We start from the raw sequence: 57,671 nt of genomic DNA, 5'->3' as shown, positions 1-57,671 counted from the left end.
AGCGGATATCCAGACAACCGTGCAGTCGCTGTTGAACGTCCGCGATGGAGTGGCCATCTCAAACCTTGTTCGTCAAAGCGAAGACCAGCCACCGAAACCCGGCCATCCTCGGTTTGTGACCCCACTGGTGACCAAACTACGGCCAACGGCTGGGATCGATGTCGACATCCGCGATGCAAAACAGTTGTTCTTAGTCGTATCGGATGGAGGAAATGGAAAGAGTTGTGACCATTCCGATTGGCTGGATCCTCGATTGGTCGGCGCCAGCGGCGAAATAAAACTGACGGATCTCAAATGGAAAAAGCTGGAAGGTTTTGGCAGTGCTAAGATCAACAAGAATTACCAGGGCAAACCAATCCGCGTGGGCGGAAAAGCATACGCCAATGGTATCGGGGTACATGCTCCTTCGACCCTTATCTACGATCTGCCGGCCGGCTATCAGCGATTCAAAGCGATCGGCGGACTAGATAACAGCGGTTCTGATCAGGGCGGGTGCGGCGATCAGGCAAGCGTGCAATTTAGGGTCTATACCGAAGCACCGGCTGACGAACCACTCAAGCTGCATGAAGACCTACTGACCAAGATACTCGGCAAAGACGGTCCACTTGCCGTATCGGCGAATGATCTCGAACAATTTTTATCGGGCCCCAAACAAGAAGAACTCATCCGGCTTCGAGATGACTTAAAACACGCCAAACAATCGGCCGCTCCGATGTACCCGGTTGCTCACTCCTATGCGGAATCTAATCTCGCAGACATGAAGGTCTTCGTCCGAGGTAACCCAGCAACGCAACGCGAGGTTGCCCCGCGACGTTTCCTCAGAATCCTAGCCGGCGATGACCGTCCACGATTCACGCAAGGTAGCGGCCGCCATGAATTGGCGAACGCCATTGCAACTCACAACAATCCGCTGACGGCACGGGTGATGGCCAATCGCATTTGGCAGTGGCATTTTGGACGAGGAATTGTCTCCACACCCAGTAACTTTGGCATGCAAGGAGACCGCCCTACCCACCCCGCCCTACTCGACTATCTGGCTACGAAGTTTGTTGAATCCGGTTGGTCAATCAAGGCAATCCATCGAGAAATCATGTTGTCGTCCACCTATCAGCTAAGCAGTTTGACTCGGGAAGCAAACGCCGACATCGACGCTGACAACCGATTTCTTTGGAAGATGAGCCGGCGGCGACTCGATGTTGAAGCATGGCGTGATGCACTATTGGATGTCTCCGGCAAACTAGACCGCACGCTGGGCGGCCCTTCCACCAACCTGGCGGATGCGGCCAACGTGCGACGGACGGTCTATGCAAAAATCAGCCGCCACCGACTCGACAACTTGCTGAGACTTTTTGATTTTCCCGATGCCAATATAACCAGTTCAAAACGAAGTGAGACAACGGTTCCGCAACAACAATTGTTCGTTCTCAACAGTCCGTTCATGATCGAACAGGCTCGAGCTTTTTCCGCACGCTTACACCAAGAATCAACGGTCGATGACGCAAGTCGAATCCAACGAGCCTTCAACCTGGCCTACAGTCGAATGCCCAGCGAAATCGAGGTAGAACTTGGGTTAACCTACCTGCACCAACAAGAACAAGAACCATCTAAACTGACACGCTGGCAACGGTATGCTCAGGTACTGCTCAGTAGCAATGAATTCATGTACATCGATTAAGATCAGGAAACAAACGATGATGCCAGATTCAACACCCATTGGTTTCACCCGACGCGAGTCGTTACGGCGCATGGGAACCGGCTTGGGCCTGATCGGACTGGCCGGTATTCTTGCTGACGATGGAACCTTGGCGAGCGAAATCAAGTCGGTCCCGGCGAGTCCACTCGCCCCTAGGAATCCGCACTTTCCCGCCAGAGCCAAACATGTGATTCACTTGTTCATGAACGGTGGACCTTCTCAAGTCGACACGTTTGACCCCAAGCCTGCACTCGAAAAACACAACGGTAAGCGGCCCCCCTCAGCTGATCTCAAAACCGAACGCAAAACGGGGGGACTGTTGATGTCGCCCTTCAAGTTCCAGAAATATGGTGATTCCGGAATCGAGGTCAGCGACATCTTCCCAAATGTTGGATCGTGCATCGATGACATTTGCGTCATCCGTTCCATGCATACCAACATCCCCAATCATGAACCTTCGTTGCTGATGATGAACAGCGGGGAAACCCAGCCAACGCGGCCAGCAATGGGATCCTGGTTACTGTACGGCCTTGGCACGGAAAATCAGAACTTGCCTGGCTTCGTTGTCTTATGCCCCGGCAAACCGGTCGTCGGCCCGCAACTTTGGAGCAACAGTTTCCTACCAGGAATTTTCCAAGGAACGCACATCAACAATGCCAAAATGGATCCTGCCAAGGTCATACCGCACATCAACAATGCATTGCTCTCACGTTCCTCTCAGCGTGAACAGCTTGATTTATTAAAACGGATGAATGAGCTGCATCTGGAACAACGGGGAGGACGCGACAATCCATTAGAAGCACGCATTGAATCACTCGAAATGGCCTTCCGCATGCAAACGGAGGCCCAACAGGTGTTCGACCTGAAGCGAGAAACAAAGACGACTCTTGATGCCTATGGACCAGGCCAATTTGCTAACGCTTGCCTGACAGCTCGGCGGCTGGTCGAAAGTGGTGTAAGAATGGTGCAAGTCTACTACGGCAATGGACAGCCGTGGGACGATCACGGAAATATCAAAGCACATGCCGACAAGGCAAAGAACGTCGATCAACCGATTGCCGCGCTCATCAACGATCTCAAAGATCGCGATCTATTGAAAGACACTTTGATTGTCTGGGGTGGTGAATTCGGCAGGACCCCCGTTGCCGAAAATGGTAATGGTCGCGATCACAATCACCATGGATTTACCGTTTGGCTGGCGGGCGGCGGTGTGAAAGGCGGAATGACCTACGGTGCGACCGACGAGTTCGGCTTTGCAGCCGTCGATCAAAAAGTCCACGTGCATGATCTGCATGCGACGATCTTGCATTTAATGGGACTTGACCATGAAAAGCTCACTTTTCGTTACAGCGGTCGAGATTTTCGGCTCACCGATGTTCATGGGCGTGTTGTTCACGATCTGTTCGCCTAAAATCCAACCCCACAAGTTCGGATTATTGCTCGTTAAAATAAAAATAGCGGCGACAAAACAGATAGGCTCTCTCGACCAAGTCAGGTAGGATACGTGTTTTCGCATGTTTGCGTTGCAAACCCCCACAACCTTCCAACCATTGTTGATCAAGGCATTTTTGTATGATGACTACTGTTTCTCGATTTGTTTTTGGTGTGTTCACCCTACTAGCTCTTTCGTCAAGTTCCACCGTATCTGCGGAAGATACAAAATGGACTTCGCTGTTCGACGGCAAGTCGCTGAATGGCTGGGAACGAGTGGGTAATGCAAAGAGTCTCTGGGAGGTCAAAGATGGTGCGATGACCGCATCCGGCCCCGCATCGATGCTGGTCTGCACCGCAGGCCCTTTTAAGAATTTTCGCTATCGAGCCGAAGTCAAAATCAGTGATGGCGGAAACTCAGGACTTTACTTTCGCACGACGAGGAAACCCGGCTTCACCGACGGATACGAAGCTCAAATCGATAGTACGCATACCGATCCGATACGTACCGGATCGCTTTATGGGATGTGTCATGTTTACAAAAGACTCGTAGAGCCCAACACCTGGTTCACTTACGAGATTGAAGTTCGTGATAATGTTTGGCGCGGACGCAAAAACGTACGCATTAAAATCACCGTCAATGGCGACGAGCTGTACGAGTACCTCGATTTTGAAGAAACGTTTAAGGACGGCTACTTCGCTTTCCAACATCACGATCCGAATAGCAAAGTCGATATTCGCAAAGTAGAGGTCATGCCGCTGGAAGACTGAGCGACGATTGGCACGTGACCAACCTGAGTTGGCACCTGGTTCCAAGAAACGACAGTCTCATGCCTGCTTCCCAGCAGTTGCTTGGAAACCAGGCTGCCGTCTTCCCATCGGTTAGGCGTTTGCACTGTCCTTGACCGCGACAGCCCTTGTCGCGGTCAAGGACAGTGCAAACGGCTGCTTCGCCTGTGATTTACCAGGAGTTCTTGGTCAATGCCCCACGGTTCTTCACCTCCTTGGCTTCCTACTTTATTCTCGCTGGTATTCCTGCCGATTTCCCACGCCGCTGATCTGCTTGCAGATGAATTTGTCGACCACGTCAGGCCGTATGTACAGAAATACTGCGTGGTGTGCCACGACGCAAAAAACCAAAAGGGAGAACTCAATCTGACGCGGTATACCGCAGCCCAGGATGTGACGGATGACTTCCGCAGATGGAATAACATCGTCGAGTTCATCCGCCATGGTGAAATGCCGCCAGAAGATGCAGAACAACCAAGTATTGATGAGAGCAACGCAGTTGCCGAGTCTGTCGAAAACATCCTGCTTGTTGAAGCGATTCGACAGGCAGGCGACCCAGGAGTCGTGCTCCCTCGGCGACTATCCAATACCGAATATGACAGGGCAATCCGCGATTTGACCGGCGTTGATATCCGGCCAACACGGAACTTTCCTGCCGATCCGGCCGGCGGCGAAGGGTTCAACAACACGGGCGAAGTTCTGGGGACGTCGCCGAACCTCGTGAAAAAGTATCTCACAGCATCCCAACGAGTGGCTGATCATCTGGTACTCAAACCCAGCGGAATCTCTTTTGCGCCGTTCCCTGTGAGCTCCTACAATGAACGGAAAAAGTTCACCGAACAGGCGATCATCGACTTTTACCAAAGCCACAAGGTTGACACTTTGGCCTATCTTGAAGCCGCTTGGCGGTATCGGTACCGTCATGATCATCAGCAAAGCCAAACGATTAAATCATGGGCATCCGAGTTTGGACTCAGCCCTCGTTATCTTGGCATCGTATGGCAAACGCTTTCTGAAGCGGCGTCACAACCAGGTTTCCTCAGCGAACTGAATGCTGCCTGGCAGGCTGTTCCTGCTCCACAAAATGACACTCACCAGCCAACCGAATTGATTGCCTTACTCAAGTTCGTCGAATTTGGACGGCGAATCCTCTTCGCACCGGAACCGCAGCTGATCAAACCCGGTGCCGGCAACTGGCCGATCAGTCATCTTGAGCTACGAACCAAGGTTGCCACCCATCGTGACAAATTCGACCGCAGCTCCCTGCAAAGCGAAACGTTGCTCAAGGTAACGAAAGTCACCAAGCCGAGTGACGATGCAGTGGCCATTTCGGCGTTTATCCGCATCGATCCCGCCTTCGCCGCTGGAGAGAATTACGTCATCATTAAACGGCCCCTTTTCAGCCGCGCCACGATTTTGCCCAACAATGAAGCAGATGAAAAAGTGCATCACAAAGTACAGTCGCTACGGAGTGTGCTGGACCGTTTCAACCCCGAGCTAGTCAAGACGTTGGGCTTTGGGACTCATCCGCTTGGCGAACAGATCGATCCTGAATGGTTTGTCGTGAAGGCTCCGGCTATCATCGAGATCCCACTGACGCCAAACATGCAACGTGAATTAAGCGGCAAGCATCTACTGGTCCCCTGTCAGCTCGATCCCCAACACAGTATTCCGGGAAGCGTCTATCTACGACATGCCATGCGACAACCGCCTGACAACAAGTTGGGTCGCAACACCGAACATCTGATTTATGGCAACAGCCAAACCGCAAAATCATTGGTCGACGCAGCGGACATTTTCTGTCATGCGTTTCCGAATCGCTTCTACTATGTTAATGACCGTCGGGGGCTTGCTGCAGGCTTTCACCTCGTCGAAGGATTCTTTCGTGACGATCAACCGCTAATGCAAAAAGTGCTCGGTCAAAGCGAACAAGCAGAATTAGATCGGTTATGGCAGGAACTAGATTTTGTCACGCAAAGTGCTGAGACGCTCTTGCGCGGATTCGTGTGGTTCGAACGTTCCGAGCGGGAGGTGCTGCATGATAAACGTTTTGATTTCCTACGTCCCGAAGACCCTCAGTTGATCCAACCTAGCTTGCTAGATCGGTTCGAAAAAGCCTACTTGGACAAGCTGGGGGTGAAACGAATGAAGGATACACTGGAAGCCGAATCTCCCGATGCAAAATCGGCAAGGATCCACGGCTTCTTCGCACAGATTCGCGCCGGACTTCGCCAGCAAAACGCGGCAACCAAGACTGCGGAACAACTTGGTTTGGCAGATATCCAAGAGCTTGCGGGTCGAGCCTATCGGCGACCTGTTGCCGCAAAAGATCGAGATTCTCTGCGATCATTGTATGAGAAGCTTCGGCGTGATGGTCAAACAGTCGAAGCCTCGTTACGAGCCGTATTGGCAGCCATCCTGATGTCGCCAGAATTCTGTTATCTCTACACGACTCGCTCCGACCTGAACACAGCCACGTTGCTAGAAGATCACGATTTAGCCAGTAGACTGAGCTTCTTTCTCTGGTCCTCGCTGCCGGATCGTGAATTGTTAACGGTAGCCAGCAAGGGGAAGCTCCAAAACGATGACGAACTAATCGCGCAGACGCGCCGGATGCTCAAAGATGATCGAATCGAGGCCTTCGCTCGCGAATTCTTTGGACAGTGGCTACGCTATCGTGATTATCTTGCCAAGGATCCGATCGACAGAGAAGCATTTCCTGAGTATACCGAAGAATTGCGCATCGCGATCGCGGAAGAACCTGTACGGTTAGCGATGCATCTGATCCAAACGGATCGTCCTGTGACCGATCTGTTGACTACCGATCGAACGTTCGTAAATCAGACACTGGCGAAACATTACGGCGGTCAGATCGAGCGACAATATCAGCAAGCTGCGGCTGGCGGTGACGGCCAAGAGTGGCATCCGGTCAACGGCCTGCACCAAGCAGGCCGCGGTGGTCTGTTCGGCATGGCGGTGGTTCTCACAAAGAACTCGGCCGGCGATCGAACCAGTCCGGTCAAGCGAGGTTTCTGGAGCGTCCATCATTTACTGGGACAACATTTCCCGCCTCCGCCGGCTGACGTCCCCGATCTGCCCAACTCAGAAAAGACGTCGACCCAATCGATTCGAGAATTGCTGGCCGTTCACGTTGCCGATGCTCAATGTGCCAGATGCCACACCCATTTTGATAGTCTTGGACTCGCAATGGAGGGATTTGATGCAATCGGTCGCGCACGAACGACCGACGGTGCTGGTCGTCCCATCGATAATTCTGCACGATTGCCGAACGGTGAGATTGCCAAAGGGGTCCCCGATCTGATCAAATATGTTGAACAGTATCGTCGCGACGATTTTGTGAAAACGCTGTGTCGACGATTTCTGGGATATGCCTTGGGCCGGTCGGTTATCTTGTCAGATCAGCCGTTACTGGCGGAGATGGAGGCCGTTTTAGAAAAAAATGATTACCGCTTTTCCGTGATGTTTCAAATGGTCGTCCGCAGCGAACAATTCCGCAAACAACGCGGAAAAGGTTCCTAATCGCTGTGACCCAAAGGATTCACTCATGAATTTCGCTCAGCGACCCAAACGAGTTTCACGACGTCTCATCTTGCAAGGTCTCGGCGCCAGCGTTGCATTGCCTTGGCTCGAGTCGGCAAAACTGCTCGGCAACGAAGGCTCGAATGCGCCTCCCAAACGCTTTGCATTTCTGTTTTTTGGCGATGGCATTCACCCACCACAATGGTGGTCTCAAGGCTCCGGTACCGACCTGAAGCTTGGTCCGGCCTTCGCTTCGCTGGAATCGGTAAAACACAAGGTGAACTTCATCCATGGACTGCGACATCCAGATAATGTCGTGGGTGGCCATGCCAAAGGCGCCGCAGGAATCTTAACCGGAATTCAGCCACAAGGTGGACGACAAATCCAGGCAGCAACCAGCATGGATCAACTGCTGGCTCAGCGACTGGGTGACGCAACCGTGCTGCCGAGTCTGGTACTAGGATGTGAACGTCCTATCAGCGGGTTTCACGAATCAAGTTACTCGATGATGTACGCGTCCCACGTTTCGTGGAGTTCTCCAGTATCTCCTGTGCCGGCAGAGCTGTATCCGTCGCTCGCCTTCGATAGTCTTTTTGAAAGTCAAGGCAACCAAACTCAGATTAGCGTTCTGGATCATGTGCTCGACCAGCTCAAGAACGTCTCGGCAAAGGTCTCTCATTCTGACAACGCCAAAATCGAAGAATACACCACTTCGGTGCGCGAAGTGGAACAGCGAATGGCAAACATGCAGCAGCGTGGGATCAATGAAAGCGAGGGACGCGTCGCCTTCAGCCGTCAAAGACCGGCCGATGGATTGCCTCATCAGATTGATGAACATTCTCGCCTAATGTGCGACATTATCGCGCTAGCGTTCCAGACCGACCGAACTCGCATTGCCACATTATTACTGACGAATAACCTCTCCGGACAGGTCTATCCCTTTCTGGGACTCAACGTCGACCATCACAATTATTCGCACGGCTGGAAAAACAAAGAGTATGCCGCGATCACACGATTTTGGGTCGAGCAGTATGCCTATCTGGTCGGCAAATTAGATGCAATCCAGGAAGGCAACGGCACCGTGCTAGACAATTCATGCATCATGCTCGCCAACGAACAATGGACCGCCCACAGTGCACCCAAAATCCCACTACTCATGTCGGGTAGCCTGTCGGGATCGTTCGAAACTGGGCGAACGTTGGAATACGAAGCAGCCAAAGAACGGCAGATGTCATCGCTGTGCCTTAGCATTATGGATCGCATGGGAGTCACGCTGCCTGCCTTTGGAAATGCGACGGAACAGCTCGTCGGAATTTAAGTTCTGACAACTGCCGCAGATAGAAAACGATTCAACCTACCACGAACGCTCCCATTCGCAACTGAAGCTGCGAACCATGGGTACGGTCATTGGTGGCCGCAAGCAATTCGGGAACTCCTGACCGAGTCCAACAGCACCTGCGCGCATGATTTCAAAAACTCAGGCTCCATCGGTTTCGATGACAAATCCAGCCAGGAACCCGCTCGGTGGCACAAGCTTCGCAAATCACATCCAACGGGGATGATAGCTTTTTGCTGAAGCACCCCTGCGACCGTGCTTAAAGATTTACCGCAACAGACTACCCGTCTGCGTAAGCTTGCCACCCATCCCCCGCACAACGGCAAATTCTTCTTCGCCACTCAATAGATGGGCGTCTCCATCGAGATCCAGCAACTCAAAGTCGAGCACAGTCGAACCTAGCAGAATCGTGTCTTCTCCAAGAACAAAGTCCCAAATAGTATCATGCGACTGCTCTGCCTCGAGCAGGAAAACATCTCTGCCCTCGCCACCGACCAATTGATCGGTGCCGCTGCCGCCTGAGAGATAGTCGTTCCCTTTACCGCCTTCCAACGAATCATCTCCCCGATTCCCCAACAGCCAGTCATCATCTGCCGCTCCAAAAAGCGAATCATCAGCGTCTAATCCAAAGATATGGTCGACATGAGTGCTGCCCTCTAGGACATTCGGAGCAGCATCGCCACAAATTTGATTGGGACCACCGAAGCTTGAATGGGACCTGGCTGACTGCGAGGCTCCTTGCCGAAGCCCACCTAAGAGAAAGCGGACCTGCTTTGGCGCGATACCCGCATGTCCGGATAGGAACGGCCGATCGGTTTCGGCGAGCCCGAGAATACTCTCCACATCGAGACTCATCTTTCGCATTGCCTGAGGATAGGTCATCGAAATAAGTCGACTTGATCTTCTGAGGAATCGGCGCAAACCAACCGCTTTCCCCTGATCGAATTTCAGTGTGGCGATCCGATTGTCGGCATTCTGCTTCCCCAAAGGATCGACAAGTAAAACTCGGGTTTCAGGATGCCGTTTACTCACGAGCAAATAATCATAACGTCCCAGTCGAATGCGAGACCACTGCCTGGCACGACCGGGCAGTCCCGTGACAATATCTTTGTCGGAAGCCTTTCCCTGATCAAGAATCGCGGTGAACATACCCGGTTCGACATGATAAGTGTCCCGCCCCTGCTGCCCAACGTAGAAGACCGCAGGCTCTTTCCACTCGCAAACGGCATACGCCACATTCTCGGACGGTGATGTTGATCGCACGAGCGGACGCTGATTCACCCGAGTCATCCAATCACTGGGTGCATTCAGATTGTCATTACCCGTCGCACCCGTGATGAGGAGTGAATTGACCCCGAGGCCTAAAGTCACCGTCCCGTAAGAGTTACCACTGCCCCAATCCACCATAATATTTTTGGGCGTGTCATAAAAATCATAATTAACCGTTTGTTGTTGTTGTTGGGACTGCACGAAAGCCTGATACGAAATGTCGGGAGTAGAGCCTTCAACGAACGAACCAAAAGCGTACATTGGACTCTTGGGCTTGGCATTTGGATAAATCTTCACGCCACTGATGTGGATGGTTTCCAGGGCATAATGATCGCCATCGTGGATATTTAAATAAGAGGTTTTGTTTGGTTTAAAATCCCGCGGCGCGTTGTTTAACGCCGAAAAAATCCCCGTATCAACCACGACATTGGCGTCGTACGTACCATTGGAAAAACTTGGAACGGTGATATTGCTGATCGTCACATCCCAGATCCCTTTTCCCGATGAATCACTGACCATCGGCGTAAAAATCGTACGATTAGAAATCATCCCGCCGATATGATCATCCGGAGGCGACGCCTGGGTGATACGGTGAACATAAGTGTCATAGATTCCCCCACCATACACGGCGCCCCAGGTCCATCCGTATCCGCTTAAGTCAATTGCGCTACCAGCATTGCCCTGGAGAACGACGGTGTCTTTGAAGGTCAAAGACCGAGTTCTCACTTTGATTGCATCGTCGTTGACGTGGAACACATTTCGCTCAAAGACACTATCAGGAGCCAGCGTCTCAAATCCGTCCGACGCATCAATCCATCCACCAATCAGTTGATTGTCATAAGCATGCACTGGACCAACGTTAAGCGTTTGCCCCTGCAACCGATTGGTGATCGCAGCAGTCAATTTATTCATGTATGAATTCCCCGACCAATTGACAGAAGGGCGGGTGTTCAAGGTAACGCTGCCCTCGAATCGCTTGGGAGGATACTTAAAACTTATTCCTGAAACATTGATGGCCCAGTCACCTGGTGTTTTGCTGGTATAGGAAGATTGGAGTTCGAGCAAAGCACTGCAAAATTGATTGAACTCATCATTCTCACTCAGGTCCTTCGTCGCCATCAACCGCGAATAACCATCAATATACCCCGTTCCCGTCACGGAAATCTTATGAGGCATATTCAGCGTTGCTGTTTGCCAATTGTCCTGTGTTGACGATTTCCGATACACAAGTGATTGACTGATAAGATGAGAGACAGAGTCAACCTCTGTGTCAATCCTCAGATTAATATCTTTGCCTTGCTCCCACGTCGTAAGCAGCCAGTCTGCAAAGCCACCGACAATCACATCGTAACTTGCATCGCCAACCTGAACGTTTTCCTTTCGGTAGGCAGCCTTCAAATCACTTGCATCAACAGTTTGCCAATTACCAGAAGATTCAACTCCATACCCGTCCTTGAGGCCAAAAGTGACAACGACTGAGCGGTGACCGTGATAATTCAGCTGGGTGCCCACATCGTAGGGCTGTAATGTGAACTGGCGTACTGCCGGATTAATTGCCTTTCCACCTGTCGAATCTGGATGATGGATGTAGTCCGCGAAGTCACTTAAAGGAAACTCCCATGCCTGCACATTGGAATTGTAATTCCCCGAGAACTCTAGGGCACCTCCCGCCATCCACATCTGGGGAATACTCGCATTGTCCAAGATTTTCACGCGCAACTTGTACTGGGTTAGATCCATGTTTAAGTCATCAATACCAAGTCGATGCGTCTCCAACCCATAGAAAGTACGCCAACTTTCAGCTGCGTTCATCTCCCACCCACTATAGTTTTGAGTCGGGTTATAGGCCGAGTAGGTTTGTGACGACATCGCGCTAGCCGCCGTTCCGCCATTTCCATCCACAAGGGTAATCTCAAATCTCAATCCATCCTGACTGACTTCTTGAGTTGTATCGATCTCAAGTGGTTGCTCCGCTGAAATCCCTAGCAGTTCCGGATCATGATCCACCGAAAAATCGGACGTTGAAACACATGGATTCGCAACAGACATACTGGGAAGATTGCCTGTAAGTAAAACACGAGGCTCGCACAGTTCGAAGCTGGGGCGAATGCAAACTCGCGACAAACGATGGCAATGCTTTTCCTGATATTTCTTCACTTTTCTAATACCCAATGTGACAATATTTTCTTATCGGATCGAAAGCAGATCCTACTCCGGCGGGCAGCTAACCGCACGGTAACGACCAGTCGTTTAAACGCAACTTGGATTCTCAACTGACAGATGCTTTTCGAAGAAAAATTGATCGTACAAGTTAAAGCTCAAGGAGGAACCAACGATGAAAAGGCAACTGGCTGGCCAAGTCACTTTTGACACACCCTAGCAAAGCGCATCATCCCGGGGTACGCCAACTGAAAAAACATCTTCTGAATCCATGCGGTAACGGGACGGCACGAGCACCCCACTCAGCGGCCAAAAGATCGCCCACAGCACTGAAATCGCATTCGCAAAAGGCCTTCCAGGTTACCCTTCTCGGGTGAAAGGTGGCAACCAGTTTCGCCCTTCCCGATGTTGCCAAAGAGGCGAGATCCGAGGAAAACGCAGGGCTTCCGTCGAGACCGATCGCTGAACGGCGAGAAACAGCTTTGTGAAGTAAGTTTCATAAGTCCGCTCGTTCGATCGATCCTCTGGCACCGAACAACAGGTCTCGTAAATGTCACAATCAGAATTATCCGGTCAGGATCAAACGACCAACGGCTCTGGACGCTCGATTTTCTGGTTTGCTGCAACAACATTGCTGGGTGCATTCCTCGTCTTCCAGGTCCAACCGGTCATCAGCAAATGTGTGCTACCGTGGTTTGGTGGAACCCCGGCGGTATGGACTACCTGCATGCTGTTCTTTCAGCTGCTGTTATTCGCGGGCTACTTGTACGCTCATCTACTTAGAACGTTTTTTCGACCCGCCGTGCAGGGGATGATTCATTTGGCCCTGCTGGTAACTGCAGCGCTAATGCTTCCGATTGAACCGTCCGATGCCTGGAAGCCGATCGGCAGCGAAGCCCCGATGTTTTATTTACTCTGGATGCTGACTGTCCACGTCGGCCTTCCTTACTTTGTTCTTTCGAGCACCGGGCCACTCGTTCAGGCCTGGTTAAGTTACCAGGATGAAAGCGATCGTGTCTATCGCCTGTATGCTCTCTCAAACGCTGGCTCATTGATTGCATTGTTAAGCTATCCGTTCATCGTCGAACCGATGCTTTCCGTCAGCGATCAAACAATCGTCTGGTCACTTATGTTCTGTCTGTTTGTCGTGGTACAGGGTGTCATCGCTACCGGATTATTTCGCTCCCACGAACGAATCCCCCCGCGTGAACAGATCACACCAAGTCCTCCAACCGTGTGTGTGACATGGAAAACTCGAGCAGCGTGGATTGCGTTACCCGCACTTGCGTCGACGATGCTGTTGGTCATCACCAATCATGTCTGCCAAGACATTGCCGTGATTCCGTTTCTATGGGTGCTACCACTGAGTCTGTATTTGATTAGCTTTATCATTTGTTTTGATTCACCGGAGTGGTATCGCCCCAAATTGACCGCTGCCGCTACGCTGTTTGCGATCATGACAATTCAAGTCGAACATTTCCTGCCTGATTCGGTACAGCTACTCGCCGAAGCTTGTTGCTATATGTTGACACTATTGGGTGTCTGTTTGTTGTGTCACGGCGAAGTCGCTCGCATCAAACCAAACGCTTCCCAACTCACACAATATTACGTGATGTTGTCAGCCGGTGGCGCAATGGGCGGCATCCTCATCGCATTGATTTGCCCAACCGTGTTGAACACTTTCATTGAGCTTCCATTGACCATGGGCATCGTCACCGCATTCTCTGGCGTTTTGTTCTTTGCCTGCCGTGGTTGGCGCGAAACCGAATACGATTGGTCGGCTGCACATCGGCTGAGGTATCCCGCGATCCTCTTGATGCTTGCGCCCCTACTCACAATCGCCCTGGCACCGAAAGATCAAACAATCGCTTCCGACCGCAACTTCTTTGGTGTACTGGCGGTGGTGAAGAATGAACAGGGGTTACGGCTGGTGCACGGCAGCACAATCCACGGCATGCAGCGATTGGGGGATGACTCCAATAAACCGACCACCTATTACGGTCACGAAAGTGGCATCGGCTTAGCCATTACCAGTTTACAACAAAGAAATCCCGCTCTTCGTATCGGAGTGGTTGGTTTGGGATGCGGTGTGTTAGCCGTTTACGGACGGTCCGAGGATGATTTTGACATGATCGAGATCAACCCCGCCGTTGTCGAAATTGCCAACCATCACTTTTCATTTTTGGCCGATAGTCAGGCCAACATCCGCACCCACCTTGGGGATGGACGGTTAGTTTTGGAACGAATGCCGCAGGCTAAATTCGACATTTTGGTTTTGGATGCGTTCAGCAGCGATGCCATCCCGGCTCATTTGCTAACTCGCGAAGCAATTCGACTCTACCAATCCCGTTTGGCCCTTGGCGGCGTGCTGGCCTTCCATGTCTCGAACAATCATCTTAATCTGACACCTCTCGTTCACCGACTCGCTCAAGATGCAGGCATGAGCAGCCGCGTCATTCGTGGTTCCGCAGACCAGGCGGAAGGAATCAACCAATCGATTTGGGTCTTGGCTGGCAGCAACCATTTAGCTCTTTGGTCAGATGAATTACTGCAAGAAGCTAAACCGGCCACCCCGGAGGAACTTTCCGCTGCTCCCCTGTGGACCGACCAACACCACAACTTGATCAGCGTGTTGCGGATTTGGTAGCGGCTCATTCGCCCGTATTGACAACTTCGTGTTCGGCTCGCAGTTCGCAACTTCGCCGATACCGATTGCGGTTCGACAAATCGTCAGCGCAACCCGTATCCCCCAATCGGTCAACGCTCAATCGCGAATCCAATGACATGAAACGAACAAAAGCACATTCCGCCGACAACGAAAAACGTCACGCGAAGTGCGAAATTGCAGGTAAAACCACACGGCACTAAAAAGGTGGAACAAATCTGTCCCTCGCAGATCAGCACATGCCCCGAAGCGGAACTGTACAATACGAGGATGAAACCAACGAAAAACAGCCACCGATGTACTCCGAACCGTACTTTCGCAACGGACATCTTTGCGTGGCCGCGCCGCGGTTGGACGGAATTGCAGTCCGCGTGGAATCTCCGGCGGCTTTCAGCCTGGAGAATCGAAGGCCGTGAGATACATTCGAATCTTCCGATACGAATCGACTGCGTTGGCAATCTGCACCAATCTCGGTTTCTGATCGAAGCCGCCTTGGGAAAGGATTATCACCGGGAAAGTAGACGGCAACTAACCGTTCAGCAGCTGGGCCGATTCACCCGGGCCAAAGACAATGCCTGCGATCTGTTGATTGTTTCCATCCCAGCGTGGTTAGGTCGCCTGAGCTCACTCCGCTACGACTATGCAATCCCGGCGTGGCTTGGAGGTGAAATCTCTCTTCAAATATTGCAAAACAAGATCGTCAAAGAGAGCCTCAGAAGCGACATCCGTCGAGTGCGACGGCATCAACTAGAAACCATCATCGCAGATGACCAGGCAACTTTTGATCAATTTTACTTCGAGATGTATCTGCCAATGACTCAACAGGCACATGGCAACTCGGCGATCATTCGAAACTACGACCAAGCGAAGTCGCTCTTTCATGCGAATGAGCTGTTATTAATCCGAAAAGACGGCACCAACATCGCTGGCACCATCATCGACTACTCGAAGCCTCATCCATCCGTTTCCATGACGGGTGTGCGGGAACCGATTCATTTACACCAAAAGTGGGGCGCTTTCGCGGCAATTTATTATTACTCAGCGACTCATCTATTGTGTAAAGGATTTAAGCGAATGGGCGTTGGATGGACCCGACCTTTGCTTTACGACGGAGTGATGAACTACAAACGAAAGTGGAATATCGAAATCACCGACTCATGTGGTCCGTGGTCGCATCTCAAATGCTCAACTCACCGACCGGTGGTTAATTCGTTTTTGACTCAACATCCATTCATCCATGGAAGACGCGGGCAACTTGAGGGAATCGCGTTCACGTCGAGTAACAAAGAGGTTCTCGAACACCAACTCAAGTCAAAATATCATTTAGCGGGCCTGAAACGTTTTGCACTCCATCGAATACCTCCTCAACAGACAACGACGGAAGATTCGATCGAGGAATCGAATCGATCTAATGAGACAAACGTCTCACCCGAGATCAACGAGCAATCAGAATGATCATTGCAGAACAAGAATTGCGGGCAGCAACCGAAAAATTATCGACCGAACTCCTGCAAGCGAGACGAGGACAGCGGCTACTTGTCTGCTGCGATGCAACGAGTGACTCTGCTGTGTTAACGGCCATTCAAGAACGCGTTGAGGAGTTCGGCAATCCTTGCGAGATGCTTTCTCTCAGCGAGCCGGATAGTTTGTCGACTTCAGCCAACCAGATCATTCAAGCTGTGGTGACAAAATCTTACCATTACTTGATTGAACTGGGAAAATATTCCTACGATTAGTCGCGTACCTGGGCCGAATCCACGGCCAGAAGCATTCGCATCGATTGCCTGATCGGACTCAAGGCAGACGCGTTCGTCAGATGCGTAGGCAGGGTAAACCACGAGCAGATGTATGCTCGAGGAGAAGAGTTTCGGCAGATCCTGAACAAAACGCGGAAGCTATGTGTCACCTCACCAGCGGACACGGATCTTACGATGTCGCTCGCACAAAGCGTGCTTGGTAACGTGTTCAACCAGATCGCCCGCAAAAAGTCTACCCAGATTTGGCAAACGACGGGTATCCTCAAGCGACGAGTTGGAAGCAGTTTTATGGGTGGTCAAATCGCCTTCGTGCCAGCCTCCAATTCGCTTCAAGGTCGAGCGATTGTCGACGGCTATCTTTGGCCGCCGAAAGAACTGAGGCGGTTACCGGAACCCATCTCCTGGCAATTTGCAAACTCTCGCCTGATACAAATGGAAGGTCCCGCAAATATCACGCAGCCACTTGAGCACTTCCTGGCTGCACAACAAATCGGGATCGAACACTTTTGCCTTGGCTTTCACTCCAACGCACAACTGGCAAGTGGAATCCTCGAGGCCGAACGCATTTTTGGTGCAATAGCGGTCGGCATTGGACGGGGAGCCTGTCACACGGACGACGTAATGACCAACCTGCCAATTGAAGTCGATGGAAAGTTAATCCAAGAAAACCGACATTGCATCCACCCAACACTCCGGAAACTTCAACACCAGCTGACCTCGCGTAAACTGTCATGATGAATAAATCATAACATCTCGAGCGATCCTCTCCACCACAAGATCGACGACTGCTGTTCTCGACTCATCCGGACAAAATCCTCTGTGAAGCGGCTCCCTCGCGAACATCACGGTACCGACGCGCAGCTTCAGCCTGTCGCTAAAGCATGCCATGCGGACTTGAGTCGCTTAGCGTGCTCGCAATGGTCGGCACGACCCAACCACCGGGAACGATTCGAAGACCACGAAGCAGCCAGTGTTGCTTGTCGAAGATTATGCGGCGATGAAAAATACAGTCCAGCGTTTCATTTTCAACTCTTGCTCGAAGCTTTTTTCGACTTCAAGTCGGGTAAATCCTTGGCGACAGCTAACAGAATTCGCCCACAGACCGTGATCAGCGTCGCGGGCACATAGAGCCAAACAAGGTAAAGCACAATCAAAAGAAAAAAGGCGATTAGCGGCCCCAATTGCAGGGGTGCATCACCCTGTAATTGGAGTGTGAGGCTATCGGCCACAATCATGTCGCCAATGTCGGCGACGGCTTGTCGTGCAGAAGCCGGATCTTTGATGAACTGGCCAAGCTGCCGAAACACCTCGAACGCATAATACACCGACACGAGGAGTATCACACTGACAACAGTCAACACACCGCCTCTCAGAACACCGTTCAAGCTGAGCGGAAGTTGAGTCCAAAATGACGGAAGATCACCTTGATGTGCGAGCTGCGAACGCGTCAAATTATCGCCGATTTTTTGGCGAGGATTACCTGGGTCTTTCAACATCGTTTGCTACTCCTGTGATCGATACGTTCACCGAGAACGAGCTAAAACAAGAATAACAAAGGATGCGTTTATTCGCAAAATGACATTCCGCTGTGAAATGAGAATCCAGCCTGTATCCACCGATTAACCGAGGGCCTTCCCCAACCTTCCCCAACCTGCCTCAATGGCAGTCAGACCGCAATCAGTTGCGGGTGACGGCTGAATTTCGTCGCGTCAGTTTACGAAACTGCACCTTTCAGACTGAGGGCCTTGGTTCATCATCATTGCTGAAGAACGGCACCCAACAGCCATACTAGGATGACAGATTTCCAGGCAAGTGGGAAGAAATGAAGACGGGTTTGTTGGTGGAGCATCTCGACGGTAAAACGTCTCAACGACCGTCCTACCGTCGCCCGTGCTACGGCGAAGCGATGATTTCCTTAGGCTTCCCCGCTTCAAATGGACTCGAAGAATCCGCAAAAGAGCATCAACCTCACTTTCACTGAAAAGAAATATTCGTTAAACGATACACACCGCCGCTCGTTCGCCGACTCATATCGTGACGATGTGAAAGACTTGTTGCGAAGATTCTCTGAGATCGAACGTGGTATGTGAAAACAATTCGTTAGACTCCAGCCGGTCTGCGACCCGGCAATCTGCAACTGGAAAAGATCCGTGAGCGTTCCTGCATCAGTTCACCCGGTTAAATTCGGTCCCTTCGTCACCCGCGCCGTGATCGAGGGGATCGAAGGGATCGAACATGCCCCCGTTCTGCTCACTTCACGACGACATCGCAAGCAGCTCAGGCCCCTGCGACTGCTCGCCTCCGCAGGCCTTGACCACGAGCCGATTCCTCGCAAAGACTGGCTCCGATTCTGGGCGCCTGATCGCCTGTCCTGGTGGATAGCGATACTCTTCATAATCGGATCTTTCCTGTTTGCGATCGCGGCTGCACCGTCGTTGTGGCCGCTCTTCTTCCAGGGTTTCCTCGGTCAAAACGCCAATCCAATCTCGAACGTCACCTACTTCGTGGGTTCTTTGTTCTTCACGTCCGCAGCATCTCTTCAGCTCTTCCAGTCGATGAACAGCGACATCAGCCGGGTGGGCGAAGGACGTGGCACCAAGTGGGTCTGGTGGGCCTGGCGGCCTAGAAATCTCGGCTACCTCGCCAGCCTCATTCAATTCGTGGGGACTTTACTCTTCAATCTCAATACAGGGTCGGGGCTTGTTCGGCAAACCCATCCGGACTGGGCCATCTGGGTTCCGAACATGACCGGTTCGATTTGCTTCCTGGTTGCGAGTCTCTGCGCTTACCTTGAAATCGCACACCGAGTCCGTTACTTCGCTCTGAACGATCTCACCTTCTGGATCGCGGTCATCAATGGCCTGGGGTCCGTGGCGTTTCAGATTTCCGCCTTCGCAAGTTACGTCGATCTCAACGGACAACTCCTTGATGCTGCGGTCTCAAACTGGGGGACCTTTCTCGGCGCCCTGTGTTTTCTTGCCGCAAGCTACCTCCTGATTCCCGAGATGTTCGAAAAATCTTCTGAATCGGGCTCCTCCATTCAAAGTTCAGACGCAGCTTCCCATCCTTGAAAAAACAGCCCCCTAGCAACTCGATCTTAAGATCGCCGACTACTGGTAATCACCACATCGGGTATTCCGAAAGCTGATAGGAAACGACTGCTGATCTCGACTCATCCCAATACCCTCCCCAGCGGAGGAGCTCTCTCACTCATGCTCCCTCTCTAACTCATCGGGCGGAGATTATCGGGCGGAGATTATCCGCAACGATTCCCATTGGCGAACAATGCGTTCCTCCCAGTCATGAGTGTGAACGGTCAACTGTTGACATTCCTCAAGAAGGCGGCCGCCCGTTCCCCGTAAGCTTTCCAAGTGAATGGGGCCACCCGTTCAAGAGCCGAAGCCCCCATCCCTCTCAGCTTGTCTCGACTCTCAATCGCATGTTGCAATCGTGACGCCAGCGCATCCACATCGGCCGATGGGATAACCCAACCGGATTCTCCCTCCAGCACAATGTCTGTCGTACCTGTTTCGTAAGTCACCAGAGCAGGCAGCCCTGCCGCCATCGCCTCAAGCACGGCACGCGCCATTCCTTCCTCGAGTGAAGGCAGAACGAACAAGTCGGCTTGTCGATACAGTTCTCTCAATGCCGCTTGATCGAGCCTTCCAACCCAATCCACACCGGGAGGCAAGTTCTTCATTAATTGTTGGCAATCAGGATAGATGCTACCAACAAGTGTTAACTTAGCGTCGTTCGGGGCCAACTTCTTCCATGCTTCTAAGAGATACCACAGCCCTTTGCGCAACAACATGGTACCGGTGAATATGGCGTGAAACGGTCGATCTGCCGTGCGTTCTTCTTCCGAAGTGCGCTTCCAGAACTGGACATCCACCCCGTAAGGATTCAAGCAGATCTTTTCCTCGGGAAAACCGGCATCCAGAAAAGTCGAAGCGACAAATTTGCTAGGGATACAAACAAACTCGGCTGCATCATATTCAGCCGCGATGATTTTGTTCAATCGATGCCTTGATGGGGGAAAACTAAAATTGGTACCATGCAGTTTAAACTCCCGCTCGACCCGTTCACTAAACCATCCGATGTGCGTTGATCCGCTATCGAGGATGCCAGGCAGGCCCTGCCGGCGGGCAGCTTTGAGAGCTGCAAGACTTTGCCCTGACCAGCCCCAGAAACATTTCCCCAAATGGCATTGTCGTGCCGCGAATGCGTCGAGCCGTCGATAGGCCGAAAACAGAACTGCGTCCCGCATGTTTGACGGCACAAGACGACGAGCCTGTGTCAACCCAAAAGCCGGGATACTGATGCGGTGCTTCTCACCGACAATCCGACGTGGACTGGCTTCTAACACAAGCACCCGGAGGCCCGCTTCTCTCAGACCGCGTGTTGTATGATACCGATAGGACCGCCACACACTTGCGGCGATAACATCCCAGTCTTTCATTGGTTACATTTTCCCCAGTGAATCACGTTACAATTCCATCGTTACAACGGAAAGATCAACCCACTTCTTCAATCAACTGAAATCGCCTTGTGAAACTTTTACATATCATAGCGAACTTGAATCATGCGGGACCAGGACGTTCCATCATGGAATACGCCCGAGCATTTCAGGAAATGAACACCCGGCACACCAACACCCTGGTAGTGCTATCGCCATCACTACATCCCGCGATGCTGCTGGCGGCTAAACGACTCGGATTCACATTACTCGTGAAGCCAGATCAAAAAACATTGGAAACAACAATCGAAGAAGCGGACATTGTCCATCTGCACTATTGGAACTCTCCTGCTGTTAACGAATTCCTACATCAGTCGCTACCCCCTTGCAGGCTAGTGATTTGGTATCGAGTTTTTGGTGAGTTTGCTCCTCATTGCATCACCGACTTTCATTTACGGCGAGCCGACGCCGTCCTCGCAACCTCAGAGGGCTCTCTTAAGCTTCCACTCCTTGATCAATTCACAAGACCCTCCGGCTTTGCTCCCGGAATCGCCGATTTCTCTCGGCTGGAGAATTTTTCGCCTCAATCCCACGACGATTTCAACGTGACCTATGTGGGCACCGTGAATCCAGCAAAGATGCATCCCCATTTCTTTGAGATGAGCCAGCAAATCGAGATTCCGAATCTTCGCATCTTGATTTGTGGAGCGGGTGGAGGGGCTGAATTCTTAGACCGGGTCAACCAGGCCCCCCGATTCGACAATCGAGGATTTGTTGAAAACATTCGCGAAGTGCTCGAAATTTCGGACGTATTCGGCTATCCACTCTGCTCAGAGACCTATGCAACCAGTGAGCAATCAGTGCAGGAGGCGATGTGGGCAGGCATCCCTCCCGTCGTCTTTCCTCACGGTGGACTCTCTTCATTAGTCGAGCACGAGAAAACAGGGCTTGTGGTTCATTCCGAACAGCAATACGTCGACGCGATCGAATACCTTTTCCGTAACCCCTCGCAGCGTTCTCGACTCGCGGAAAACGCTCGCTCATTCGCTCAAACACGTTTCCGTATCACAAAACACGCAGAGCAGCTTCTACAGATTTACCAGAATCTCGTTGACATGCCAGCAACGGCGAAGCAACCGACAGGTCTTGGACCAGCGGAAAGGTTTCTTGCAAGCCTCGATGAATCGACTTCATCTTTTTTGCAAGCGGTAACGATTCCGAGCAATGAAGCTGCTCTGGATGAGTCGCGCCGCGAGCAGGTCTTTTACTTCCTGATGACTCATGGCGAAGGTGGGATCAATCACTACCGGAACTGTCACCCCGAAGTCCCGCAATTCAGATTGTGGACAGCGTTAGCTTTGTGGAATTCGAATCGCGAGTCCTCCATCCGCGAACTCGAGGCTGCGGAAGTCGCCGGTCTCGATGTCTCCTGGCTCTTAAAGACGATGCGAAGTTAGCTATTTTTTTCGATACTCTCCCATCTGATAACTCTTATTAGAAAGCAAATGACCAACTGCGATGAAACCTTCCCGCAGTACGGAACCGTTTGAGGCAGCCGATGCTGCGTGCAGCCAATAGCGATAAATCTTGAACCAACATTTAAGCGTGGAAAGTTCAGGCTGCTGCTGCTGAAGATCGTACTTTCTGAGGAAGAATTGCTCGCGCATTCGTTCTCGAGGTCGAACTGACGCGGTAAAAACCCGTTTTTCTGTTTCCGTAATCTTTAGCCGGCGAATCGATGCCAGGCAGTTTCCCTCGATCGTTTCCGGAAATAACCTCGCAAGATAATCGGTAGCGTGCTGCAAGAAAGCTCCCACATGCAACGTCTGTGCGAAATGGGTTACTTGCTCCCAATTGATCGATGGATATCGCTCAATGAGCTTGACCGCATCACACACCCATTGCGTACGATCAGCGCTGTCATGTTGCAATCCGTGGACGACCGCGTGCACCCACTGCAACTCCGGCACGGGGATAGTTATTTCGCGATCAGCAATGGCTGTCGGCTGTCGATGAGCGAAGTAGAGAGAGTTGGCTTGTTCGGCCTTACAAACAGCAAGAGGAAACCAATGCAGGTCAAGCTCTCCATAGTTTTCGCTGGTTAACGAAATGCTATGGACTTGGGAAAAGGGTTCGAGATACCAATTCCAACGAGGAAGAAACTGAAACCCTGCATCAACAAGCAGGCGAACTACATCACGTTTCCGATCAAACGGCACCAATAAATCGTAGTCAGCCATCACTCGTGTTGCAGCCTTAGGATAGACACCGGACAGAACAAGCGCTGCCCCCTTAATCACGATCGGTTCCACTCCTATGGTTTCGAGCACGTTAATGACGGCGAGCAAACGATTGAACAGTATGGTGTTGTAATAAAGCGTCCTCTTACTAAGCCCAATAATCTTCGGATGAAAGCTGACCGTATCGACACCAGCACAGGTGGTCAGGTTCGCATAAGCCAGGGGTAACAGACGCCGCTCGCCGGACGTCAGATCATGCTCCAGATCAACCTTGCCAATCCAATCATCCCAGTATTCGATTGCGTCCGTCGATTGCAGCAAGGCAGCCTTCAACAATTCCTCTTCTCTTGGAGAGGGCAAGCCGAATGACTCTGAATTCTCTGATCTTTCTTTGCTCGGTGTCATGATTTAGTTCTGTCTCCCAGACCGCAACATGTCCATTATCTCTTTTCGGTACAGGGCTACCTTGTGGGATAAGTTCTCAGTATGAATTCTTTTTTCAAGAACCACCTCGTTCAGCCGATGCACGACAGCGTCTGAACGACGTAAGCGTACAAACCATTCATGATCGCTGGCCACAGTGTAATGCGTACTAAAAGGTCCAAGTCGCTCTAACTCTGCCCGTGAGATCATGATTCCGCCCGGCGTCATTGCCGCTTGGTCCTGAGTAAAAAAACCGGATGGAAAATCTCTTTCTGAAGACACATCATCCGGAAATCGGCGTAGGTTCCCCAGAACAATCGGACGTTGCCGATTAAGACATTCAGCCTGAATCTCTGTTTTCTGCGGCGTCCAGAGATCATCGGCGTCCAGAAACGTGATCACTTCTCCAGAAGCCAACGAAACTCCCAAATTTCGCGCTGCCGCTAACCCAGGCTCAGACTGGGTCTCGAAAATATTTGGAGCGAAGCCATCGATGACATTCGCAACCGCGTTCGGCGTTGTCTCGGCAGCAACGATCACCAGCTCGTCAACCATCCGTGTCTGCTGTCGGATGGATTCCAAGGCTTTCCCAAGAAATCGGATATCCCGACCGACACAGACGATCACAGAGATCATACAGGAGCACATCAGAAATACTCCAAAAGGTTTTCCATCATCGGATTCCCCTCAATAAACGGCTTCAGATGCAGCAGGAGCTCACGTGTTTCAGCTGGATTTTGAGCGGGATTCAAAAAGGGCAAAAGCGAGCTGAGATGGTCATTTGCAGTTTTTTTACCAGCGGCCCGTTGACGCTCTAACAGGCGGCTCAATGAAATCATGACACCGGGCTTTTGATAGGCATTGAGCTGCTCAAACAAGAAAAACAACCGATCGAACTTCTGCGCCAGAGGGACATAGCTGACTAACTTTGGATGGCTTAAATCTTCGAGTTCAGGAAAAACCGGAATCGCAGCCCGCATATCGTTTTCTGTATTATTCGTATGGGTCGCATTAGGACCAAAACCAATATTCTTGACGAGATTCGATTTTGGCACGATACAGAATCCACCTCGACGAAGAATCGACAATGACCACTGTATGTCCCAGGTGTCGATCGATTTCCCAACAAATTTATTTACCGTATGTTCAATGAACTCAGCATGCTTTCGATCGTTGAGAACGTGAGTTACTGATTCAACCTCCGTGCTTGATAGCGACTTCATTGGCGAATCACAAGACATCCAAGCCCGCCGCCACGTAGCCCATCCCCAGGGATTCGATCGCCTCGAGAAAAAATAACTGTGCCCCGTATCCCAACGTACGAGATTGTTTCGTCCATTGATGTGACAAACCTTTTGTTCGTTTTCGTACCGATCTAACAACGCTTCGCAAAAGCGAAAGAAAGTTGGCACAGGAACCGTATCGTCTTCCAAGATAATGGCACGTTCTTCTCGATCAAACACATCATTGAGTCCTGAAGAAATCCTGGCGCCGCAGCCAAGATTCTGTTTAGCATAGTCAAACTCAACCTCACATTGCCAATCGATCGATTCAGCAATCTTTCGACACGCGTGAACAAGAGCCGCTTCACCAGCCACCTCGGGGCGCGCTGCGTCCGATACAACATAAAGCCTCGCCGGACGTGCTGCGCGAATGGCCTGCCAAACTTGTGCGGTTTCCTCCGGTCGATTAAAAACAAAAAACACGACTGGAGTGAGCAGATTCGATCGTGGTGATTTCAAAGTTGCAAATGCCTTAGTCTCGTCTTTAATCGCGATTTAAAAATTGGGAAATCAACGGTGGAATGCTTCCCAGATCACCGCCGATCTCAAGCTTACAAGTGGGAAGTTGCTGTACGATCGAATGTAGATCCTTCAACATCGGATTGGGAGCAAGCCCAAGAATCCGACCAATCTGAAGTGTGGAGACAAATGCTCGCATCGCCTCATCTTTCTTGGCTGGCACAATCCTCGATTCCCCCGCAACAATTTCCGGCACCAATATTCCCCTGAGAGGCAATCGAATTTCCAACTGCTGCTGAAAATCCTCGAATAATTGATAACAGTCCTTCTCTTTCTTGTCCTGAAATTTGCTCTGCAGGATTTCCACCCGTTCAAAGTCTCGTAGTAAATCGATGCTCTTGGCCGACAACATCATGTTGCTATAAACGCTCGACACATCGAGCCGTTCTTTGTCGAGCACAACAAAATCGTCCCCAACAAACAACAAATCCGACAACAAACATGCAGCCGCGCTAGTTGATTTCCCAGAGCCACCCGCGGAGGGAATGACCACCGCTCCGCTGGAGATGCCAACGCAGGCCGCGTGAACCCAAGTCAAATGGTGATGTTCCGCGTACCATGACAGGATTCTCGTGAAAGGCCTTGCTCGATAAAAATCAAAGGCAGACAGAGTATCCACCCAATAAAAGGCTCGCTTGGCTAAAGAATCAAAAGCAAACAAGCTGTGCCCCTGAAAACAATACCGAAAGAAGGAATGCGACATCGTCTGATTGATCGCGATCGACAATTCATTCTCTTGAAGCCATCGTCGCGGGGAATCGTCCGTCGCAAAACAAAAGATTTCAAGATCGGGGGAGCCTGCAGGGCTGCTCATTTCGAGGTGACGAATTGAAGCTTGAAACAGCTCGCTGATTGCCGAATCATGATAATGAATCGACACATCTCGATTGCAGAAGCAGATATGGTTCGACGTTGCGCTGGACGAAACGTTTTCATTATATTTCGTCCGCAGCGATTCCTGAAGATCGCAATCCGCGTTCATGAATGCCACAACCTAACCGTTTCCCTCGGAACGTGAGTGTGGCCAACCGGTGTCGTCTACATCATGAATCGGATCCAACAAAAGTATGTCCTGAATATCAGATATCTTTTCCAGCTCAAATTCGGGAAGCACCTTACTACCAGAGGAATTAACACGAAAATCATCAATTCCATTTAAGGCGTTCTCTTCAAAGGAAATCAGCCCCTCCTGCTTGCACTGCTTGAGGAATGCCGAAGTCTTCGCCAATGCGGCAGCATCGATAACATAAGACGCACTCATCCGCTCAATGATTTGCGGCAGCGTCAAGTCGGAATCGATCAGTCTCCAAAGTTCAGCTGCAAGTCCCTTCAATGAAAAATATGAGCCGTCGTTCAGATCGATGGCAACCACTTCGTGGCCAAAATCTTCCACCGTCAAGGATGAGTTCTTCGCAATTCGTACCGGTTCCATATCTATTTCCCTGCAATCAGCCGACGATAATTCTTGCACTGGCAACGGCGCTTCAGACTGACCCCAGTGAACCGAACAGGCTGAAACATCTCCAATCCTCAATTATGCCTTTATTCTGAGCGAAAATCGAGCTACCGCGATCTACCGTCAAACGATTTGAACGGCAAGCCCGCAGATGTAGGGTCCATCCTAGGACCGTTCAAATAGCGATACATGGCGCCGCCTTCCACGGGAGAACGTAAGCTCGACGGCTCCTTGAAACAAACAAAAGCACCATCAGCCACGACCTGCGACCACGTGAACTTCCGACTCGGGATAAATCCGACTTTAAACAGACAGACGAACGTTGAGACACCGTCATCAGAATTGATGGCGGTCTTCAGCCATTCGCACTGTGCAAATCGCCACTACGTGGCGCGGAAGGGTTGACTAAAAACATTGTTCTTCGATTTCACGTGCGTGTCTACTCGTTCATACGGCGCGAGATCGAAGTCGCCCGGAATTACTTTCATCGAGAAAGGACTGATAAGTTTGTTTAATTCCAGTCTGGAGATCGGTCTGATGCCTCCAGCCCAACCGGTGCAAGAGCGCAACATCCGTACGTTTCACCGGGGAACCGTCGGCATGAGAAGGATCTGTTTTAATTTCCCCCCGGTAACCAACTGTTGTAGCAATCAACTCTGCAAGTTCTCGAATGGTCAGGTCCTCCCCCGTCCCCACGTTCACTAGGTCAGGCGGAGATTCAAGGGAAAGCAGATGCAGGATTGCAGCTGACAGGTCATCCACATGAAGAAACTCACGACGTGCCGTACCCGTCCCCCAAATTTGGACGCACGGTAGGCTTTCTAGCTTCGCCTCGTGAAATTTGCGGATCAAGGCGGGCAGAACGTGACTATGTTCCGGGTGATAATTATCAGCCGGGCCGTATAAATTTGTAGGCATCACACTGTGGTAAAGCACGGAATGTTGCCTGCGATAATGCTGGCAAAGCTTCACCCCAGCGATCTTAGCTAACGCATAGCCTTCATTAGTGGGTTCCAGGGGGCCCGTCATAAAGGCCGTTTCTTTGATCGGCTGTTGGCAATCCCGAGGATAGATACAAGTGCTGCCAAGAAAAAGGAAACGCTTTACGCCGTAACGATAGGCGGCATCAATCGCGTTGACCGCCATTTTCAGATTTTCGGTCAGAAACTCGACCGGATAGCTTTGATTAGCCAAGATCCCGCCGACTTTTGCGGCTGCAAAGATAACCGTATCCGGTCGGTGTTGGGCAAAAAAATCGTCTGTTGGACTGGTTTGTGTCAGGTCGAGTTCATCACGTGCGACCGTCTGAATCTCACAACCAGTAGATCGCAGTCGCCGACAAACGGCAGAGCCGACCATGCCTTGATGACCAGCGACAAAGATTTTTCGGTTGTCACTGATACTCATGTTTACAGGCCACGAAATCGCGATCCTCAACCACTAAAAAATTCATCTCAAATATCGGAATCTTGAACAGAATGCGACCTCTTCGACAGCTCGTGAACAGCCAAAACAATTGCAACTTCCCAGGAGATTCAGAGAAATCGACCACCCGTTTTGTTTGTTCTAATGCCGATCCTGATCTTTGTTGAAGTTTAGAATCCGACCTCGTCTCATCGGCAAAAAATCAACGAACGTCAGGAGAGCCTGCTCGACAGCATTTCATTTAGACAGGTTGTTATGGTTATAACGTCGCTGCGCCCCTTGAATGAGAGGACAAGAAAGACCAGCGTGGCGGCAGAAAAAAAGCGGAGAGGGTATCTGTTCTTGCTCAATCGAATCCAGTCGCCAGCCAGCGAGCGCAATCAACTCCCAGTTCGGCCTCAGCCCTCTGCTCATACTCAGCCGATTCCTCTTGAGTTAGAAGGTCGCTCCATTGCCCGTTGACTCCTTTATTGATGAACACCTCCGCCCCAGCGTCCCAAAACGCCCCCCCTAAAGGAACACTCTTGGTTGCGTTACTTTTCATCCATTTGAACGAACAGTGTTCGAGAATTGCATCCCAACTCGATTCGTTGATAGGAATTTCCAGAAAGTCGGCAATGCGACGGATCTGACCAGACATGTCTTGCTTAAGGTTCGTAAAGTGCACGAGCATCACGTTGGGAAGGCTGCGGATATTCCACCAGCTTCGAACATTCTCCCAAAACGGCCAAAAGGGGTGACCGTCACCCGTCAGCCATTCGTGCCAGTACTGTCGAACATCGCCAGGGGGAGATGCTATCGGTGGACCTACGCGTCCAGGGGTGTCGTTGAGTACTTCGTACCACAATTCATTCGCGTTCGCATGGTGATTATACATACTCCAAACCACGTCACGTCCGTCGCGCGCAATGTAAATATATTTCGCCGCAGGAGAGAACCGAAGCGCGTCGACAGGAAGATGCGTCTTGATAAACCGTCGGTGCGTTTGTGCTTCCACCAATGGGAGCTTCACCTCTTTGGGGGGAACGCGCAGGTCGAGCCAGGGAGACATCTCCCCGACTTCAAGATCGGCAGCCCCATCGAAAAGCAATTGGGCGATAATCTGCTGCATCCAGGTCGTTCCGGACTTGGCATATGTCGCAATGATGATGTCGTCGTCGCGAAACGAAAGATCGTTCCAAATCGTGGAATCAAAGTGATGGTTGTGGAGCTCTCGCGTTTTCTGTGGCCACTCGATTTGTTCGTTCATAAAACCTTCTGCTGTTGATCATCTCGCGTTATCCCAGCTCTTCACGACAGATCGATCTTGTGCGCAACTTGGCGTTGGTCGTTCGATCGCTTTCGAGCAATGCCTACGAATGTCGCAGTCTCCTCCTTCGATACATGGATTGCAAGGCCAGTGGCAGGACACCACCAACCTGAGCATCGAGACTCAATCCTGCTTGGTTCGAGGGACACACGACGCAAGCTTCATGTCATCCGGGCAGCCGACTGATCCCCACTAAACGATTCGGGGGGCTTAGTGTTGATCACTTCGTTGACACGATCCACACGTGTTGCTCGATAAACGACAAGTGAATCTTGGCCATGCACTTGAATTGCGAAAACGCACCTTTTTCTCGATCCGATTTATTATCACCGGGCTAGGGAAACCTTTACTCATCACGAGATTGAAAGGCCGAAGTAATTCGAATTCCGACGGCTACGCCAGCATTACATGCGACAATCGGGCGTGCTGAACGCTCGCACAGCAAAATCGCCAAAAGGTGTCAGCTACCTTTGTAGGGGACTCGGAAACTTCTTCTTGCACAAATGCGTCGTGCGTGCACGTCCAGATCGAGTCGCTACGGACACGGAGGCGAACCAGTACGAAGCCCACAAATCCCCCTGAGCGGCGAACAAACAGGATCTACAGACGTCTTGTGCCAATTAGCTGAGCGAAGCCAACCAGGTCCGTCAGCAATAGTCGGTTACCCTTACGTTGATCGCCTTTATGGCAATCGCTCTAGCGTGTCGCGTTGGATGCGTAGAACGATTCGCACGCTGCAACAGCCGAACCAACTATTGGGTTTTCACACCCGGTTGCCGTAACCGCAATAAACACGATCAACCGCTGGGCAGCGTTACCGAAGCTGGCAGTCCGATGGCGAGCTGGCCGTTGCCACAGCCACCTCGTAACGCCTTGCCAAAAAAACGCTTGGCTGAAAATTTAAATCCTAAACACCAACGATTTAACTCTACATGATCTCATAGTGACCTAAACGGATAAGCGGGCGCCCGAAAAACCGGAAACTCTCGCCAGAAGCTCGAATTATTGCATTGGTCATCCACCACGGCAACGAGTCCGATTTGCGCGAGTGTCGACTCAAATATCGATTGAAACAGTTTGGCGAAAAGAAAGAATTCACAGACACCGAATCGGCTGTGAGCGCTTCTGGTGCATGGTAAGCAGCCGATGGGATAACGAGGGCATCACCAGGCCCTAGCTCAACTTGATATCCTGACGCTTTTCCAAGTGCAGGACAGACTTCAATATTCTCGGGAGCCAACACATCAACTTTGTTTGGGAGCTTTAAGTAGTGATTTCGCGAAATCGCATCCGCATCACTGGGCGAAAAAACGGTGACCCGTTTGCGACCGCTGATCTGGACGAGAACATTATTAAAGTAATCGACATGCATTCCACCAGGAGACAAGCCAACCCACACAAATGAAATTGCATGCGAAAAGTGTCGACTCACCTCCCGCAAAATCGGTCGAAAAGGGGTCACTCGCTTTGAGTTGACAACACCGTACAGCTTCATCCGATCCGGATCGTCCAAAGCCGGCAGGGCTGAATCTCCCAGCGCGTTCAGCCTACTGCAAAGATCTCCTAGCGTACTCCAACTCGGCATGAATGTACTGCCGTCAAATTTGTTGTGGCAACTGATCGGACGATCACCGAATCGATCCTGAAGCCCGGAAAACCCCCAGCCTCTTAGGACTTCATCGTGCATAATGCCCCGCCCATCAACCGTTGCTAATCTGCCGTCGCGAAAGCACGCGAGAACATCTTTTGTCGATGCGACCTGTGGACATGAATTACTGATTTGGTGCACGTCTCTTTACCCCACAAATCAACGATCGGTAAATTGGTTTAGGTTAGAAGTGGTCTAGAACGCAAATCGATGGAATGGATCGTTGTGGCGGTGCAAACTTGCTGTCGGGACCTCCCATCCCTAGGACTTTCGCCTCCGGCGACGCGTGACCCAAACACCGGCGGTGGCAAGGCCGGTCCACACCAGTAGACTCGTCGGCTCGGGGATCGCGTTGCTGGGTGGAACAGTCAAGACTTCGCTCAGAGCGTACATCGAAAAAGTTTCTGAATAATTTTTGTTTTGGTCGCTGAGCCACCAGTGCCCGATCGCGGGATGCCAGCCGGCCCGGGGCGTGACGGAACCCAAGTAACTATCATAATCCCCTGAATAGCCAGCAGCGGAGGAGCCTGTCCAGACGTGAAGGGTCGAATTGACACCATAGACGCCCTTCTGGTCGATAGCTAGCGAACTTAGGATGTCACCATCCCACATGTCAACCTCGCCCGCGGCAATCTGAGTAGTTCCGTCCAGCAGATAAACCGGTGCACTCACCACGGCGTTGTCACGTGCATTCACCTGTGATGTAGAACCGATCGCGAACCACTCAGTACCCCAGTCCTTCGTTATCGCATCCTGTTGCACAGCCTCTCTGTTAACGAAGTCGTTGTAGTGGCCAATATGGCTTGAAAGAGGGGCGGTGGTCGTCCCGGATGTCACGAACACTAAATGATACTTCTGTCCGGCAACCAGTCCGGCTGGGACGACAATCGATGCGCAGGCGGCGGCCGGCGCCAGGAAGAGCGCGGCGATAGCCACGGCAGTCGTGCGGAAACTCGTATGCGACAACATCATTTTTCCTCCGCGTGGTGGTGGGTATCTCCCGGCTCATCACAAGGAACTAATCGACAGTGTAGTAGGGGTAAATGGGCTGTACAAACAATAAATACATAAAAAACCATCTGGTATTTTCCAGCCCAGATCGGTTGACTGCGCGTGGGCCTGGAGAGGTCACAAACACCCCACATAGCGGCGATTAGGATTAATTGACGGCTAAGTGCATACCGCTTGGAGAGGTCGCGTCGGGAGTGGTGACTTCCTCCAGGCAAAACGGATGACGGCCGTGCGTCTCGAAATAGAGACAGCCGAACTGACCCATAACAGGAGCAGCAACAATGTGATGATGTCTTGTTGAAACTCCAAATTTTTACTGCTGTTCGCCGACCAGCGAACTCAATAAATCTTAACCGTATGATCTCCAACACCTTTAATCACAGGGGTTGTAAGGGGTTGGCTTGGAAGGTGGAGGTCGGATTTGCCTTGAGGGCTACTCAGTACGACTTTTATCCAGTCACGCCTCAGAGATCGCTTAATATCGGGTAAACTCTTCACCATGCGATCAACACTCCATTGGTCGCCAGCGAACCAGACATATTGAGGGTCTCATTTACAAGCATGGGCCGTGGTTAATTATCTGTTTGTTAATCTTCGGCAGTAACTGGTCCTCGTGGAAAATTTGGAGGACAGGAGGATCTAAGAGCCAGCGGGAGGGTCTGAATGAGAGCTAGTCAGATGGTTTGCACTTCGTACGCTTACGCAATCGAGTTGGTGCAGTAGTGTGCGTCCTGCACGTCAAGCGAAATCAGCCATCCAGGGGGCAAAGACCATGCGTCTGAAGATCTCGAACCTCGTTTTACTTGCCTGTGCGTCCATCATTCCCATCGGCTTGGAGAAAATCGCTCACGCTGCGGAGCCTGAAGTATCAGTTCTAGTTTCGTCACAACGCACCGTTTCAATTCCCAAAACCAGTGCCAAAACAGCATCGCGGGCGATCTTGATCGCGGAGAAAAAAAACCCAGGCTGGAAAGTGGTCAAAATCAAGGAGCATTCAAAGCACTGGGGCGTGACGATGAAGAAGCCTGTGAAAGCTCTCTGGGGCGAATTCGCGCCGATGCATGTGGTTGACCAAGTCTTGGACACCTGATCACGATCGACGACTCCAGGAGATGAAGCGAGCCGGCTATGACCCGACTGAAGGCGATGCTGTTCTTGGCGGCATGAAAGCCTACCAGCTTTTCATCCCAGCGCTGTACCGCGAACATGGGACCTTGGTGGGACAGTGTCGGGCAAAAAGCAAGTCCCAAATTTTACACCTCCTAGGGATTAGAGACCCACCGCTCATGGGTAAGTCTCAATGGCCCCGAGGGCAGCGGCCGATATATTCGCGCCGGGTTTGACCCGACCCAAGGCGAGCAGCGGGAAAGATGGGAGGCCACACCTTGCGGCGCAGAAATCAGCGGCGCAGAAATCAGTCGCGATTCGCAGCAACTGGCAAGACACGAAAGAAGCCCGGGGAAACCGGGCCATTTTGCGGCCTACAACGTTTGCATGCGGATTAATGCAAGGCATGCAAGTACCCCCTAGGGGAGTCGAACCCCTGTCTTCGGACTGAGAATCCGATGTCCTGGGCCACTAGACGAAGGGGGCATCAAGTCGCTCGTTCCAGTAAAGAGTCTAGAGATTACCAGCGCTCCCTAGAGATCGTCAATTGGCTGCCGATAAATCCACGCTGCCGATCCGCTAGCTCCGCTCAACACCTCAAGTTCCTGCAGAAAAAACAGGCATCCGGCGTGTTGAGCGTATTGCCGAAAAGGGCATTTTCAGCTTACGGCCAGAAGAGAAAAACGCATGCTGACAGCAAGTCAGCGGCAGCCAACACAACTATTTGCTGATTTTGACTCATTCAAGTTTAACGATTACGCCGATTCTGAGGACGAACGCGAATAGCTTTGTGAATCGTGTGCGCTCACCATGGAAAGGGATGACCAGTGGCGAAAACGAAACGAGTTCCATTCTTTGGAGTCATTCTTGATAGCATTGGCTGGCCCTTGATAGCAGGCCTCGCTGGTACGACTGGATTCTATTTGGCAATCCGGCAGGGAATTATTACCAACGAGCTGATCATCCGATATACGGCCGGTCACCCGGTGGAGTACGTTGAAGTCTGCTTGTTCTTCATTGGCCTGGCAGCCATCCTACGGCGCGGTTGGCAGACGATGCGACAATTGGGCATTGCCGAGGCGGTTCAACTTGATCCACCGCCAGCCGAGGGGCAGGCGCCTCACGAAGCCAAGGCGTTGTTAACAGAACTCGCCGAACTACCAACTTCAATCCGCAAGAGCCAATTCGTCCAAAGAATTGAGAACGCACTTGCCTTCATCGGTCGCCAGGAATCGGCAGACAATCTCGATGACGAACTCAAATATCTGTCGGAAACTGACGCCGAGCGCAACTACGAGGCCTATGGTCTGGTTCGCATGATCATTTGGGCCACCCCAATGTTGGGATTTCTCGGAACGGTCATCGGAATCACGCTGGCGTTAGGAGATCTTTCGCCGGAGGCACTTGTTAACTCACCTAAGGTAGCGATGGAAGGCTTACTCTCGGGTCTGAGTGTCGCCTTCGACACAACCGCCTTGGCGCTATCGTTATCGATTGCCCTGATGTTCACGCAGTTCCTCATGACTCAAGTCGATACACAATTACTCTCAATTGTCGATCGTCGCACGTCTGACCTCCTCGGCAACCGTTTCCGCAAACTGGGTACGGAACGTGATCCTCATTTGGCATCCGTCGAGAGAATGTCACAGTCCGTCATGAACAATATGACGACGATTGTTGAGCGACAAAGTGAGGTTTGGAAAACTTCCCTGGACGCAGCTCATGACCAGTGGGCAAAGCTGATGACCGAAACGGGCGACTCCGTCGAATCAGCCGTCTCGACCGCGTTGACAGCAAGCATGACATCGCACACCGAAAACCTGTTGAAGTTGGAAGACGCGGCCGGCGCACGCGCCGCCGCTCATTGGCAGCAACTGCAAGAATCTGCTAACGAGACGATTCGCGAAGTCCGCGCCCAACAGGTTGAGTTGACGAAACATGGTGAAATCAACTTGCAAGTCCTGCAGGCCACTGGGGATATCATGAAGCTCGAACAGGCCTTGAACCAAAACTTGCGAGCGTTGTCGGGTGCCAAGAACTTTGAAGACACTGTCATGAGCCTATCAGCAGCGATTCAGCTCTTAAGCTCACGATTGGGAAGACCACTCGCCAAAGACCAGCAGGTTCAGCTTGAATCGCCACAACAGGAGCGCGCTGCATGAGACGGCGACGACGCAGAGGAAGCGACGATGCCATCACGCTCTTCCCTTTTCTCGCGGTGCTGATCTGCACGGTGGGATCGTTGATCGTGTTATTGGTTGTTGTTGTTGAGCAAGCCAAAGCAAACGCGGCCTCCGTTTCCAAACAACGCGAGTCGGAACGGTCGTCCTTGGAAGAACAAAACAAGCTGCTCCGCGAACGGACGGAAGAGTTCTCCTGGCGAATGGAGATCCTGGAAAGCTCACGCCAACAAACTGCTGAACAGCTTGAAGATCGACGCCGTGAACTGAGTCATCTGGAAAACGAGATTCGCAATCTCAGCCAGGAACTCGATGCAGCCGTCGGGGAAGCACGACGAATCGCGGCCGAAGAGTCTGACGAAGTGGCTCAACAAGCTGCCAATGAAAAACAGGTTGAGGAACTGCGTGCGCGTCTTGCTAACGCAGAACGCGATTTAGAAGTCGCTCGGAAAGCTCTTTCCAAACGTAAGCCTTCCTATTCGATCGTTGCCTATGACGGCCCTCACGCGACGGAAAGACGTCCTATCTTCATTGAGTGCACCGGGGAACGGGTAATTTTACAGCCCGAGGGAATCGAGCTTTACGGCGTAGACTTCCAACTACCAATCACCGATGACAACGCATTGGCGGCAGCTTTACGTGCCAAGCGAGAATACTTGGCAAGAACTTTCCGTGACCAAGACGATCAGCCTTATCCACTTATTGTCGTTCGACCCGATGGCGCCCAAGCCTACGCGGCAGCACGAGCCGCAATGAAATCATGGGACGCTGAATTTGGTTACGAACTGGTCGCCCAAGATTTGGAGCTCAAGTTTCCCAAACGCGATGCGGCCATGGTTGCCATCATGATGGACGCGGTTGAAGAAGCACGCTTCCAAAGACAAAGACTTAAAGCAATCGCGCCGGCTCGATTCGGTCGAAGAAACAGCGGCACGCTAACCGCATCCCGTCAAGGTGGATTCGTCAATAACGGGGAAGCTGCTGGAGGCTATGATTCACGCTCAAGGCAATCCACAGGACAACCGGGCGGCTTGGGGGCCAACTCCGGACCGGATTCAACCCGGGGTGGGACGCCAGGAACCAATGGCAATCGTTTTGGAAAACCCAATTCAAATCGAGGCGGCCCGAGAGGAAACCATCTCGTGGGAGGCAATGGCAACTTCGGTCCAAGCGGCAACAACGGACGTGGCTTTTCCGGCCAGCCTTCCCATCAGATCAACAACCGCAGCCAGGGTTTCACTGGCAGCGGAGCCCTTGGCAGTAATCCACCAGCCGGCAATCGACAACTCCGTCCGTTAGGCGACAGGGCCAACGCGGGGGGGTTCGGCGGCAGCGGTCAAGGAGGTGGCAACGGCCAAGGCCAAGGAAGCGGCCGCGGGGATGGAAACCAAGAACAAAGTCCCTACGAACCCAATCCGTACGATCAGCAACAGAACGAACTGGCGGAGGCCGGATCCGCTTCGGGCGGTGATTACCAGGGAAACACGACGACTGGGGAAGAATTCGGACAAGGCAACTCGAGCTTAGACACCAATAATTTTGAACCATCTCCCGGCGGACAAGCAAACTCCACCGCCGGCGCTGCCGGGGCCCAAGCAAACTCCCATCCTGGTGGCTCGTCAGCAGCCAACGCAGCCGGCTCCAATTCAAGCCGTGCGGGAGGCTCCGGTGGTTCATCCGGAGCCGCGACCCCCGCCCCGCAGTCACCCGGGCAACCGGCCAGTGGGATGGGCTCGATGTCCGCCGGCGCATCGGCAATGAGCCAACCTCCGATTCCACCCATGGCCAACGCACGCGGTGCCGATTGGGGTCTACCAACGGGTTCACGCGGTTCGGTCGGGATTACGCGTCCGATTCCCGTTCTCCTCACAGGCCAATACCTGGAGTTCAAGCCGGAGAAACGACACGGCGAGCCAGAACGAGTCCAATTCGAAGGTTCGCTGCATAACGAAATTGACCAATTGGTCACAACGCTATGGCAGCGAATGGACAAGTGGGGAATTGCCGGCACCTCGATGCATTGGAAGCCCGTTCTGAGTGTACGAGTCCACCCCAGTGGTGAGCAACGATTCCAAGAACTGTCTCAACTGTTAAAAAACAGTGGTATTGCGGTAAAGAGGAAAAACTGATCGTGAAGATCAAGCGACGTCTACGACGTGACGACAACGATTCAGGCCTCGATTCATTCCTGGATATTGTCGCAAATCTAGTCGGGATCCTCGTGATCCTCGTGATGGTGATTGGCGTCCGAGCTCAAGATGCGTTAGTCGACGACCCCGACAATGCGATCGGCAAACCGAATCCTGAGGAAATTAAAAAAGCCGACCAATTGCAAGCGGCGACCCAGGACCTCACCTCCAACGTTCGAGAAATCGAGCAAAGGGCCGATCAGATCAAGGATTTGGTGGATCGCCGACAGAGTGAGCGGCATCAATTGAAGGTGTTGCTCACCGCAGCCAAACGCGAACTCGATACGCGATCCTCCAAATTGGACAGTGAAAGCCAATCAAGAATCAAGCTCCAATCCGAAGCGGTAAGTCTTGCGACAGCTCTGGACGCAATTCACCAGCAACGAGATTCACTCGAAAACGAACAGGAAAAGACGATCGAGTTGGAACACCTGCCGACTCCGCTCGCCAAAACTGTTTTTGGCGGTGAAGAACACTTTCAACTTAAGGATGGCTATTTGACGCACGTGCCGCTCAACATCCTGACCGATCAACTGAAAGCCGAGGTACCGAATAAGATTTGGAAACTGAAGCAGGTGCCGGAAATCACCGAAACAATCGGACCCATGCAAGGGTTTCATTTGCGATATACGATGCACCGCAAGAACTACGCATCGATATCTAAAGCCGGGCCGGTCGTGCGGCAAGTTGCCGAACTGAAGGAATTCGTGCTGGTGCCAATGAGCTCTCGATTAGGCGAACCGGCCGACAAAGCATTGCTACCCGATTCGCAGTTCACGCAACTCATCGAGTCGTTTAACCCCAGCCGAACCGTGATCACCGTTTGGACCTATCCGGACAGTTTTGGAAAGTTCCGAGAGCTGAAGCGTTGGCTCTACGAACGGGGTTTTGCCTGCGCCGCCCGTCCACTCCCAGCCGATCAACCGATTAGCGGTTCTCCTCGAGGCAGTCGCTCCGCCGCGCAGTAACCTTCGCGTAAGGGTGAGGGTCACTCGAAAACGGCTATTCGGACGCATCACCTTTTGCAGGGGATACATCCACATCTCGTTTCTCGACAATGCGTTCCAAGTCCCTTTGCAAACCGACGTCGAGCAAGGAACGTTGCCCCCAGACCTCGGAGATTTTGTTCGCCAGTTGAGGCAGCTGGTCGCGTAAATCGTGAATCACCGCCTGCCCGGCAAGTCCGATCGCGTGAAACTCGGGCTCGCTATCCTGCTCAAGAACACTGAAAGCGGCGTAGGCCGCCTCATAATCGTAGAGACTTACGTAGAAATCGGCCAATCGCTGTTGCGACCGCATCGCATAGTAGCGATTGAGAGCGCTCTCAGCCGGATCGTGATACTTTGCAACGCTTTCGTAAGCCTCCTCCGTATTCATGAATTGAGCGTGCAAATACTGGGCAGCCGCCGTATCACGACGCTCAATTTGCACCGTTCCTCGCGAATCCTCTGCCAGCAGCGAACCGGACCAAGTCAAACGAGCAACCATGCAGCCGACGCCAAGAGCGGCAAACAACGTCACTGGCACAAGCCAGCGACCGCGACGCGAAACCTGTCGCATCGATTGGGTTTGCATTAACGTTTGCAACTGACGCGTGGCATCCAGACTGTGTGACCGCTCGTCGTGATCTGTTTCTGGTAACGCATCGGCCTCAAGCGGCAGATGGTATTCGCCCCCTTCGACGGACAAGGAACGGAGATCGCCTAACAACTCGGCTGCTGATCGATAACGACCTGACGGTTTCTTGGCCAGCAGCTTGAGCACGATGTCAGAAAGCTGCTCCGGCACATCAGGACGAAAATCTTGCAATGGCGTGGGAGGTGTCTGCAGGTGCTGCACCGCGACACTGAGCGGAGTTTCTCCCTGGAAGGGAGGTCGCCCTGTCAGCATGTAGTAGGAGGTAACGCCGCAAGAATACAGATCGCTGCGCTGATCCAAGGGGCGGCCCTCAACCTGCTCTGGACTCATATACAAAGGCGTTCCCATCGTGAGACCTGCCTGCGTCAAATCCAATTGGGTGGGATCGATTACACGTGCCAGTCCAAAGTCTGCCACCTTGGCTTCGCCACTCGGCATCAGCAAAATATTTTCTGGTTTAATGTCACGATGCACAATCCTTTCCTGCCCCGCCTTGTTCAAAGCGGCCGAAATCTGGCGCAGGATGGAAATTACCCTTGTGATCTCCAACGGCCCGGTTCGGGAGACAAGTTGGGTAACCGTTTGACCGCGGACGTATTCCTGAGCAATGAAATGGAAACCTTCGAGACAGCCCACTTCGTAGATCTGGACAATATTGGCGTGCACCAGTGATGCAGCTGCACGCGCCTCATTGTGAAAACGGCGAACATAGTTCTCCTGCGCCGCCAAATTCGGACGCAGCACTTTGATCGCTACCTGGCGTTCCAAAGACTGCTGTTCTGCCAAATAAACCTCCGCCATGCCACCGGCCCCCAACCGACGCAAAATCAGATAGTCACCCAGTTGGTGACCCGACAGATCTGGATCAGACGGCTGAGCAGAGGATGATTGAGATGAATTCATCAGACTTCAGTTCACTTTGATAAGCATCGCAAGCTGCAAGATTTAATGAGAATTTTACGACCTGTGACCCAACAACACGAGATGGAACGCGGCCTTCCTCTCTCCAAGTATGTCGATCCGCGGGTGCGAAGGCAACTTGCGTCAAACCATTATGATGACGAAGCCAAACGGGTCGTAATCGGTTGAAAAATCGTTGGACCTCCCCCCCAGCTGTCAGGAAGTGCGGCTGCACGACATCGTCAAGCAGATTCCAAGCCAGCATGCGACCGCTATCACCCGACCAAGCTACCATGCGATGGCTCACAACCTGACTGCCCTTGTGAGGCTGGCAACAACGCCCCTATACTCCGCCCCCTCTTCTCTTTTACCGTCCTCTTCTGGAGTTTAACGGATGAGCTTACGGCAAACCTGCTTGGTGATCACACTGAAAATCGCATTGGCGACAACCGCTTTCGCCCAATTCGAAACGAATCCGACGCCCCAAACAATTCAAGCCAACCAGCCAGCAACAGGCCAACCGGCCCAGTCACCGCCTGTCGCCCCATCGACCGCTCCAGCCGCCGACAACGTGGGCCCCATTCAAGCTGGGCCACCTCGCGTCACACGCGTGCGGGAAGGCAGTGGCCAGTTACCCACCGACGCGGGCCAAGTTTGGCGAGAATACGATATCCGGCCCTATGTGGATCGGATGCAAGGCATTCCCAACCCACAGCAGAACATCGTCGAATGGGTGGTCCGTAACACGGGCACAGAAACGTGGTTTGGACAGCCCTTCGGAATTCTTAACGCAGACAGTGAAACGCTCCGAGTCTATCATTCCCCGGATCGGCAGGCGATCGTTACAGACGTCGTGGAACGTTTTGTGCGTTCGGATCAACAGCATGTGGGCGTAGGCGTCCACCTAGTGACTGTCGGTAGCCCGAGTTGGCGTTCACATGCCTTAAAAATGATGCGGCCTGTCCCGGTGCAAACGCCCGGACTGGATGCTTGGTTACTGACTCGCGAAGACGCAGCCCGCCTGGGTGCACAACTTCGATCGCGGGTGGATTTCCGGGAGCATAGTTCCAGCGGGGCGACCGTCTTGAACGGACAGTCCCACACGCTTTCGCGGTGGACCCCGCGTTCCTTTTCCCGCAGCATCGTGGCGACGCCGACAGCGGCTCCCGGTTATCAAATACAACGAGGCGAGATCAAAGAAGGCTTTTCACTCACGATCAGTCCCCTGGCAACCTTGGACGGCGCGAACATGGAAGTCATTGTGAAATGCCATGTCGATCAAGTCGAGAAAATGTCGTCGATTTCGGTCGAACTGCCCGCCCCGGTCAAAGGCCACGTTCCGGTCGATGTGCCACAAGTCAGCAGCTGGAGAATTCACGAGCGATTTCACTGGCCCCAAAACGAAGTGCTTTTGATCAGCCGCGGTGTGGTCGCCATGCCGGGCCTCGATCGCCCTGACATCAGCAATCTTCCCGCAATCATCACGTCGTCCGGACGCCCTCCTCGTGCAGAAGCCTTACTGTTCCTTGTCTGTCGATCAGGCAGTAGTGGCGGTTCGTCTCCCCAAGCCGCCGCCCTGCAGGGACAACAAGGGCAACGTGCCGCACGTCTGAATTACCACGGTCGGTACTAACGACAGAAAAGACTCGAACAGCAACACATCGAACTGAAATCGACTGCCAGCGAGTAAAATCCCTCGACTGGAGCCGCGGCCACTTTGAGCCAATTCCCTGAGTTGCCTCGACGAAAACCGCATGAATCACTAAAATTCAGCCGGTGTGAACGGATGCCGCAAGCGGTAAATGGTGGTGAGCTTGAAAACCAGCTTCAGACGAGGAGCGCGAAACCAACAATGAGTCGACGAGTTGTCATCACTGGTTGCGGCGTCGTTTCCCCGCTCGGAAACACCAAGGAAACGCTCTGGCAGGCTCTCTGTGCCGGCGAGAGTGGCGTTCGTCCTTTAACCCAATTTTCGACGGCAACCCTGCCCATGGGCTACGGCGGCGAGGTCCGTGACTTCGCTGGCAAAATCGACGACTTTGGTCCACTCGCTCCCGCACAAAAAAAGACCATCCGCAAGGGACTCAAGGTCATGTGTCGCGAGATCAAGATGGGCGTGGCTGCCGCACAATTGGCTCTGACCGATGCGGGATTGGGTGCCGACTCATGCGACCCGGAGCGGACGGGCGTCATCTACGGCTCGGATTATATCATGACAGATCCGGAGGAGTTCGAAGCGGGGATTCGCAACTGCCTGACAGAAAACGGGAAATTCGAAATCTCCCAATGGCCCGAATCAGGAATTCCTCAAGTCACCCCCCTCTGGCTGCTGAAGTATCTCCCGAACATGCCTGCCTGTCATGTGGCAATTTACAACGACCTGCGAGGACCCAATAACTCGATTACCGTTCGAGAGGCATCCTCCAACTTGGCGATCGCGGAAGCCTATTCAACCATTCAACGGGGTCACGCGGATATGATTTTGACCGGAGCGACGGGTAGCCGGATCCACCCGCTGCGAACCGTCCACACCGCACTTCAAGAGGATTTGGCCTGTGGCGATGATGATCCGGCAAAAGTCTCTCGCCCCTTCGATCTCAACCGCAAAGGTATGGTGATTGGCGAGGGCGCCGGCACGATGGTTCTCGAAGAACTCGATCATGCGGTACAACGTGAGGCAAACATCCTGGGCGAAGTCGTCGGCTACGGATCATCAACGGTGATGGATCAAAATGCCATCGGAAACCAACGCCAGGCGCTCGAAAACGTGATGCGGCAGGCTTTGCGGACCTCGAGCCTTGCGCCGCAGGACATCGGCCACGTGCATGCCCACGGCTTGTCGACCCGAGACTGCGACCGAGCCGAAGCCGTCGCCATCGAAAAGGTGTTCTCCGAACGAGCTGAACCAGTACCGGTGGCAGCGGCCAAAAGCTATTTTGGTAACCTGGGAGCAGCCGGCGGCATGATCGAACTGATCTCGAGCCTGATGGCCATTCGCGACGGCAAGCTGTTCAAAACTCTCAACTACGAGACACCTGACCCCGAATGCGCATTAAACCTCGCCAACGGTCGAGAGGGATCTGCAGGTGATTCGGTTCTCAATGTGAACGTGACCCCCCAGGGACAGGCCAGTTCGATCGTGATTCGACGTTACTCCGCCTGAACAAGACCGAGCCCGCCTTCCCAGTCAACTCAGTCGCAGAACGGCCGCGTAACACATCTATTTAGGACCATCGGTCGCCGCCGTCCCAGGTTGACACCCCCCGAGTCCGCCTATATGCTGGCGAGATTCTACGTTTAACTAAAGCTATGGTGTAGAAGGATTTTCGAGCGATCGCCCCTTTTCAGCTGCGGCTGAGGCGATTCAGCTTGTTAACAACAATATAGAACCTGACTTGAACGATGCCGTACGTCGCTCAAGACAGGGCCGACCACGAATTGGTGCCATGAATCCGAACGAAGTGCTGCGGATTGTTGACGCGATCCACCGCGACAAAAACATCGAAAAGGACATCGTCATCCAGGCGATTGAGGCGGCCTTGGTCTCCGCGGCGAGAAAAAATTACGGTGACGACGCGGAAATCGAGATCGAGATTGACCGCGTGGACGGCTCGATTCGCGGAAAAATGAACGGAGAACCGCTCGATCCGGAAGAAACGGTCGGACGGATTGGAGCTCAAACCGCCAAACAGGTGATCATTCAAAAAATTCGCGAAGCCGAACGCGATGCGCTCTACGACGAGTATGACGAATTGTCCGGCCAAATGGTCGGCGGAGTCGTGCAGCGAAATGAAGGACGAGCCACCACCGTCTCCCTTGGAAACGTGGAGGCCATCCTGCCGCGTGGCGAACAGATTCCGGGTGAATCACACCATGCGAACGAGCGAGTGCGGGCAACCGTTTTTGACGTTCGAAAAGAAGGGAGTCGCGTCAAGGTAATCCTGAGCCGCACCCGCCCCCATTTGGTACAACGCCTGTTCGAACAGGAAATTCCTGAAATCGCCGAGGGTGTCATTGAAGTTCGAGCGATGGCTCGTGAACCCGGCTATCGCAGTAAAGTGGCCGTCAGCAGTGCCGATCAGCGAGTGGACTGCGTAGGCGCCTGCGTGGGCGTTCGAGGAAACCGCATTAAAAACATCGTCGATGAACTGGCCGGGGAACGAATTGATATCGTTCGCTGGAGCGATGACATGCAGGTTTTGATCCCCAATTCGCTCCAACCGGCCGAAGTTGACGAAGTCATCCTCTGCAAAATGATGGGACGGGCTATCGTGCTGGTTCGAGAGGACCAGTTGTCACTGGCCATCGGCCGGCGAGGTCAGAATGTCCGACTGGCAAGCAAGCTTTGCGGCTGGGACATCGAAATCATGACCCAGAATGAACTGCAGGAACAAATAGAAAGTGCCGTCGCTGGCTATTCCGCGCTGGAAGGTGTTACCGACGAACTGGCGGAACGATTGGTGGGCGAAGGCTTTTTATCCTACGACGACCTCTCGGTGATTGAACCCGATGACTTGATGGAAATGGGAAGTCTCAGCCAAGAGGTGGTCGATCAGATTGTCGAACAGGCCGAGCAACGAGCCGAAGAGGCCGAACAGGCCGCCGCTGCTGAACGCCGTCGCTTGAAAGAACAAGAACGAATCGACAAGGCGACCGCAGAAGCGGAAGCCCTCGAAGCGGCCAAAGAAGCGGCCAGAGAAGCGGCTGCGATTGCCGATGCCACGGAAGAATCCAACTCCGAAGGAGTGGAAGTCGACGCCACGAGTGTTACACTGGGGAACTCGGGGGACGAAACGTCTGCTGTAGAAGCGGACGGTGATGCCCCCACGGAGACCGCAGAAAACGAATCGCCTGACGGTGCCGTATCACAACCGGCCACCGAAAGCGAACCACGCGATACGACCCTTGAGTCGTAGCCGTCGTCCAGCTGGTGTTAGGATCCCTTGATTAGCAAGGGTGAAACGCACGGTAAGATCAATCGGTTTGAATGATGGGAAAGTCCCTCAAGCCACTTGACCAACCAAGCGGGGAGTACGGACAAATGGGTTAAGAGCAACTACCGCAGGCGTGCAGAACGATCGGACTTCGTCGCACGCAAGGAAGATTAAGGAGGGCAGACGTGCCCATTCGGATTTACGCATTAGCGAAAGATTTAAAGATCGACAGCAAGGAGCTTGTCGATGTCTGTGCGAAAGCAGGCATAACCGGAAAAGGTTCTGCCCTGGCTAGTTTGACAGACGATGAGCTCACCAAAGTCAAAGCTTTCTTGAAAGGTGGGACGCGCGCCGAAGGCGCACCAACTCCCCCACCTGCGGCCAAGCCGCCCACCATCCCCAAGGTGGTGCCTCCCAAGGCGGCACCCAAGGCGGCACCCGAGCCCAAGCCCGAGCCCAAGCCCAAGCCCAAGCCCAAGTCAGAGCCCGCCCCGCCTGCAGCTGCACCCGAACAGCCGGCTTTTACTCGCGAAGATTACATCGGTCCCGGTGGCAGCACGGGCAAGCCTCGTGTGATTCAGCCGACGAGTTCAAAATCGACGACAGAGGCTGGCGACAACGCGTCAGGCAAAGATCGAGACTCGGCTAAAACTGCGTCTCGAAAAGACGCCGGTCGCAAGGAACCGGTCGTTCGCATGGCGGCCATTCCCAAGACAGCCCAACCGACTGCTAAACCGAAGTCAAACGAACCGGCACCGCAAAAGCCCATCATGACACTGCCGGCTGATGCGATCCGAAATGCCAAATCAGGCAGCCGTGCTCCGCTTGAACAATTCACGAAACAACAGGACAAGGACTCGAACGAGCCGAAAGCCCCACCAACTCAAAAGTCTTCCACGGATCGAGACGCATCCTCGAAATCCGCCGGTGGGAGAGATCGACGCCGAGGTGGTAAAGCCGAAGGTGGTAAAGAGGACGACTCGCGAGACAAGAAACTCGCCACCATGGCGGGTAGTCGGGCCGCACGTCAGCAAAAACGACGCCGCTCGCGAAGCGGACGAGATGACGACGATCAGGATGTACGCCGAAAACGACGGCGTTTGGTCCGCAAAGGCACCAACACGGCCGCTCCCCGTAAAGGGAAAGTCAGTGTCGAATTACCGTGTTCCGTTCGGAGCTTATCCGAGGCGACTGGTGTGCCAACGGCCGAGATCCAGCGCACGCTGATGGGCTTCGGCACCATGGTTACCATCAACCAGGAAATCGACGCCGAAACGGCCGAACTCGTCGCAGCCGAACTTGAGTTAGAGGTCGAATTCAAACTCGCCGAGACACTTGAGGATCAGCTGATTACGCAAATGCTCGAAACCGAGGACGATCCGAACTCACTCGTCCCACGCGTCCCTGTCATCACCTTCTTGGGACACGTTGACCATGGGAAGACTTCGCTCCTTGACGCGATCATCGGCATCGATGTGGTCTCAGGCGAAGCGGGCGGGATCACCCAACACATCCGAGCGTACAAGCTAAAGAAGGATGATCGCGAAATCGCTTTCGTCGATACCCCGGGTCACGAGGCATTCACCGAAATGCGTGCTCGAGGTGCCAATGTGACTGATATCGCGGTCCTGGTGATCGCCGCTGACGACGGGATCATGCCGCAAACGGAAGAAGCAATTAGCCATGCTCGGGCTGCTGGAGTGCCGATCGTCGTAGCACTCAATAAGTGCGATCTTCCCGGAGCCGATATCAACCGTGCGATGCAAGAACTGTCCGCGCAAGAATTGCTTCCCTCCGAATGGGGCGGGGATGTGGAAGTGGTGCAAACCAGTGCCATCAACGGCGACGGCATCGATACCCTCTTGGAAACTTTGTTGCTGACCGCTGATCTGCATGAATACCAAGCGAACCCAGATCGTGCGGCGTCAGGAACTTGCCTGGAAGCGGAACAGCAAGGCAATCGGGGAGTCGTGGCAAAAGTCATCGTACAAAACGGAACACTCCGAGTTGGGGATGTGATGGTCTGTGGTGGTGCCTACGGCCGAGTCAAAGCAATGCATGACACCCTGAAGCCAACTCGGAAACTCCAAGAGGCGGGCCCCTCGACACCCGTCAACTTGACCGGCCTCAATATGGCTCCCGAAGCTGGCGATTCTTTCCATGTCCTGGAAAACATCGCTCAGGCGCGCCAAATTGCTGAACAACGTCAAACACAGACTCGTTCACGATCACTCTCAGGTCGAACAGTCCGAGTTTCGTTCGAAGAATTCCAACGCCGAATGGAAGAAGGCCGGTTGGGCGATGAAATCGAAGTCACAAACCTCAATCTGGTTCTCCGGGCCGATGTACGAGGTTCCATCGAAGCGATCCAAAAGGAATTGGACAAGCTGCAGCATCCAGAAGTTCAAATCAAATTATTGCAAGCAACAGTGGGTGGAATCACCGCTGCCGACGTAACGCTTGCGGATGCGTCCGACGCGGTGATTATTGGTTTCAACGTGATTCCCGACGAATCAGCACGGATCCTTGCGGAAGAACGAGGCGTCGAGATTCGACGTTACGACATCATCTACAAGGTCACCGAAGATCTAAAGGCAACCTTGGAAGGCAAGCTCAAGCCGGAAGAACGCGTGAAGGAACTTGGACGTGCCTTGGTCCAGCGAACCTTCACGATCAGTCGCGTCGGCACGGTGGCCGGTTGTCGCGTGCTGGCCGGTACGATCGAACGTGGATGTCGTGTTCGCGTCAATCGAAATGGACGTGGCATCGGCGATTATCCACTCGATTCACTCCGCCGTGAAAAAGATGACTCGAAGGAAGTCCGCGAAGGTTACGAATGCGGCATGAAGCTCTCCGGATTCAACGATCTGAAAGAGGGCGACATCCTCGAAGCCTACAAGATCGAAGAAATTGCACGATCTTTGTAACTCAAATTTTTCTCGCCGTTGTCATGCCGTAGTTTGGGATTTCCATGAGTTCGCGCCGTACACTCAAAGCAGCATCTGCGATTAAAGAGGTCGTCAGCTTAGCGATCCTCACCGAATTGCGAGATCCACGTATCCAAAACGTGACGGTGACCTTCGTCGAAATCTCCGGCGACATGAGATTTGCCAAAGTTCACGTCTCGGTGATGGGCGATGAAAAGCAACAGAGCCTTTGCATGCACGGCCTGCAAGGTTCCGCCGGATTCCTCCAGAAACGGGTCAACGATCGCATTGACACGCGATACACCCCACGAATTCAATTTGTTCTCGACAAGGGCATCAAGCACGCGTTCAAAGTATCTGAGATTCTGCATGATGTCCTGCCTGCTGATGAAGACACCTCGGATGATGCGGAACCTAGCGACGACGAAGACACACTACTCGACGAAAATCCTGACGACGCATCTCGATGAATCGTTGATCCATTCCTGCCAAACCCCTACGTGATGAAAACAAGATGTCTGCATCCAATCGCGCCGCACAAATAGCCAAGACCCACAAAGTCCTTGCCAAACACTTCAAACCAATCCAGCAGGCTGAACGCCCTGTTCTCGAGCAGTTGCTCTACGCATGCTGCCTGGAAAACACTCGCTATGAAATCGCCGACGAAATTTTTGCGAGACTGCAGGAGTCCATGTTCGATTGGAACGAGGTCCGAGTCACGACCGTCCGAGAACTGACCGAATTGATGAAAGGCAGCGCCGATCCATCCAAGTCCGCCACGCAACTCAAACACACATTGCATAGCGTGTTCGAATCGGTCTATTCCTTTGACGTGGATCTCCTCAAGAAACAAAACCTGGGCGCGGCCATCAAACAATTGGAAAGCTACCGCGGAACGACCACTTTTTCGATTTCCTACTTGGTTCAAAATGGGCTCGGCGGCCATTCGATTCCACTTTGCAAATCATCGATGAACGTGCTCTATATTGCCGATGTGGCAAGCGAAGACGAGACGAAAAAGGGACGGGTGCCGGGACTTGAACGTGCAATCCCCAAAACCAAAGGCGAGGAATTCAGTTCCTTATTGCACCAGTTGGCAGCCGAATTGGCAGCCAGCCCCTTCAACACAAATATCCGCAATATCCTGTTGGAGATGAGCCCTACTGCGAAAGACCGGTTGCCCAAACGGGGTGGACGCAAAGCGGCGGCTGCCAAACCTGTAAAAACAAAAAAGAAAGCAGTCCCCCCAAAGAAAAAGACGGTGAAAAACACTACCGCGAAAGCTCCAACCACAAAGAAAAAGGCGGAACCCGGCAAAAAGAAAGCGGTCAGCAAAAAAACCGCCGCCAAAAAGAAAAAGGTGGAACCCGTCAAAAAGAAGACCGGCAAAAAGAAGGCAGTCAGTAAGAAAGCAGTCAGTAAGAAAGCAGTCGCCAAGAAGGCCGTCAAAGGCAACAAAAAATCAGCCTCAAAGCAACTCGCTCGTCGCAAACCACGTTGAGACCGATAGACGTTCCGGCACGAATCCCACACTCGCTCCGCCGTATGAGTAGAATACGATGTGTGATGCCTGAACCGAGACTAGCGACTTGACGGTCTCTCATTTCACCCAAGGCCAAATTGCCCCGGCCGCGTGGAGATTCTTTTGATGCCTGCACTTTCCCGCACGCTCTTGTCTGTACTGCTGATTACACCCTTCTTTCAACCTGTGCTCTTGGCGCAAAACGGCCCATCAGAAAACCTGTCCGATCTGGAGCCATTTGTACCTCGGACAACACGAAGTGAAGCCGATGAAGATCGGATTCATTCTTCCAGTCTCTTCGCCGAAGGACGACTCCTGTTTCGACGAGAAAAATATCTGGAAGCACTCCGAAAATACGAGCGAGCCCATCGATATTCAAACGGCTCCGAAACAATTCTCAAGGAAATCGTGCCTCTAGCCTTTCGACTGGGCCACGGCGAAGAAGCGGCAAGATACGCCAAAATGCTGAAATCGGGAACAAAGCTCGATTCCTTCATTCTACGACGACTCGCAGTTCGCCTCACAGAACAAGAACGATTTGAGGAAGCGGCCAAGCTCTACGAAATAACTGCGGAAGTGCCAGCCGAAAGCGATTTAAAAGGGGCCGGTGTGATCACCCAATTCGAACTGGGTAGACTTTACTTCCTCAACGAAAAGTATGGCAAGGCGAGCGACGCGTTTGATCGTGTTCTGTCCGTGATGAAAACGGCTAAAAAGGGATCGGCCGATGCGATCGCGATCGAAACTCTTCTTAAAGATTCCGGGCCAACTTATTCAGTAATCGGAGAGTCTAACTTTCTGGCCAATCGCCTGGAGAAGGCAGCCGAGTTATTTCGGAAGGCGCACCCCAATGAGAAAACCGCACCGATTCTGGCTTTCCATTTAGCCCGCATTGCGAAAGAGCAAAATAAGGTCGAAGCTGCCGAAAAACAGTTGGCGATCTATCTCGAGGCTGGGATCGACGAGGCCGGAACCTCGCCCTACCGACTCCTAGCTGAATTAGAGGAAGCACAAGGCAGACAAGATCAATTGATCAAGCGTCTGGTTGAACTGCGCGAGCAACAACCCCAAAACGCTTACATCGGCTACTTTCTCGCCGATCAGTATTTGGAGGCAAAACAATACGGCAAAGCAGCAGAACTCTACCAACAAGTTTTGCAGCAGCAGCCGTCCGTTGATGCCTACCGCGGCCTGGTGACTTGTTATCAACAACTCGACGACGACAGACGTTTGCTGGAACTGCTGGGGCGTGCGGTCACCGAATTGAACGGAATCACGGCGTTAAAGAGTGAGCTTACGCCGCTGGTCGAAACCCCCGAACGAATCAACCAACTAGCAGTAGATGGGCGAAAACGTTTCGGGGACCATCCTGAAAAAGAATTACAGGGAGAGGCACTCGCGCTGGCCAATCTGGCAATTCTGACCGAACAATATGAATTGGCCGACGAGTTCTTTCGCCTCGTTGCAGGAAAGGCCCCGCGTGCCGATGCCCAACTCTGGATCAGCTGGGGCTTAGAAATGCTGCTGGCGAATGAGTCCGAACGGGCGATTCAGATATTCCAGGAAATGCTCGATGAAAAAATTCCCGGCAGGCGAACGGCCGAAGTACTTTATTACTTGTCGGGCGCACTTGCGGTGAATGACCGGTACGACGAAGCGCTCCTAGCGGCCAAGGATGCGGCCAAACGATCAAAAGGTATCCCGGCGATTGAGATGCGACCCGCTTGGATTTTGTACTTGGCAGAGCGCTGGGATGAATCAAAACAAGCTTATCTTGACTTTCTTGATCAGTACCAAGATGACTTTCAAACCGGCGGTGCCCGCGCTGCAGTGAAGGAAGCAAAAATGACGCTTTCAAACATCTGCGTTGCTCAAGAAAATATCGCGAAGGGGATCGAATGGCTGGAACAAGTATTGGATGAGTATCCAATGGATGTCGGCGCCCACAATGACCTGGGGTATCTATGGGCCGATCAGAACCTCCACCTGAACCGGGCGTTGAGAATGGCTCAAAAGGCCGTAGCTGCCGAACCGGAAAACATTGCTTACCTCGATAGCCTCGGTTGGGCGTTGTACCAACTTGCACGCTACCAGGAAGCCGTTGAGCCATTGCAAAAGGCGATCGAAATCGAAAGGCCCGATCCGATCATCCTCGAACACCTCGCCGACACCTTCAACAAATTGGGGCAGGCCAAAGAGGCACGAGAGACGTGGCAAAAAGCACTCAAATTGCTGTTGGAAAAACAGGCAAACGATCGAAAAAGAATTGAATCGAAGTTGGAGCTGGAAAGACGGGAGTAAGGCAAAATGGCAGGTCATTCACATTGGGCGGGCATCAAACACAAAAAAGCGCTGATCGACAACAAACGCGGCAAGGTCTGGAGCAAAATCTCCAAAGCATTGATGGTAGCAGCCCGAATTGGCGGTGCTGATCCGGATACAAACGTCAGCTTGAGGGTACCGCTGGCCGACGCCCGGGCTGCTCGGATGCCCAAAGATAATATTGATCGAGCCATCAAAAAAGGTACTGGCGAACTCGACGGCGGGGATGTTGAGGAAGTTCTGTACGAGGGCTACGGTCCCAACGGCGTCGCCGTGATGTGCGAAATCATGACCGACAACCGCAATCGAACGGCACCCGAAATTCGAAAACTGTTCGAAGTGTACGGTGGAAAGCTTGGTGGCACCGGTTGTGTCGCCTACTTATTCGACCGCAAAGGCTTGATCGTCGTGCCGACTGATCAAGTCGATGAAGATCGGCTGATGGAAGTTATCTTGGACGCCGGCGGTGACAACGTGGAACAGCAGGGTGACCAGTTCGAAATCACCTGCGAACCCGACGCTTACGCCGATCTGCTGGCAGCCCTCGAAGAAGCCCAAATCGAACCCACAGTCAAACAGTTGACGCGGATACCATCAGCCACTGTCGATCTCGATGCCAGCACAGGGCGCAAAGTGCTCAAGCTAATGGAACTACTCGATGATCATGACGACGTCCAAAACGTATCGGCAAACTTCAACATTCCAGATGACGTAATGGCCGAATTGAACTCCGGAGCTTGACCCAATTCAAGTCATCTCTCCCTCGCCGCTGCCACCGCGTCTCAGTCACTCCACGGGTGCGCAACTTCCTTCCAGTAGGCCTCAAATTGACCCGGCTTGTGAAAGTCTGGACTGTTGTCCAGGTCGTGACATTCAAGGCATTTTTCATGGGTCGCTTTGCCCATCTCTAACCGCATCTGCCCGCGATATTTTGCGATGAGTTCATCGGTAAGATTCTCGATCTCGCCATTCTCGGCCGCCACATGCTGACTCCCCGGACCATGGCAGTTCTCACAACCGTTGCCATGCAACAGGGCCGATTTTTCAAGATCCAAGTAGCCGGAATCGTAAGGAATATAACGCTGGGGGTCCCAACCGGTCACATGACAACTGATACACTCAGGATCATGATGCCTGGGAATATCTGCTCGTTCGGTGGGCTGAGAGATCGAATCGGTGGCATGAGCATGAGGCGTCTCAAGCCATTTCTCATAAGCTTGAACATGACAATCGCCACAGCTTTCCGAACCGACGTACTTGCGACCGCTAGGATGGGCAACTGGCGATAAGCCCAAACCGGCAAGGCCTTGCTGCTTCAGCTTATCTTGGTAAGCGGCAAGAATGTCGAGCATCTCCGTTGAATCCTCAAATCGATCATCCAACGGAATTCGCTGATACTTGAGTCGATCTTCTCCCTGCTTGTAGATGCCAACCACTCCCGCATACATGCCTTTGGTGCCAGCTTGTATCATCACCGCCTTCGCACCTGCGATCTCTTGCGGCTTGAATGTTGGCTCGCCCGCGCCACCCGCCGTTACAACCAGGTCCAGTTGAGGGAACGCCTTGGCGAACAAAGATGACTCGTCAATCGACGCATGAGAGAGCAATACCTGGAAATCGCAATTTGCAGCTTTCATTTGCACCATGGTGTCCTTCAGTGACTCCATCGGAGCACTCTTGAAAATGTCCTCTTGGGTCACACGAGCGAGTTGCTCCGTTCCCAGGACAGCAGCGACACCGATACGCATCCCCCCCGCTTCGATCACCCGAAACCCTTCGACAAAGCCGGCCGGGTTTGCATTGGCACAAATGAACAAGTCAGACTCACCCGTCTGGCTGGCCACCGCTGCAATCAGATCTCCAAGTGTCAGACGCAGATCATCGGGACCAAACGCCACCGCTCCGTACTCCATCTCGCGAAGACCATCCACCGTCGAAAGAAACTTTGCCGCGGCTTGAGCTCCGAAACGACGTACTTGATTTCCCACATCGAGGGGAACAACGTCCCATCCTTTTGCTTTCAATTGCTTCAATAAGGAATGACGGCGGGCCATTCCACCTTTCTGGTTCGCCAGACCCGTGCAACCGCACGGTTCGATGTAGCCGTGTTGACGTCCGGTGATCAAAAGAGCAACCTCTGGCTTTTGCCACCCTTCGAACTCATTTTGTCGTGTTGTTGCCGCAGTCTCATCAGACTGAGCGATCTGCCAGGACGAAACCAGCAAGACGGACAGGAGGGCCAGGGCTACAAAAACGGTTAGATGGCGACTCATAAGTTGGAACCCAAAAGCTAAACGGTCAGATTAATTGGCTACCTTTGCCAGCGATGGTGGCAAAGGCGCAAAACTAGGGACTCTCTTCGAGGAGAAAACTGACATACAGATTCAACTTAGGCGAGTCTAGGCGGTTCGATTCAATCACGATTCTCCCCAAAGGCCCTACTTTACTACCTGTACGGTCAATAATCTCGCCGTTCGGTTTAATTCGGATCGAAAGCGGGTATCTCTTTAGACCACCAGCCAACGTCGGCTCGTCAAACGAAGCTTCCAGAACATCGGCTGGATCAGTTTCGACAACTTTGAATTCAACGCTGGCAGAATCCGCCCCCCGGGCGACAACAAACAGCTTCCGTTGGTGCAACTGCTTACCCTTGAGCACCCCCAACTCGAGGACGCCCGTCTGACGGTCAAGCCCCGCACCAAACACACTGATATCCCCAACAATCGACCCCTGCACAGGCAAGTCAATCGGTTCCAACTCGGTCTGGTTCGTTCGCAACCGAATCCGCTGCGAAAAGGTTCCAATCGGCACCCCCGGCTTGAGCGTGACCGTAATGGCAGCCCCGCTTTTTGCGCCAGGCTCTTCGGCAAGCTGCTCACTGTCTAACGGCTTCACGGTTGCTTCGAAGAAATCAGCCGTTCCCGCCTTGAGGAATTCAACCTGTTCGACCTCCAAATCATCGTCTCGATAGCCGTACAGAACAAGCTTCACAGAAGATTGTTGGTCGGCTCGCAAGCCATCAAAACTTAACGAAGCAGGGACGGGACGAACGAGCTGTTGCACTCGCCCTTTGATCCGCAAATCCAACTCCTGCATCGATGGGTCATTCGTCTTGAATCGAGCAATCTGGCTGAAATCAAAGCGGTAGTTGTTGGGTTGCCAACTGAGCGTGACGTCCGTCAATTCGCCAGGAGGAACAATACTACGGGACATCGTCACATCGGTACATTGGCAGGACTTATCGATGAATTGGAGTGTCAACGGCCCATCGCCGACGTTCTTGACGACGAAGGTATGTTGGCGAGTTTCCTCTTTAGACATCACGCCAAAATTGAATTCGCGAGAACCAATCACTTCCAAACTCGCGATACCCGGATCCTGGCTCACTTGCTGATGCGAACTCAGCGCATTTTCCACCGCAGGCTTTGAAAATGCATAGGTCGGGACACGATTAAACTGATACACCGAAGAACCAACACCAACCGCCGCACCAAGTAGCACTGCCGCAAGGGCAATAAAAAAAACTGACTTCATGAGGTATTCCCTGTCATCGGCAGAAATCTTGCGCGACCCCCGCGCCTTCCTCCATGGTAATCATTGAAGTGCGAGCTTGGAAACCTAAGTCGCAGGCCAAGTTCGACTCTCCTTTCAAATACACAACCGATGATCCGCCGTTCGTCGTCAAAATCATCGCGACAGAAGCTTTATTGACGCAATTCCAGCCGCAAAAAATCGCGACAACGAAGAAAAAACTCCTGAAAATCCGCCTGTTGATAATCCGGATAAGTCCAGGCGGATTTCTGCCAGCGACCGCCCCGGTAATGCAGTGTCACCTCGGCGTAAATCCCATCATCGAGGTAAATTCGGTGGGAGTGATCTTTGGTGGAGGCCAAAACAAGCTTGGCCTCCGACACATAGCCCGGGTCCAGGTTCAGCGGACGTTCTTCCGGCCAATCAGTCTGTTTCGCATATTCGATTTCCCAGCCATTCGAACTGCGTTTGACATGACGTAATTGCCCCGGGTCAATAAGTCTTCGCAGAGCGAGGAACTGCTTCTTCAGTCCAGCTCCCATGGAGGCCTGATAGTATTCGGTTTGATTAAATTCAAAGGCGGGACTTCGCAACTCAATCGGACCAAATTCCGTTTCAGCCCGTTGAGCAGCCCAATCCAATGCCTGCTCGTAGCGGCTACAAACGGCAATCAACATTACGACGGGTCGAGCGGAACGAATCTCAGCCATGTTGCAAAGCTTCACTGTTGAGAGGAGCGGGAACTTAACGTCGCATTGAGCGACTCAACAAGCCTTAGTAGGCTTTCGCGAAGACAGCTCGCCTGGCGCTCGGTTTCCCGGTAAAGATACAGGTTCCGGACTCTTCATTGCCATCCATCGGTACACACCGAATCGTAACCTTCATCTCCTTAAGCAAGCGGTCCATCTCAGGCGACTCGCTCCAGTGGCACCAAGCAAATCCTCCATGAATTTCCGGTTTATCTGAATCTTTCGCAGTAAAGTAAGCTCGAAAGTCGTCGAGCGATTCGATGCGGCAGCTGTTTTCTTCTCTGAGAGCAAGTGCTCGCTGGTAGAGACCGTTTTGAATTTCGTCCAACAGTTGGCCAACCTTGGCGATCATCTCGGTTCGCGGCACACTCTGCTTTTCCTTCACACCTTTGTCGCGGCGGGCGAGAAAGACAGCATTGCTTTTGACATCCCGAGGTCCAACCTCCATTCGGAGCGGCACACCACGTTTGATGTGTTGCCAGTTTTTCTCTCCGCCTCGAAGATCACGATCGTCAATCAGAACGCGAACCCGACCGTCTGAATAAGGCTGTTGTTCCAATTCTTGCTTGAGCGAGTTGCAGTATTCCAACACGGCGGCTTTTTCTTCGTCTTTTCGATAGATCGGCAAGATCACCACATGCTTGGGAGCTAGTTTGGGTGGCAACACCAAGCCATCGTCGTCCGAGTGAGACATGACGAGACCGCCCACCAATCGGGTGGAGACTCCCCAGGAGGTGGTCCAGGCAAAAACTTCTTGACCGTGTTGATCCTGAAATTTAATTTCCTGGGCACGCGAAAAGTTTTGCCCGAGAAAGTGCGAGGTTCCCGCTTGGAGTGCTTTACGATCCTGCATCATGGCTTCGATACTGTAAGTAGCGACCGCGCCCGGGAACCTTTCGCCATCGGTCTTTTCACCTTGGACCACGGGCATCGCCATGTAGTTTTCGGCAAAATCGGCGTAGACACGCAACATTTGCATCGTTTCTTCGATCGCTTCCTCTTGAGTCGCGTGAGCCGTGTGTCCTTCTTGCCAGAGGAATTCTGCGGTCCGCAAAAACATTCGTGTCCGCATTTCCCAGCGGACGACATTCGCCCATTGGTTGATCAAGATGGGAAGATCCCGATACGACTGAATCCATCGTGCGTAGGTGGCCCCAATAATCGTTTCGCTCGTTGGTCGTACAATCAGGGGCTCATCGAGCGGGCCTGCGGGAACCAAACCGCCATCAGGTCCAGGCTCCAGCCGATGATGGGTGACGACG

At 52.6% G+C, this 57,671-nt stretch carries 41 protein-coding genes and 1 tRNA gene (2 of these 42 cut by a window edge); 23 read left to right on the top strand and 19 right to left on the bottom strand.

Translation table 11 applies throughout. The features are described from left to right. From P8N76_06210 to P8N76_06190, 5 genes are all read left to right on the top strand, one after another. Positions 1 to 1,675 carry the 3' portion of a DUF1553 domain-containing protein gene (locus P8N76_06210; GenBank protein ID MDG2381249.1) on the top strand. 1,487 nt of this gene lie to the left of the window's left edge, so the window shows 1,675 of its 3,162 coding nt (coding positions 1,488-3,162); its start codon lies off the left edge, out of view; it ends in the stop codon at positions 1,673 to 1,675. Positions 1,676 to 1,691: 16 nt separating this feature from the next. Beyond that, positions 1,692 to 3,104 carry a DUF1501 domain-containing protein gene (locus P8N76_06205; GenBank protein ID MDG2381248.1) on the top strand — a complete coding sequence of 471 codons (1,413 nt, stop codon included), beginning with the start codon at positions 1,692 to 1,694 and terminating at the stop codon, positions 3,102 to 3,104. A 161-nt stretch (positions 3,105 to 3,265) separates the two neighbouring features. After that, positions 3,266 to 3,895, top strand: coding sequence for a DUF1080 domain-containing protein (locus P8N76_06200; GenBank protein ID MDG2381247.1), 630 nt, complete (start codon positions 3,266 to 3,268; stop codon positions 3,893 to 3,895). 210 nt (positions 3,896 to 4,105) lie between these two features. Continuing rightward, a complete protein-coding gene (locus P8N76_06195) occupies positions 4,106 to 7,453 on the top strand; it encodes a DUF1592 domain-containing protein (GenBank protein ID MDG2381246.1) in 3,348 nt (1,115 codons plus the stop codon). 25 nt (positions 7,454 to 7,478) lie between these two features. Then, complete coding sequence (locus P8N76_06190; protein MDG2381245.1) at positions 7,479 to 8,771, top strand: DUF1552 domain-containing protein; 1,293 nt, start codon at positions 7,479 to 7,481, stop codon at positions 8,769 to 8,771. 285 nt (positions 8,772 to 9,056) lie between these two features. Here the strand turns inward: P8N76_06190 and P8N76_06185 are convergent, their stop codons facing one another. Continuing rightward, positions 9,057 to 12,215 (bottom strand): hypothetical protein, encoded by a 3,159-nt coding sequence (locus P8N76_06185; GenBank protein MDG2381244.1) that lies wholly within the window; start codon positions 12,213 to 12,215, stop codon positions 9,057 to 9,059. 553 nt (positions 12,216 to 12,768) lie between these two features. Between P8N76_06185 and P8N76_06180 the strand changes: the two genes are divergently transcribed. The 4 genes from P8N76_06180 (at position 12,769) to P8N76_06165 (ending at position 17,375) form a co-directional block, all read left to right on the top strand. Further along, positions 12,769 to 14,865 carry a fused MFS/spermidine synthase gene (locus P8N76_06180; protein MDG2381243.1) on the top strand — a complete coding sequence of 699 codons (2,097 nt, stop codon included), beginning with the start codon at positions 12,769 to 12,771 and terminating at the stop codon, positions 14,863 to 14,865. A gap of 510 nt (positions 14,866 to 15,375) precedes the next feature. After that, positions 15,376 to 16,338 carry a hypothetical protein gene (locus tag P8N76_06175; GenBank protein MDG2381242.1) on the top strand — a complete coding sequence of 321 codons (963 nt, stop codon included), beginning with the start codon at positions 15,376 to 15,378 and terminating at the stop codon, positions 16,336 to 16,338. Beyond that, positions 16,335 to 16,619 carry a hypothetical protein gene (locus P8N76_06170; GenBank protein MDG2381241.1) on the top strand — a complete coding sequence of 95 codons (285 nt, stop codon included), beginning with the start codon at positions 16,335 to 16,337 and terminating at the stop codon, positions 16,617 to 16,619. Before P8N76_06175 ends, P8N76_06170 begins: the two co-directional genes overlap by 4 nt. Positions 16,620 to 16,814: 195 nt before the next feature. Beyond that, the gene (locus P8N76_06165) at positions 16,815 to 17,375 is read left to right on the top strand and encodes a hypothetical protein (protein ID MDG2381240.1); all 561 of its coding nucleotides are present in this window, start codon (positions 16,815 to 16,817) and stop codon (positions 17,373 to 17,375) included. A gap of 290 nt (positions 17,376 to 17,665) precedes the next feature. Here the strand turns inward: P8N76_06165 and P8N76_06160 are convergent, their stop codons facing one another. Then, complete coding sequence (locus P8N76_06160; GenBank protein ID MDG2381239.1) at positions 17,666 to 18,136, bottom strand: hypothetical protein; 471 nt, start codon at positions 18,134 to 18,136, stop codon at positions 17,666 to 17,668. 654 nt (positions 18,137 to 18,790) lie between these two features. Here P8N76_06160 and P8N76_06155 point away from each other — a divergent pair. Beyond that, a complete protein-coding gene (locus P8N76_06155; protein ID MDG2381238.1) occupies positions 18,791 to 19,711 on the top strand; it encodes a hypothetical protein in 921 nt (306 codons plus the stop codon). Positions 19,712 to 19,956: 245 nt separating this feature from the next. On the opposite strand, the gene P8N76_06150 is transcribed toward P8N76_06155, so the two are convergent. After that, complete coding sequence (locus P8N76_06150) at positions 19,957 to 21,099, bottom strand: glycosyltransferase (protein MDG2381237.1); 1,143 nt, start codon at positions 21,097 to 21,099, stop codon at positions 19,957 to 19,959. Positions 21,100 to 21,245: 146 nt separating this feature from the next. On the opposite strand from P8N76_06150, the gene P8N76_06145 reads away from it, so the two are divergent. Then, the gene (locus P8N76_06145) at positions 21,246 to 22,553 is read left to right on the top strand and encodes a glycosyltransferase family 4 protein (GenBank protein MDG2381236.1); all 1,308 of its coding nucleotides are present in this window, start codon (positions 21,246 to 21,248) and stop codon (positions 22,551 to 22,553) included. Here the strand turns inward: P8N76_06145 and P8N76_06140 are convergent, their stop codons facing one another. The 9 genes from P8N76_06140 to P8N76_06100 all read right to left on the bottom strand — a co-directional run bounded on the left by P8N76_06140 (position 22,554) and on the right by P8N76_06100 (position 32,371). Next, positions 22,554 to 23,741: a nucleotidyltransferase family protein gene (locus tag P8N76_06140; protein MDG2381235.1), complete on the bottom strand. Its 1,188-nt coding sequence runs from the start codon at positions 23,739 to 23,741 to the stop codon at positions 22,554 to 22,556. Positions 23,742 to 23,744: 3 nt separating this feature from the next. Next, positions 23,745 to 24,407, bottom strand: coding sequence for a glycosyltransferase family A protein (locus P8N76_06135; protein ID MDG2381234.1), 663 nt, complete (start codon positions 24,405 to 24,407; stop codon positions 23,745 to 23,747). Continuing rightward, complete coding sequence (locus tag P8N76_06130) at positions 24,407 to 25,501, bottom strand: glycosyltransferase family 2 protein (GenBank protein MDG2381233.1); 1,095 nt, start codon at positions 25,499 to 25,501, stop codon at positions 24,407 to 24,409. Before P8N76_06130 ends, P8N76_06135 begins: the two co-directional genes overlap by 1 nt. 25 nt (positions 25,502 to 25,526) lie before the next feature. Further along, positions 25,527 to 26,543 carry a hypothetical protein gene (locus P8N76_06125; protein MDG2381232.1) on the bottom strand — a complete coding sequence of 339 codons (1,017 nt, stop codon included), beginning with the start codon at positions 26,541 to 26,543 and terminating at the stop codon, positions 25,527 to 25,529. A 12-nt stretch (positions 26,544 to 26,555) separates the two neighbouring features. Next, entirely contained in the window at positions 26,556 to 26,993 is a 438-nt protein-coding gene (locus tag P8N76_06120; GenBank protein ID MDG2381231.1) for a PqqD family protein, read from the bottom strand. A gap of 471 nt (positions 26,994 to 27,464) precedes the next feature. Continuing rightward, positions 27,465 to 28,424 (bottom strand): GDP-L-fucose synthase, encoded by a 960-nt coding sequence (locus P8N76_06115; GenBank protein ID MDG2381230.1) that lies wholly within the window; start codon positions 28,422 to 28,424, stop codon positions 27,465 to 27,467. Between the two features lie 364 nt (positions 28,425 to 28,788). Further along, the gene (locus P8N76_06110; GenBank protein MDG2381229.1) at positions 28,789 to 29,691 is read right to left on the bottom strand and encodes a sulfotransferase domain-containing protein; all 903 of its coding nucleotides are present in this window, start codon (positions 29,689 to 29,691) and stop codon (positions 28,789 to 28,791) included. A 988-nt stretch (positions 29,692 to 30,679) separates the two neighbouring features. After that, positions 30,680 to 31,438 carry a cupin-like domain-containing protein gene (locus P8N76_06105; protein MDG2381228.1) on the bottom strand — a complete coding sequence of 253 codons (759 nt, stop codon included), beginning with the start codon at positions 31,436 to 31,438 and terminating at the stop codon, positions 30,680 to 30,682. 222 nt (positions 31,439 to 31,660) lie between these two features. After that, complete coding sequence (locus P8N76_06100; protein ID MDG2381227.1) at positions 31,661 to 32,371, bottom strand: PEP-CTERM sorting domain-containing protein; 711 nt, start codon at positions 32,369 to 32,371, stop codon at positions 31,661 to 31,663. A gap of 811 nt (positions 32,372 to 33,182) precedes the next feature. On the opposite strand from P8N76_06100, the gene P8N76_06095 reads away from it, so the two are divergent. After that, positions 33,183 to 33,500 (top strand): hypothetical protein, encoded by a 318-nt coding sequence (locus tag P8N76_06095; GenBank protein ID MDG2381226.1) that lies wholly within the window; start codon positions 33,183 to 33,185, stop codon positions 33,498 to 33,500. 430 nt (positions 33,501 to 33,930) lie between these two features. On the opposite strand, the gene P8N76_06090 is transcribed toward P8N76_06095, so the two are convergent. Further along, positions 33,931 to 34,003, bottom strand: a tRNA-Glu gene (locus P8N76_06090). 341 nt (positions 34,004 to 34,344) lie between these two features. On the opposite strand from P8N76_06090, the gene P8N76_06085 reads away from it, so the two are divergent. Genes P8N76_06085 through P8N76_06075 form a run of 3 tightly spaced genes read left to right on the top strand, consistent with a single transcriptional unit; the run spans position 34,345 to position 38,854 of the window. Further along, entirely contained in the window at positions 34,345 to 35,679 is a 1,335-nt protein-coding gene (locus P8N76_06085; protein ID MDG2381225.1) for a MotA/TolQ/ExbB proton channel family protein, read from the top strand. Further along, a complete protein-coding gene (locus P8N76_06080) occupies positions 35,676 to 37,826 on the top strand; it encodes a hypothetical protein (GenBank protein MDG2381224.1) in 2,151 nt (716 codons plus the stop codon). The genes P8N76_06085 and P8N76_06080 overlap by 4 nt, the downstream gene beginning before the upstream one ends. A 2-nt stretch (positions 37,827 to 37,828) precedes the next feature. Then, positions 37,829 to 38,854, top strand: a complete 1,026-nt coding sequence (locus tag P8N76_06075; protein ID MDG2381223.1) for a hypothetical protein — start codon at positions 37,829 to 37,831, stop codon at positions 38,852 to 38,854. Between the two features lie 34 nt (positions 38,855 to 38,888). Here the strand turns inward: P8N76_06075 and P8N76_06070 are convergent, their stop codons facing one another. Next, positions 38,889 to 40,427 (bottom strand): protein kinase, encoded by a 1,539-nt coding sequence (locus P8N76_06070; GenBank protein ID MDG2381222.1) that lies wholly within the window; start codon positions 40,425 to 40,427, stop codon positions 38,889 to 38,891. After that, positions 40,390 to 40,719: a hypothetical protein gene (locus P8N76_06065; protein ID MDG2381221.1), complete on the bottom strand. Its 330-nt coding sequence runs from the start codon at positions 40,717 to 40,719 to the stop codon at positions 40,390 to 40,392. Before P8N76_06065 ends, P8N76_06070 begins: the two co-directional genes overlap by 38 nt. Before the next feature lie 99 nt (positions 40,720 to 40,818). On the opposite strand from P8N76_06065, the gene P8N76_06060 reads away from it, so the two are divergent. From P8N76_06060 to P8N76_06025, 8 genes are all read left to right on the top strand, one after another. Continuing rightward, a complete protein-coding gene (locus tag P8N76_06060; GenBank protein ID MDG2381220.1) occupies positions 40,819 to 42,057 on the top strand; it encodes a hypothetical protein in 1,239 nt (412 codons plus the stop codon). Between the two features lie 219 nt (positions 42,058 to 42,276). Beyond that, positions 42,277 to 43,587, top strand: a complete 1,311-nt coding sequence (locus P8N76_06055; protein ID MDG2381219.1) for a beta-ketoacyl-[acyl-carrier-protein] synthase family protein — start codon at positions 42,277 to 42,279, stop codon at positions 43,585 to 43,587. Between the two features lie 283 nt (positions 43,588 to 43,870). Then, on the top strand, positions 43,871 to 45,340 hold the full coding sequence (nusA, locus tag P8N76_06050; protein ID MDG2381218.1) for a transcription termination factor NusA: 1,470 nt from the start codon (positions 43,871 to 43,873) through the stop codon (positions 45,338 to 45,340). A gap of 203 nt (positions 45,341 to 45,543) precedes the next feature. After that, on the top strand, positions 45,544 to 48,285 hold the full coding sequence (infB, locus tag P8N76_06045; GenBank protein ID MDG2381217.1) for a translation initiation factor IF-2: 2,742 nt from the start codon (positions 45,544 to 45,546) through the stop codon (positions 48,283 to 48,285). A 44-nt stretch (positions 48,286 to 48,329) separates the two neighbouring features. Next, a complete protein-coding gene (rbfA, locus tag P8N76_06040; GenBank protein ID MDG2381216.1) occupies positions 48,330 to 48,755 on the top strand; it encodes a 30S ribosome-binding factor RbfA in 426 nt (141 codons plus the stop codon). Between the two features lie 44 nt (positions 48,756 to 48,799). Then, on the top strand, positions 48,800 to 49,786 hold the full coding sequence (locus P8N76_06035; GenBank protein ID MDG2381215.1) for a hypothetical protein: 987 nt from the start codon (positions 48,800 to 48,802) through the stop codon (positions 49,784 to 49,786). 147 nt (positions 49,787 to 49,933) lie between these two features. Continuing rightward, positions 49,934 to 52,108 (top strand): hypothetical protein, encoded by a 2,175-nt coding sequence (locus P8N76_06030; protein ID MDG2381214.1) that lies wholly within the window; start codon positions 49,934 to 49,936, stop codon positions 52,106 to 52,108. A gap of 6 nt (positions 52,109 to 52,114) precedes the next feature. Beyond that, positions 52,115 to 52,870, top strand: a complete 756-nt coding sequence (locus P8N76_06025) for a YebC/PmpR family DNA-binding transcriptional regulator (GenBank protein MDG2381213.1) — start codon at positions 52,115 to 52,117, stop codon at positions 52,868 to 52,870. A 41-nt stretch (positions 52,871 to 52,911) separates the two neighbouring features. Here P8N76_06025 and P8N76_06020 read toward each other — a convergent pair whose 3' ends face one another. From P8N76_06020 to proS, 4 genes are all read right to left on the bottom strand, one after another. After that, positions 52,912 to 54,402, bottom strand: a complete 1,491-nt coding sequence (locus tag P8N76_06020; protein MDG2381212.1) for a multiheme c-type cytochrome — start codon at positions 54,400 to 54,402, stop codon at positions 52,912 to 52,914. Positions 54,403 to 54,475: 73 nt separating this feature from the next. Continuing rightward, positions 54,476 to 55,663 (bottom strand): DUF1573 domain-containing protein, encoded by a 1,188-nt coding sequence (locus tag P8N76_06015; protein MDG2381211.1) that lies wholly within the window; start codon positions 55,661 to 55,663, stop codon positions 54,476 to 54,478. A 170-nt stretch (positions 55,664 to 55,833) separates the two neighbouring features. Next, a complete protein-coding gene (locus P8N76_06010; protein ID MDG2381210.1) occupies positions 55,834 to 56,370 on the bottom strand; it encodes a DUF4416 family protein in 537 nt (178 codons plus the stop codon). A gap of 64 nt (positions 56,371 to 56,434) precedes the next feature. Next, a protein-coding gene (gene proS, locus P8N76_06005) for a proline--tRNA ligase (protein ID MDG2381209.1) crosses the window boundary here: on the bottom strand, positions 56,435 to 57,671 show its 3' portion. Its footprint extends 284 nt past the window's final position; 1,237 of the gene's 1,521 nt are visible here — the last part of the coding sequence; the start codon falls outside the window, past its right edge; its stop codon occupies positions 56,435 to 56,437.

The sequence above is a fragment of the Pirellulaceae bacterium genome, assembly GCA_029243025.1.
Classification (GTDB): Bacteria; Planctomycetota; Planctomycetia; order Pirellulales; family Pirellulaceae.
This window is presented reverse-complemented; position numbering and strand designations above follow the sequence as displayed.

What these genes read in the sequence shown, in the direction of transcription:
- P8N76_06115 (MDG2381230.1), bottom strand. Translation starts at nt 28,424, where the DNA reads ATGAGTATCAGTGACAACCGAAAAATCTTTGTCGCTGGTCATCAAGGC.
- P8N76_06010 (MDG2381210.1), bottom strand. Translation starts at nt 56,370, where the DNA reads ATGGCTGAGATTCGTTCCGCTCGACCCGTCGTAATGTTGATTGCCGTT.
- nusA (MDG2381218.1), top strand. Translation starts at nt 43,871, where the DNA reads ATGAATCCGAACGAAGTGCTGCGGATTGTTGACGCGATCCACCGCGAC.
- P8N76_06135 (MDG2381234.1), bottom strand. Translation starts at nt 24,407, where the DNA reads ATGTGCTCCTGTATGATCTCTGTGATCGTCTGTGTCGGTCGGGATATC.
- P8N76_06145 (MDG2381236.1), top strand. Translation starts at nt 21,246, where the DNA reads ATGGAATACGCCCGAGCATTTCAGGAAATGAACACCCGGCACACCAAC.
- P8N76_06170 (MDG2381241.1), top strand. Translation starts at nt 16,335, where the DNA reads ATGATCATTGCAGAACAAGAATTGCGGGCAGCAACCGAAAAATTATCG.
- P8N76_06015 (MDG2381211.1), bottom strand. Translation starts at nt 55,663, where the DNA reads ATGAAGTCAGTTTTTTTTATTGCCCTTGCGGCAGTGCTACTTGGTGCG.
- P8N76_06020 (MDG2381212.1), bottom strand. Translation starts at nt 54,402, where the DNA reads ATGAGTCGCCATCTAACCGTTTTTGTAGCCCTGGCCCTCCTGTCCGTC.
- P8N76_06180 (MDG2381243.1), top strand. Translation starts at nt 12,769, where the DNA reads ATGTCACAATCAGAATTATCCGGTCAGGATCAAACGACCAACGGCTCT.
- P8N76_06030 (MDG2381214.1), top strand. Translation starts at nt 49,934, where the DNA reads ATGCCTGCACTTTCCCGCACGCTCTTGTCTGTACTGCTGATTACACCC.
- P8N76_06100 (MDG2381227.1), bottom strand. Translation starts at nt 32,371, where the DNA reads ATGATGTTGTCGCATACGAGTTTCCGCACGACTGCCGTGGCTATCGCC.
- rbfA (MDG2381216.1), top strand. Translation starts at nt 48,330, where the DNA reads ATGAGTTCGCGCCGTACACTCAAAGCAGCATCTGCGATTAAAGAGGTC.
- P8N76_06160 (MDG2381239.1), bottom strand. Translation starts at nt 18,136, where the DNA reads ATGTTGAAAGACCCAGGTAATCCTCGCCAAAAAATCGGCGATAATTTG.
- P8N76_06065 (MDG2381221.1), bottom strand. Translation starts at nt 40,719, where the DNA reads ATGGTAGCTTGGTCGGGTGATAGCGGTCGCATGCTGGCTTGGAATCTG.
- P8N76_06035 (MDG2381215.1), top strand. Translation starts at nt 48,800, where the DNA reads ATGTCTGCATCCAATCGCGCCGCACAAATAGCCAAGACCCACAAAGTC.
- P8N76_06070 (MDG2381222.1), bottom strand. Translation starts at nt 40,427, where the DNA reads ATGAATTCATCTCAATCATCCTCTGCTCAGCCGTCTGATCCAGATCTG.
- P8N76_06105 (MDG2381228.1), bottom strand. Translation starts at nt 31,438, where the DNA reads ATGCACGATGAAGTCCTAAGAGGCTGGGGGTTTTCCGGGCTTCAGGAT.
- P8N76_06140 (MDG2381235.1), bottom strand. Translation starts at nt 23,741, where the DNA reads ATGACACCGAGCAAAGAAAGATCAGAGAATTCAGAGTCATTCGGCTTG.
- P8N76_06110 (MDG2381229.1), bottom strand. Translation starts at nt 29,691, where the DNA reads ATGAACGAACAAATCGAGTGGCCACAGAAAACGCGAGAGCTCCACAAC.
- P8N76_06080 (MDG2381224.1), top strand. Translation starts at nt 35,676, where the DNA reads ATGAGACGGCGACGACGCAGAGGAAGCGACGATGCCATCACGCTCTTC.
- P8N76_06190 (MDG2381245.1), top strand. Translation starts at nt 7,479, where the DNA reads ATGAATTTCGCTCAGCGACCCAAACGAGTTTCACGACGTCTCATCTTG.
- P8N76_06125 (MDG2381232.1), bottom strand. Translation starts at nt 26,543, where the DNA reads ATGAACGCGGATTGCGATCTTCAGGAATCGCTGCGGACGAAATATAAT.
- P8N76_06150 (MDG2381237.1), bottom strand. Translation starts at nt 21,099, where the DNA reads ATGAAAGACTGGGATGTTATCGCCGCAAGTGTGTGGCGGTCCTATCGG.
- P8N76_06095 (MDG2381226.1), top strand. Translation starts at nt 33,183, where the DNA reads ATGCGTCTGAAGATCTCGAACCTCGTTTTACTTGCCTGTGCGTCCATC.
- P8N76_06205 (MDG2381248.1), top strand. Translation starts at nt 1,692, where the DNA reads ATGATGCCAGATTCAACACCCATTGGTTTCACCCGACGCGAGTCGTTA.
- P8N76_06060 (MDG2381220.1), top strand. Translation starts at nt 40,819, where the DNA reads ATGAGCTTACGGCAAACCTGCTTGGTGATCACACTGAAAATCGCATTG.
- P8N76_06200 (MDG2381247.1), top strand. Translation starts at nt 3,266, where the DNA reads ATGATGACTACTGTTTCTCGATTTGTTTTTGGTGTGTTCACCCTACTA.
- P8N76_06195 (MDG2381246.1), top strand. Translation starts at nt 4,106, where the DNA reads ATGCCCCACGGTTCTTCACCTCCTTGGCTTCCTACTTTATTCTCGCTG.
- P8N76_06120 (MDG2381231.1), bottom strand. Translation starts at nt 26,993, where the DNA reads ATGGAACCGGTACGAATTGCGAAGAACTCATCCTTGACGGTGGAAGAT.
- P8N76_06055 (MDG2381219.1), top strand. Translation starts at nt 42,277, where the DNA reads ATGAGTCGACGAGTTGTCATCACTGGTTGCGGCGTCGTTTCCCCGCTC.
- P8N76_06165 (MDG2381240.1), top strand. Translation starts at nt 16,815, where the DNA reads ATGTCGCTCGCACAAAGCGTGCTTGGTAACGTGTTCAACCAGATCGCC.
- P8N76_06025 (MDG2381213.1), top strand. Translation starts at nt 52,115, where the DNA reads ATGGCAGGTCATTCACATTGGGCGGGCATCAAACACAAAAAAGCGCTG.